General features: G+C 70.6%; 40 protein-coding genes. 23 read left to right on the top strand and 17 right to left on the bottom strand.

The window, feature by feature from the left end; all coding sequences use genetic code 11:
* The 12 genes from RWN05_RS16555 to RWN05_RS16500 form a co-directional block, all read left to right on the top strand.
* On the top strand, positions 1-334 hold a 334-nt coding region (locus tag RWN05_RS16555), incomplete at its 5' end, for a hypothetical protein (RefSeq protein ID WP_314140350.1).
* Positions 331-1,335 carry a PfkB family carbohydrate kinase gene (locus RWN05_RS16550; protein WP_314140349.1) on the top strand — a complete coding sequence of 335 codons (1,005 nt, stop codon included), beginning with the start codon at positions 331-333 and terminating at the stop codon, positions 1,333-1,335. The genes RWN05_RS16555 and RWN05_RS16550, both read left to right, overlap by 4 nt.
* The gene (locus tag RWN05_RS16545; RefSeq protein WP_314140347.1) at positions 1,332-2,813 is read left to right on the top strand and encodes an FGGY-family carbohydrate kinase; all 1,482 of its coding nucleotides are present in this window, start codon (positions 1,332-1,334) and stop codon (positions 2,811-2,813) included. Before RWN05_RS16550 ends, RWN05_RS16545 begins: the two co-directional genes overlap by 4 nt.
* Positions 2,810-3,652 (top strand): class II aldolase/adducin family protein, encoded by an 843-nt coding sequence (locus RWN05_RS16540; protein ID WP_314140346.1) that lies wholly within the window; start codon positions 2,810-2,812, stop codon positions 3,650-3,652. The genes RWN05_RS16545 and RWN05_RS16540 overlap by 4 nt, the downstream gene beginning before the upstream one ends.
* Positions 3,649-4,395: an SDR family oxidoreductase gene (locus RWN05_RS16535; RefSeq protein WP_064294796.1), complete on the top strand. Its 747-nt coding sequence runs from the start codon at positions 3,649-3,651 to the stop codon at positions 4,393-4,395. Before RWN05_RS16540 ends, RWN05_RS16535 begins: the two co-directional genes overlap by 4 nt.
* A 57-nt stretch (positions 4,396-4,452) precedes the next feature.
* Positions 4,453-5,220, top strand: a complete 768-nt coding sequence (locus tag RWN05_RS16530; protein WP_314140345.1) for an SDR family oxidoreductase — start codon at positions 4,453-4,455, stop codon at positions 5,218-5,220.
* Between the two features lie 69 nt (positions 5,221-5,289).
* Positions 5,290-6,345, top strand: coding sequence for a DUF4432 family protein (locus RWN05_RS16525; RefSeq protein ID WP_314140343.1), 1,056 nt, complete (start codon positions 5,290-5,292; stop codon positions 6,343-6,345).
* A 159-nt stretch (positions 6,346-6,504) separates the two neighbouring features.
* Complete coding sequence (locus RWN05_RS16520; protein ID WP_205847526.1) at positions 6,505-7,914, top strand: L-fuculokinase; 1,410 nt, start codon at positions 6,505-6,507, stop codon at positions 7,912-7,914.
* 84 nt (positions 7,915-7,998) lie between these two features.
* Positions 7,999-8,919, top strand: coding sequence for a hypothetical protein (locus tag RWN05_RS16515; RefSeq protein WP_197479028.1), 921 nt, complete (start codon positions 7,999-8,001; stop codon positions 8,917-8,919).
* Between the two features lie 87 nt (positions 8,920-9,006).
* On the top strand, positions 9,007-9,996 hold the full coding sequence (locus RWN05_RS16510) for a LacI family DNA-binding transcriptional regulator (protein ID WP_191941509.1): 990 nt from the start codon (positions 9,007-9,009) through the stop codon (positions 9,994-9,996).
* A 74-nt stretch (positions 9,997-10,070) separates the two neighbouring features.
* Positions 10,071-11,234: a CPBP family intramembrane glutamic endopeptidase gene (locus tag RWN05_RS16505; RefSeq protein WP_314140340.1), complete on the top strand. Its 1,164-nt coding sequence runs from the start codon at positions 10,071-10,073 to the stop codon at positions 11,232-11,234.
* A gap of 82 nt (positions 11,235-11,316) precedes the next feature.
* Positions 11,317-12,771, top strand: a complete 1,455-nt coding sequence (locus RWN05_RS16500; RefSeq protein WP_314140338.1) for an LCP family protein — start codon at positions 11,317-11,319, stop codon at positions 12,769-12,771.
* Positions 12,772-12,783: 12 nt separating this feature from the next.
* Here the strand turns inward: RWN05_RS16500 and RWN05_RS16495 are convergent, their stop codons facing one another.
* Complete coding sequence (locus RWN05_RS16495) at positions 12,784-13,689, bottom strand: LysR family transcriptional regulator (RefSeq protein ID WP_064294801.1); 906 nt, start codon at positions 13,687-13,689, stop codon at positions 12,784-12,786.
* A gap of 95 nt (positions 13,690-13,784) precedes the next feature.
* On the bottom strand, positions 13,785-14,648 hold the full coding sequence (locus tag RWN05_RS16490; protein ID WP_314140337.1) for an endo alpha-1,4 polygalactosaminidase: 864 nt from the start codon (positions 14,646-14,648) through the stop codon (positions 13,785-13,787).
* Positions 14,649-14,708: 60 nt separating this feature from the next.
* Here RWN05_RS16490 and RWN05_RS16485 point away from each other — a divergent pair, with 60 nt between their 5' ends.
* From RWN05_RS16485 to RWN05_RS16475, 3 genes are all read left to right on the top strand, one after another.
* Positions 14,709-14,903 carry a hypothetical protein gene (locus RWN05_RS16485; protein WP_064294803.1) on the top strand — a complete coding sequence of 65 codons (195 nt, stop codon included), beginning with the start codon at positions 14,709-14,711 and terminating at the stop codon, positions 14,901-14,903.
* A 99-nt stretch (positions 14,904-15,002) separates the two neighbouring features.
* Complete coding sequence (locus RWN05_RS16480; protein ID WP_314140353.1) at positions 15,003-15,578, top strand: isochorismatase family protein; 576 nt, start codon at positions 15,003-15,005, stop codon at positions 15,576-15,578.
* A 78-nt stretch (positions 15,579-15,656) separates the two neighbouring features.
* A complete protein-coding gene (locus RWN05_RS16475) occupies positions 15,657-17,927 on the top strand; it encodes an efflux RND transporter permease subunit (protein WP_314140335.1) in 2,271 nt (756 codons plus the stop codon).
* Between the two features lie 19 nt (positions 17,928-17,946).
* On the opposite strand, the gene RWN05_RS16470 is transcribed toward RWN05_RS16475, so the two are convergent.
* Complete coding sequence (locus tag RWN05_RS16470) at positions 17,947-18,741, bottom strand: alpha/beta hydrolase (RefSeq protein WP_314140334.1); 795 nt, start codon at positions 18,739-18,741, stop codon at positions 17,947-17,949.
* A 34-nt stretch (positions 18,742-18,775) separates the two neighbouring features.
* Positions 18,776-20,500: a thiamine pyrophosphate-binding protein gene (locus RWN05_RS16465; protein WP_079002891.1), complete on the bottom strand. Its 1,725-nt coding sequence runs from the start codon at positions 20,498-20,500 to the stop codon at positions 18,776-18,778.
* Between the two features lie 223 nt (positions 20,501-20,723).
* Between RWN05_RS16465 and RWN05_RS16460 the strand changes: the two genes are divergently transcribed.
* A complete protein-coding gene (locus RWN05_RS16460; RefSeq protein ID WP_314140332.1) occupies positions 20,724-21,911 on the top strand; it encodes a DUF4192 family protein in 1,188 nt (395 codons plus the stop codon).
* Here RWN05_RS16460 and RWN05_RS16455 read toward each other — a convergent pair.
* Complete coding sequence (locus RWN05_RS16455; RefSeq protein WP_071262537.1) at positions 21,896-23,353, bottom strand: helix-turn-helix transcriptional regulator; 1,458 nt, start codon at positions 23,351-23,353, stop codon at positions 21,896-21,898. The two genes, RWN05_RS16460 and RWN05_RS16455, sit on opposite strands and share 16 nt — an antisense overlap.
* Before the next feature lie 123 nt (positions 23,354-23,476).
* Here RWN05_RS16455 and RWN05_RS16450 point away from each other — a divergent pair, with 123 nt between their 5' ends.
* Both RWN05_RS16450 and RWN05_RS16445 read left to right on the top strand, forming a co-directional pair.
* Positions 23,477-25,342: a phosphoenolpyruvate carboxykinase (GTP) gene (locus RWN05_RS16450; protein WP_314140352.1), complete on the top strand. Its 1,866-nt coding sequence runs from the start codon at positions 23,477-23,479 to the stop codon at positions 25,340-25,342.
* A gap of 377 nt (positions 25,343-25,719) precedes the next feature.
* Entirely contained in the window at positions 25,720-26,472 is a 753-nt protein-coding gene (locus tag RWN05_RS16445; RefSeq protein ID WP_314140330.1) for a hypothetical protein, read from the top strand.
* Positions 26,473-26,542: 70 nt separating this feature from the next.
* On the opposite strand, the gene RWN05_RS16440 is transcribed toward RWN05_RS16445, so the two are convergent.
* From RWN05_RS16440 to RWN05_RS16410, 7 genes are all read right to left on the bottom strand, one after another.
* Positions 26,543-28,471 (bottom strand): ABC transporter ATP-binding protein, encoded by a 1,929-nt coding sequence (locus RWN05_RS16440; protein WP_064294811.1) that lies wholly within the window; start codon positions 28,469-28,471, stop codon positions 26,543-26,545.
* A 182-nt stretch (positions 28,472-28,653) separates the two neighbouring features.
* Positions 28,654-30,000 carry an MFS transporter gene (locus tag RWN05_RS16435; RefSeq protein WP_064294812.1) on the bottom strand — a complete coding sequence of 449 codons (1,347 nt, stop codon included), beginning with the start codon at positions 29,998-30,000 and terminating at the stop codon, positions 28,654-28,656.
* Positions 30,001-30,202: 202 nt separating this feature from the next.
* On the bottom strand, positions 30,203-30,673 hold the full coding sequence (gene ribH / locus RWN05_RS16430) for a 6,7-dimethyl-8-ribityllumazine synthase (protein WP_064294813.1): 471 nt from the start codon (positions 30,671-30,673) through the stop codon (positions 30,203-30,205).
* A gap of 83 nt (positions 30,674-30,756) precedes the next feature.
* A complete protein-coding gene (locus RWN05_RS16425; RefSeq protein WP_064294814.1) occupies positions 30,757-32,040 on the bottom strand; it encodes a bifunctional 3,4-dihydroxy-2-butanone-4-phosphate synthase/GTP cyclohydrolase II in 1,284 nt (427 codons plus the stop codon).
* The gene (locus RWN05_RS16420; RefSeq protein ID WP_314140328.1) at positions 32,037-32,732 is read right to left on the bottom strand and encodes a riboflavin synthase; all 696 of its coding nucleotides are present in this window, start codon (positions 32,730-32,732) and stop codon (positions 32,037-32,039) included. The genes RWN05_RS16425 and RWN05_RS16420 overlap by 4 nt, the downstream gene beginning before the upstream one ends.
* Before the next feature lie 21 nt (positions 32,733-32,753).
* On the bottom strand, positions 32,754-33,830 hold the full coding sequence (gene ribD, locus RWN05_RS16415; RefSeq protein ID WP_314140327.1) for a bifunctional diaminohydroxyphosphoribosylaminopyrimidine deaminase/5-amino-6-(5-phosphoribosylamino)uracil reductase RibD: 1,077 nt from the start codon (positions 33,828-33,830) through the stop codon (positions 32,754-32,756).
* A 331-nt stretch (positions 33,831-34,161) separates the two neighbouring features.
* Entirely contained in the window at positions 34,162-35,148 is a 987-nt protein-coding gene (locus tag RWN05_RS16410) for a sugar-binding domain-containing protein (protein WP_314140326.1), read from the bottom strand.
* A 134-nt stretch (positions 35,149-35,282) separates the two neighbouring features.
* Here RWN05_RS16410 and RWN05_RS16405 point away from each other — a divergent pair, with 134 nt between their 5' ends.
* The 4 genes from RWN05_RS16405 to RWN05_RS16390 all read left to right on the top strand — a co-directional run bounded on the left by RWN05_RS16405 (position 35,283) and on the right by RWN05_RS16390 (position 40,885).
* Positions 35,283-37,019, top strand: coding sequence for a glycerol-3-phosphate dehydrogenase/oxidase (locus RWN05_RS16405; protein ID WP_314140324.1), 1,737 nt, complete (start codon positions 35,283-35,285; stop codon positions 37,017-37,019).
* Positions 37,020-37,166: 147 nt separating this feature from the next.
* The gene (locus RWN05_RS16400; RefSeq protein ID WP_079002885.1) at positions 37,167-37,919 is read left to right on the top strand and encodes an MIP/aquaporin family protein; all 753 of its coding nucleotides are present in this window, start codon (positions 37,167-37,169) and stop codon (positions 37,917-37,919) included.
* Positions 37,920-38,020: 101 nt separating this feature from the next.
* Positions 38,021-39,535, top strand: coding sequence for a glycerol kinase GlpK (gene glpK / locus RWN05_RS16395; RefSeq protein WP_064294818.1), 1,515 nt, complete (start codon positions 38,021-38,023; stop codon positions 39,533-39,535).
* A 450-nt stretch (positions 39,536-39,985) separates the two neighbouring features.
* A complete protein-coding gene (locus tag RWN05_RS16390; protein ID WP_079002884.1) occupies positions 39,986-40,885 on the top strand; it encodes a hypothetical protein in 900 nt (299 codons plus the stop codon).
* Between the two features lie 59 nt (positions 40,886-40,944).
* Here RWN05_RS16390 and trpS read toward each other — a convergent pair whose 3' ends face one another.
* The 3 genes from trpS to RWN05_RS16375 all read right to left on the bottom strand — a co-directional run bounded on the left by trpS (position 40,945) and on the right by RWN05_RS16375 (position 44,181).
* Positions 40,945-41,949, bottom strand: a complete 1,005-nt coding sequence (trpS, locus tag RWN05_RS16385; protein WP_079002883.1) for a tryptophan--tRNA ligase — start codon at positions 41,947-41,949, stop codon at positions 40,945-40,947.
* Positions 41,950-42,018: 69 nt separating this feature from the next.
* Complete coding sequence (locus tag RWN05_RS16380) at positions 42,019-42,864, bottom strand: exodeoxyribonuclease III (protein ID WP_064294819.1); 846 nt, start codon at positions 42,862-42,864, stop codon at positions 42,019-42,021.
* A gap of 9 nt (positions 42,865-42,873) precedes the next feature.
* Entirely contained in the window at positions 42,874-44,181 is a 1,308-nt protein-coding gene (locus RWN05_RS16375; RefSeq protein ID WP_079002882.1) for a YihY/virulence factor BrkB family protein, read from the bottom strand.
* A gap of 57 nt (positions 44,182-44,238) precedes the next feature.
* Between RWN05_RS16375 and ptsP the strand changes: the two genes are divergently transcribed.
* On the top strand, positions 44,239-45,897 hold the full coding sequence (ptsP, locus tag RWN05_RS16370; protein WP_314140323.1) for a phosphoenolpyruvate--protein phosphotransferase: 1,659 nt from the start codon (positions 44,239-44,241) through the stop codon (positions 45,895-45,897).
* Positions 45,898-45,981: 84 nt separating this feature from the next.
* Here ptsP and RWN05_RS16365 read toward each other — a convergent pair whose 3' ends face one another.
* Positions 45,982-46,749, bottom strand: a complete 768-nt coding sequence (locus tag RWN05_RS16365) for a succinate dehydrogenase iron-sulfur subunit (protein ID WP_064294822.1) — start codon at positions 46,747-46,749, stop codon at positions 45,982-45,984.
* A gap of 2 nt (positions 46,750-46,751) precedes the next feature.
* Positions 46,752-48,110, bottom strand: a 1,359-nt coding sequence (locus RWN05_RS16360; protein ID WP_314140322.1) for an FAD-binding protein, incomplete at its 5' end; no start/stop codon positions are given.

Below are 48,110 nucleotides of genomic sequence, written 5' to 3'. Positions count from 1 at the left end.
CGGGCGCGGCGTCCTCACCGGCGCCTGGGCGCGCGAGCAGCTCGCCGGCCTCCGCCTCGACGTCGCGGTCGTCGAGGCGCTCGGTGTCTCCGCGGACGGCCGACTGCTCCACGCCTCGCCGGAGGAGGCGGCGGTCGTCGCGGCCGCGGTCGAACTCGCCTCCGCGGCGATCCTCCTGGCCGACCCGGCGACGTTCGGCGCTCACGGCCTCGCGGCCTCCGTCCCGGCCGCCCGCCTCGACGTGGCGGTGGTGCACCAGGGCGTCGACGAACCGACCCTCGACAGCCTCCGCTCGACCGGCGTCCGCGTCGAGACGGCCGGGGCGGACGCATGAGCGGCATCGTGACGGTCACGCCGGCGGCCGCGATCGACCAGACCTATCGCGTCGACGGGCTCCGACTCGGCGACGTCAACCGGGCGGTGGGCGTGTCCACCGAGCTGAGCGGGAAGGGCGTCAACGTCGCGCGGGCGGTCACCCTCTCGCCGCTCCCGGTCCGTGCGGTGGTGCCGATGGGTGCGGACGGACGGATCCTCGCCGACGACCCGGCGCTCCGGACGTTGCTCGCCGTCGTCCCGACCGACGGTCGGACGCGGGTGAACACGACCATCCTCGACGCCGCGACCGGGACGACCAAGGTCAACGAACCGGCGATCCCGCTGCGTGCCGAGGACTGGGCCGCCGTCGTCGCCACCTCCGGCGCGGAGATCGACCGGATCGGCGCGGACTGGCTCGTCCTCTCCGGCACGATCCCGACGGTCCAGGGCGGCACCGGCCCCGTCGACATCCTCCAGTTGCTCCGGCAGGCGGGTGAGCGGGGAGCGCGCGTGGCCGTCGACACCGCGGGTGCGGCGCTCGAGACCGCCGTCGCGAACCTCGACCTCGTCCACCTGCTCAAACCGAACGCGCACGAGCTCGCCGAGCTCACCGGCCGTGAGCTGCTGACGATCGGCGACGTCGCCTCCGCCGCCGACGAACTGCACCGTGCCGGCTGCGACCTCGTCTACGTGAGTATGGGCGCCGACGGGGCGCTCCTCCGCACCGCGGCGGGGCTGTGGCACGCGCATGTCGCAGCCACGGTCGTGAACACGGCCGGAGCCGGCGACGCCTCGTTGGCCGGATTCCTCGTCGGACTCCATGGCGAGGACGGCCGAGACGACCCGGCGGCCGCGGTCGCGTCGGCCGCCGCCTGGGGTGCGCTCGCCGTGTCGAGCGCGACGACCATCCTCACCTCCCTCGAGGCGCTGACCACACCGGTCGCCGTCCAGGACCCCGACCCGACGACACCGCTGAGCGAGCCGGCCACGCCGCCACGCGACGAGACGGCGACGCCATGATCGATCAGGCCGTTCCACGCTTCCACGCCGCCGTGGACCTCGGTGCGTCGAGCGGTCGCGTCATGCTCGGTCGCTGGGCCGACGGCCGCTTGGCGCTCACCGAGGTGCACCGGTTCCCCAACGGCCCGATCACGCAGGACGGTCGACTCCGGTGGGATGCGGAGCGCCTGTTCGAGGAGACCCTCGTCGGGCTCGCGGAGGCCGTCCGGATCGCAGCGGCCGCGGGCGGTGTGCTCGACGGGATCGGGGTCGACAGCTGGGGCGTCGACGTCGCACTCGTGGGCGTCGGCACCGGTACCGCGTTCCCGACCGTGTCGCATCACCGCGGCGCCGACGCCGACGGTCCGGCCCGTGCCGCCGTGCTCGTCGACGCCGCGACGGCCTACGCGGTGACCGGCGTGCTGGAGCAGACCATCAACACCTCATACCAGCTGCGGTCCCGCGCCGAGGAGCTCGACGTCCGCCGAGCCGACGGCGATCGCCCGACCGTGTTGCTCGTCCCGGACCTCTGGGTGTGGCTGCTCACAGGCGTCGTCGGAGCGGAGCGCACGATCGCCTCGACGACGCAGCTGCTCGATCAGGGCACCGGCGACTGGGCGGCGGAGCTCATCCGTCGCTGGGGTCTCGACGGCTTCGACTTCCCGCCGGTGGTCGCACCGGGGACGGTCGCCGGCCCGACGACGCCGGAGGTCACCGCGCGTCTCGGGTCGAGCGTGCCGATCCCCGTCCACCGCGTCGCGGAGCACGACACCGCGTCCGCACTCGCCTTCGCCCGCCCGGACGGCGCGGAGCTCCTCGTCTCGAGCGGCAGCTGGTCCCTCGTCGGGGTGTGCCTGCCGGCGCCGGTGCTCACGGAGCACGCGCGGGACGCCGGCTTCACGAACGAGGCCGGTGCCGCCGGATCCTCCCTGCTCCTCCGCAACCTGGCGGGGATGTGGCTGCTCACGGAGTGCGCCCGCGCCTGGTCCGCCGAGGACGGGAGGGCGCTCGACCTCGTCGAACTCGTGGCGGCCGTGTCGGAGGCAGAAACAGACGCGGCCACGGACGTCACGCCCGCCGTGTTCGACGTCGCCGACCCACGCCTGCTCGTGCCGGGGGACATGCCGGAACGCATCGCGACGCTTTGCCGGGAGACCGGACAGCGTCCACCGGGCGGACGGAGCGACACCGTGCGCAGCGTGGTCGAGAGCCTCGCGGTCGCCTACGCCGAGACGGTCCGGGCCTGCGAGACGATCACCGGGGTGACGATCCGTTCGGTCCGCATCGTCGGCGGCGGATCGCGCAACCGGCTCCTGTGTGCCCGCACGGCGGCACGGACCGGTCTTCCGGTCACCGTCGGCCCGGCGGAGGCTTCGGCGCTCGGCAACCTGGCCGTGCAACTCGTCGCGGCCCGTCACGCGCCGTCGCTCGACGCGGTCTACCGGCACGGCCAGGACGATCACGACCATGACAACGACCATGAGCGGACACCGACATGACCGAGCGCACCGACCAGCCTGAGACCGAGACGGACCTCCTCGACCGCTTCGTCGCCTTCTCGCACGACCTCGGCCGCCCCGATCGGGCGTGGGCGCTCCTGGCGGAGGGCAACACCTCCCTGCTCCTGCCAGAGGACGGTGCTCGGGCGATGCTCGTGAAGGCGAGCGGCGCATCCATGGCCGTGGCGACCGCCGACGACGCGGTCCGTCTCGCGATCGGACCGGTGCTCGACCTCGTCGACTCGCACGCGGGCGGGGACGCCGAGGTGGCTGCGCTGTTCGATGCCGCGGCGCTCGCGGGGAACGGTCGGCGCCCCTCGGTGGAGGCGATCCTCCACGCCGTCTGCCTCGACCTGCCCGGCGTCGTCGCGGTCGGCCACACCCACCCCGTGCCGGTCAACGCCCTGCTCTGCTCGCCGTCGGCCGACACCCTGACCCGCGGTTCGCTCTTCCCCGACCAGATCGTGGTCCTCGGCACCGATCCGGTGCTCGTGCCGTACGTCGACCCCGGGCTCGAACTCGCCCGCACGGTCCGCCGGATGCTCCGTGGGCAGCTCGCCACGACCGGCCGGGTGCCGAAGGTCGTGTACCTGCAGAACCACGGGATGTTCGCCCTCGGTTCCAGTGCGGCCGAGGTCCTCCGGATCACCGAGATGGCCGTGAAGGTCGCCCAGGTGCTCCTCGGAACGCTCGCCGCGGGCGGGCCGGTGTACCTGAGCGACGAGGCCGTCGCACGCATCGACACGAGACCCGACGAACTGCTGCGTCGAGCCGCGCTCGCCGCACAGGAATCCACGACCCACCGCGCCGGGACGGCGCACGGAAGGACCACGACATGAGCCAGCCGACCAGCGCCACCGACCTCACCGGGCAGGTCGCGATCATCACCGGAGCGTCCTCGGGCATCGGCCGCTCGTACGCCCAGGCGCTCGCCGCCGCCGGGGTGCGCACGGTCCTCGTGGGACGCTCCACCGAGCGACTCTCGGCCGTCGCCGACGCCCTGCCGACACCGAGCGTCTTCCTGGCGGGCGACCTCGCCGACCCCGCCGTGTCCGAGCAGGCCGTCGCGCTGGCGCTCGCCGCCTTCGGACGCCTCGACATCGTCCTCGCCAACGCGGGCCTCTACGTCGGTGGTGATGTCGTCGACACCCCGATGACCGCGATCGAGGAGCTCGTCGGCGTCAACGTCCTCGGAGCGATGGCGACGGTTCGCGCAGCGCTGCCGCACCTCGTCGAGCAGGGTGCGGGCGACGTCCTGGTGACGAGCTCGGTGTCCGGTCACCAGGACATCCACTGGGAGCCCGTCTACTCCGCGACGAAACACGCCATGCAGTCGTTCGTCCACACCACCCGGCGGAACCTCGTCGGATCCGGGGTGCGGATGGGCGCGGTCGCCCCCGGCGTCGTGCTCAACGAGCTGTGGGGGATCGCCGAGGGGGCCTCAGGCGTGGAGGACCAGATTGCCGCACGCACCGGCATCCGCTCCGAGGACGTCGCCGACGCCGTGCTCTTCATGCTCACCAGACCCCGACACGTCACCATCCGCGACCTCGTCATCCTGCCCACCGACCAGGAGATCTGAGCGACTCGCGTCGCCCGACGACACCTCCATCAGCCCGCCCCGATCGAAGGACCACACATGTTCTCTGACCTCCACGGCCGTACGGCCGTCATCACCGGCGGGGCCCGCGGGCTCGGCTACTCGATCGCCACGGCGCTCGCCGCGCAGGGCGTCCAGGTGGCGTTGCTCGACCTCTTGCCGACCGTCCACGAGTCGGCCGAGCGGTTGGCGTCCGAGTACGGCGTCCACACCTCTGCGCATGCGGTCGACGTCACCGACGCCACCGCCGTCGAGGCCGCCTTCGCCGCTGCCGAGGCCGAGCTCGGCGCGCCGTCGCTGCTCGTGACCGCGGCGGGCATCACCATCTGGGGCGACAGCGTCGACGTGCCGGCGGACACCTGGCGGAAGGTGCTCGCCGTGAACCTCGACGGCACCTTCTTCGCCGCGCAGTCCTTCGCCCGTCGAGCCATCGCCGCGGGCCGGCCCGCCTCGGCGGTCTTCATCTCGTCGATGTCGGCGTTCATCGTGAACCAGCCGCAGTTCCAGGCCTCCTACAACGCGTCGAAGGCGGCGGTCAGTCACCTCGCGTCGTCGCTCGCGGTCGAGTGGGCACCCTCCGGTGTCCGCGTCAACGCGATCGCCCCCGGGTACTTCCTCTCAGACATGACCCGTGAGTTCACCGAGGCGAACCCCGACCTGGCCGCCGAGTGGACCGCGGCCATCCCGGCGGGCCGGATGGGTCAGCCCGAGGACCTCCACGGGCTCGTCCTGCTGCTCGCATCCGACGCCTCCTCGTACCTCACGGGCCAGAGCCTCGTCATCGACGGCGGCTACACCGCCCTCTGAGCCGGCCCCACCCGCCGAACCGTTCGACCCGACCACACCGACCCGACCGCACCGACCCGAGGACCCGCAATGACGACGACGCCGCCCGAACAGACGCCTGACGACCAGGCCGACCGCGACGCCGTGTGGGGCGCCAGGCGTCGACGCTTCGTCGAGGCCCGATCCGGTGCCGTCGAGCGTGCGTGGGCTCCGCGTGCAGTCCGCGTCGACGACGGGCCGTCGACGGGCCGGCGCCAGGTCGAACTGCGCCACCTCGGCGGACTCGAGGTAACGGTCGAGGTCGACCAGTTCCTCGACCTCGGCGAGGCCTCCTGGAACGGCGAGGTCGTGTCGTTCGTCGCACCGACGACCGCTCCGCAGGCCGAGAGCTGGGCCCGCCGCTGGCAGGGCGGCCTGCTGACGACCTGCGGGCTCACCGCGGTCGGCCTGGCCGCGGAGGCGGACGGTGGGATGCACGGTCGGGCGCATCGCATCCCGGCGACCGTGACCCGCCGCGAGGGGCGATGGACCGCGGCGGGCCGCTACGAGCTCCTCGTCGACGGCCTGCTCCGCGAGGGCGCCGTGTTCCAGCAGAACCTCACGGTGACCCGCAGCATCCGAGCGGAGGTCGGCGTCGCGCGGATCCGTCTGCACGACGTCGTCCGGAACGAGGGGTTCGTCGCCGAGCCGGTGCGCCTGCTCTACCACGTGAACCTCGGCTGGCCGCTGCTGCACGGCGGTGCCGTCGTGGCGGCCGAGGCCGACGTCCCCGGCGGGGCGGGGTCCGAACGCACGGACCCCGGTGGCTGGCGGCGGGTGATCGGCGAGCCCGAGCCGGCGGCCGACGAGCAGGTCGACGCCCTCGACGCGGTCGCCGGGCCCGACGGCTGGTCCATCGCGACCCTGTCGGGCGAGGCCGGCACGGTCACGGTCCGGTTCCGACCGGAGCAGTTGCCGTTCCTCACGGTGTGGCGGAGCACGGCCGCGGGGTCATACGCCCTCGGCATCGAACCCGGCACCTGCTGGCCGAGTCACGCGGCCGGTCCGGATCGCGGGAAGGCGGGCCGGACCGTGGAGCCCGGGGAGTCGTTCGAGGTCGACCTCGAGATCGTGTTCGAGCCGGCGGCCGACGACTTCGGCGACTGAGCCCACCGGCCTCCGTCACCATCCGGTTCCCGGATTCCGAAGAATTCGCGCTGGGGTATGTCATCGATGACATGAACGAGGTATGCTCGCCATGACATCGATGACATGGAGTCATCGTCGGAAGCCGACACGGACGTCGGAACCTGAACGGACACCGCCGTGCACCCTGCTGCGAACCTCGACTCGACCGCCGTCACCTCCGTGGCCTCGGATCGACTCGTCGCCGGCCTCGACCTCGGCAGCACCGGCGTCAAGATCCTCGTGACCGACGCCGACGGCGCCGAGGTCCTCATCCACCAGCTGCCCACCCCGTGGCTCGCCGGTCCAGGCGGCACGACCGTGATGGAGGCGGCGTCCCTCATCGCCACCGTCCGGGAGCTCCTCGACCACGTCGGTGCGGAACTCGTCGACCGGTTCGGGCCGGCCGCGCGGGTCCGGGCGCTCGCCGTCTCCGGCATGGGGGAGTCCGGGATCGTCCTCGACGCCGTCGGCCGGCCCGTCGCGCCCGCCATCGCCTGGTTCGATCCGCGCGGCGCCGAACAGCTCGCGGCCCTCCCCGCCGAGATCGCGGAGCAGTTCGCCGGTCGGACCGGCCTGCCGCTCGGCGTGCAGGTCTCGGTCATAAAGCTCCTCCACCTCCGTGACGCCGGACTCGACCTCGCCGGAACGCGCTGGCTCAACCTGCCGGAGTACCTCGTCGCGGCCCTCGGCGGCGAGGAGGCAGCCGAGTACTCGCTCTCGTCGCGCACCGGCCTGCTCGATCAGGACACCGGTGAGCCGTGGCCCGAGCTGCTCGACCACCTCGGCGTCGACGCGTCGTTCCTCCCGCCGTTCACCGACGCCGGTGCCCCGCTCGGCGCCGCGAGCAGCCAGTGGGTGCCGGCGGTCTTCTCCGGTGCGGCCTTGACCGTCGCCGGCCACGACCACCTCGTGTCGGCCGTCTCCACCGGCTCGTTCCCCGCCGAGCGCTACCACGTGTCGATGGGCACGGCCGAGGTCCTGCTGCGACGCCTCGACGAACCACTCCCGTTCGCCGCCCGCGAGCGGCTCGCCGAGGTGTTCATCAACTGCGTCCGTCACGTCGTGCCGGGCACCTGGGTGCTCGTCGCCGGCGTCAAGACCGGTCTGCTCATGCGTCGCACCCTCCAGCTCGTCGGGGTGACCGACCGCGCAGGGCGCGACCGCCTGGACGACGAGGTCATGGCGCTCCCGGCGGGCGGGCTGCTCGGCGACGGCGACGTCTCGGTCGCGGGCGCCCGGAACGACGACGGCGTCCTCAAGCTCACGGTCCGTGCCGACGGTGCGGGACCGGCCGAGATCTTCGAAGCGGTGCTCCGGCACGGCAACGACGAACTCGCCGTGCTCATCGCGGCGATGGACCGCGAGGTCGCCCCGGCCACCTCGGCGCTGCTCACCGGCGGCTGGGCCGGCATGCGGTCCGTGCAACGCGCCCGAGCGGCCGTCCTGCCCGGCGTGCAGGTGTCGCACCGGTCTCAGGACACGGCATACGGCGCAGCCGTCTTCGCCGGGGCCCTCCTCGAACCCGCCACATCCCGATCACATCCCTGACCGACCACCCGACCACTCAGACCGATCCTCCCCGGCGCGACCGCTGCCGGGACCAGACCCCATCCGAAGCACAAGGAGCACCTCATGAACGCAGTAGCCACCAGGACCAACGAGCTGACGACGCTCGAACGCCGCGCCATGGCCACGATCAGCACCCCGGGCGGTGGCATGCTCATCGTCGCCGGCGACCAGCGCAACGGCATGAAGGCCGTCATGACCGACGCCCCGAACGGCGCGGCCGGCATCAGCCGTGACGAACTCGCCGAGGCCAAGAGCGACCTCGTCCGGTTCCTCGGCAACCACGCACCCGCCATCCTCCTCGACCCGGAGGTCGCCCTCCCGCTCGTCGTCGACGAGCGCACCCTCTCCCGCACGACCGGTCTCGTCGTCGGCATGGACTCCTCGGGATTCGACACCGAGAACGGTCTGCGCCGGACGAAGTACGTCCCCGGCATGGACGCCCGCCGGGTCCGCGAACTCGGTGGCGACGCCGCCAAGATGCTCTTCTACCTGCGCTCCGACCAGCGGGAGGCCGAGCAGGTCGTCATCGACGAGATCGCCCGCCTCGTGGAGGAGTGCACCGCCGAGGGCGTGCTGCTCATCGTCGAGATCCTCGTCTACCAGCTCGACGGCGAGAGCGACGAAGCCTACGCCGAGATCTTCCCCGAGCTCGTGCGCGGCGCCGCGGAGATCTCCGTCGCCGCCGGTTCCAAGGTCCTGAAGCTCCAGTACCCGGGCTCCGCCGAGGCCGCCGCAGCCGTGACCGAGGCCGCCGCCGGTGTGCCGTGGGCCGTGCTGTCCGCCGGCGTCGACCACGAGACCTTCGTCGGCCAGGTCCGCACCGCGGTCGAGAACGGTGCCGGCGGCGCGATGGCCGGTCGTTCGCTGTGGAAGGATAGCCTTTCGATCTCGTCGGCGAAGCGTGAGGAACTGCTCACGAACCGTGCGCTGCCTCGCCTCCGTGAGCTCGAGCAGGTCATCGAGACCGCGCTCGCCGGTCGCTGACGGATCGCGGGCGGCGTCCTCGGTCGCCGCCCGCGAACCAGCCCGATCCGACCACGCCACGCAGGTGGAACCACCCGAGGAGCAGCCATGGCCACGATGCAGGACGTGGCGTCCCTCGCCGGAGTGAGCTCGAAGACGGTCTCCCGCGTGTTCAACGACGACCCGCACGTGCTCCCCGAGACGCGGTCGCGGGTCGAATCGGCCATGCGGGAGCTGAACTACGTCCCGAACGTCCTGGCGCGCACCTTCCGCGCCGGGCGGTCCTCCTCCGTCGGCGTCGCGGTCCCGGACGTCGTCGACCCCTTCTTCGCCGCGGTCGTCCGAGCCGTCGAGGAGGTCTGCTCCGTCTCGGGCATCACCACCCTCGTCACGAGCATCGGCGACGACCCGGCGCGCGAGCGTGCCGTGCTCGACTCCCTGCTCCGCTCACAGCTCATGGGGCTCGTCCTCGCGCCCGTCGCGGAGGATCAGTCGTGGCTCGCGCCGTGGGCCGAGCACACACCCATCGTGTTCGTCGACCGGGCCCCCGGTGGGCTCGACGCCGACAGCTTCGTCGAGGACGACCACCGCGGCGCCTACCTCGCGACGAGGCACCTGCTCGAGCACGGGCACACCCGGGTCGCCTTCATCGCCGACTCGGCACACCCGCCGAGCACCCGTCGCCGACTCGAGGGCTACCGTTCGGCGCTCGCCGAGAGCGGGATCGACCTCGACGACGCCCTCGTCAGCCTCGACGCGACGGACCGCGAACCGGCCGCCGCCGTGGTCGACGGCCTTCTCGCCCTCGCCTCCCCGCCGACGGCCCTGTTCTCGGCGAACGCGCGTGTGACGATGGCGCTCGTCCCAGCGCTGCGCTCGCGGGGGATCGCCTCGCTCGGCTTCGGCGACTTCCCGATGGCCGACCAGCTCGATCCGGCGGTCAGCGTCATCGAACAGGACCCGGCACGACTGGGCCGCCTGGCCGCCACCCGGGCGCTCGCCCGCTTCGGTGACGCGGACGGTGAGCACGAGCGCAGCACCGTCGTCCCCGTCGGGCTCCTCCTGCGGGAGTCCTGCGGCTGTCACCTCACCGCGTGATCCCCCGGTCGGCGGATGCGCCCCGCGCCGTCGCTCCGTAGCGTGGGAAGCTGTTCGCGACCACGGGGGATCACATGCAGCGACCGGACGACACACCGACCGAGGGCGGCTGGGCGCCGATCGGACAGCCCGCGCCTGGACCGAACCGGACGACGCTCGCCGACGGATCGCCGGCACCAGCACCGGCACCGGCCGCGGCTCCGGTGATCGGTGCCGCCGGGCGCGCCGTGCTCGCGCAGCAGCCGGAGTCGGCGGCGGACCGCCAGCGCCGGCGCAACCGCGAGCTGGCCCCGATCCTGCCCACCAGGGTCCCGTGGGTCGCCGTCACGGTCTTCACCGTGCTCGCCGTGGGCCTCGCCTGGCTCATCGCCGCACCGCTGTGGCTGTCAGGTGAGGGACTCGCGAACCCCTGGTTCCAGCTCATCGCCCTCGGCATGATGTACACCCCGACCATCGCCGCGCTCGTCGTGGTGCTGTTCGTCGCCCGTCCGAGGAGCATCCCGCGGCTGCTCGGACTCGCGCCGCTGCGCCCCCTCGGCCGGACCCTCGGGCTCTGCGCGGCGGCGCTCGTCGGGTTCCCCGTCCTCGCGTTCTGCTCCATGCTGCTCGGGCAGGCCATGGGGCTCATCGAGCTCGACCTCGTCGGCCTGTCCGGTCTGGCCGCCATCATGACCGCCTCGGGCGCCGGCGAACTCGGGCGGGACGACCTCACCACGGTCGCCCTGGTCCAGCTCCTCACCCTGCCCCTCGGCGTCCTGGTGGCATCGCTGTCCGCGTTCGGGGAGGAACTCGGCTGGCGCGGCTGGTTGCTGCCGAACCTCCTGCCGCTCGGCACCTGGCCCGCCCTCCTGCTGTCCGGGGCGGTCTGGGGCGTGTGGCACGCACCGCTCATCCTCCTCGGCTACAACTACCAGCGGACCGACCTGGTCGGCCTGCTCCTGATGGTGGGCTGGTGCATGCTGCTCGGCGTCCTCATCGGCTGGTTGCGGCTCCGCTCCGCCTCGGTGTGGCCGGCGGTGATCGCCCACGGCGCGGTGAACGCCGCCGTCGGGGCACTGCTGCTGTTCGCCAGCCCGACGTCGATGCAGGACACCGGCAGTGTGTTCGGCACCCTGCTCGGCTGGCCGGGCTGGATCCTCCTCGCAGCGACGGCGCTCATCCTGGTCGTCACCGGCCAGTTCGGGAAGCGTGCGGTGCCCGGACTGCGTGGCTCGGAGGTCGCCTCGCCCGTGAGCTGATTCTCCGACGCATGCGCGCCGCGTATGAGTCGCACCGGGCAGGCTGCTTGTCCGCCGCTTCGACGCTTGGTGCACTGGGACGATGCGCAGACCCGATCTCCCCGAGGCACCCGTCCGCCCACGTGCCGCCCACGCTCGCCGTCACGGCGGTGGGGTGAGCGCGCGGGTCCGCCGCCGGCGCCTCATCGTCGGCATCGCAGGCGGCCTCGTGCTCGCGCTCCTCGGAGGTGTCGGTGCGCTCGCGCTGCGGCTGCAGGGCAATCTCAGCTCCGAGGCCATCGCCGCCCCGACCGGACGTTCGACCGAGCCTGCGGAGCCAGGCGCACCGGACCCGGCGATCAACGTCCTCCTCCTCGGCTCCGACAGTCGTGACCTCGAGATCGGCGACTACGGCGAGGACACCGGTACCAAGCGCAGCGACGCGATGGTGCTCGTGCATGTGTCCGAGGGCAACACGCGGATCGACGCGATGCAGATCCCGCGTGACACGCTGACCGACCTGTCGATGTGCACGGACACCGGGCGGGGGACGCCCGACGACTACGGGATGGTGAACGCGGCGTTGAACTCGGGGGCCGCCTGCTCGGTCGCCGCGGTGCAAGCGATGACCGGTGTGCCGATCGACCATTTCATCGAGCTCGACTTCAGCGGCTTCCAGGCGATCGTCAACGGCATGGACGGGCTGGCCGTGTGTCTGCCGGCGGACATGGAGGACCCCTATTCGAACCTCGCGCTGCCCGCCGGAGCACAGGTCATCGACGGAACGCAGGCGCTCGCGCTCGCCCGCACCCGGCACGCGGTGGGTGACGGCAGTGACATCTCGCGCCTCGGCAACCAGCAGATGGTGATGTCCGCGATCGTGCAGCGGGCGCTGAGTGCCGAGGTGTTCACCCGGCCGGACCGCCTCATCCGCTTCCTGGACGCGGTCACCTCCTCGCTCACCGTCGACACCGCGCTCGGCGACCTCGCGAGCCTGACCTCGCTCGCGCACCGGGTCTCACAGGTGCCTGCGTCGGCCATCACCTTCCTGACGATGCCGTGGACCGAGGCACCGTCGGACGCCAACCGGGTCGTCCCGAGCGATGACGCGGCGATCGTCTTCTCGAGCCTCGCCACCGATGTCCCGGTGCCGATCGCGGGAGTCGCTGACGCGTCCCCGGCGGAGCCGGTCGCCCCGGTCGAACCGGTGCGGGTCGAGGCGGTCAGCGTCCTCAACGGCTCGCAGACGAACGGGGTCGCGACGGCGACGGCCGACCGCCTGACCGCCCTCGGCTACACCGTCGCGTCGATCGGCGACGCGGAGACGGACACCCCGGTGACGGTCCTGCTCGCGCGCGACTCGGACGCGGCTCGGGCGACGGCCGCCTCCCTCGCCCAGGAGCTGGGGATCACGGTGGTCGTGAGCGGCGAACCGGGGCCGGACGAGGAGGACGTCGTGCTCGTCATCGGTGACGACTTCGGCTCGCTGACCCCGCCTGCCGCGCCGGCGCCCGTCGAGGTCGAGTCCCGCAACGCCGCCGCGGACCTCTGCGGCTGACGCGGGGCGTCGTCAGACCCCGGGTGGGACCCGCTCCGCCAAGCGGAGGAAGGCACTCACTGCGGGTGTCCCGAGGCTGTCGTGGCGGACGAGCAGGCCGATGTCCCTCGTGACCGGTGTCGGGAACCGGCGTACCCGGGCGCCGTTCGCCGCCGCCCAGTCGGCGAGCCGCTCGGGGACCACGGTCAGCCCGACACCGGCGGTCGCGAACCGCGTGAGCGCGTCGCGCTGGGTGGTCACGATCACCCGCGGTGGCTGCACGCCGAAGCGGGCGTAGGCCTCGTCGGTCACAGCGCGCATCGACGTCCCGCGCGGGAGGGTCACCAGGGTGTGCGCAGCCAGCTCGTCGCCGGTGATGGTCGGCGGCGTGTGGCCGGCCTCGCGCTCGGCGACGGTCATCAGGCCGGGGAGGACGATCGCGAACCGCTGTTCCTCCAGGAGCCGCACCTCGACACCGGGGCCGGCGGTGGCCACATCGGCGACACCGAGGTCGATGCGCCCGAGGTCGACGGCTTCGAGCAGTTCGGCGGAGTCGACGGAACCCGTGACCTCGATGCGGACGTCTGGGTGCGCGGCGTGGAACCGGGCGACGAGTTCCGGGACGTGGGTCGCGACGAGCGAGGGAAGCGCACCGATCCGGAGCGTGCCGGCGGTGAGCGCCTGCTGCGCGTCGGCGAGCGCGCGGAGCCCCTTCGCCTCCTGGAGCATCCGTCTCGCCGGACCGAGCACGGACCGGCCTGCATCGGTGACCTGCATGCGCCGACCCACCCGGGTGAAGAGCGCGAGCCCGAGGTCCGTCTCGCAGCGTTGGATGCGTCTCGTGAGCGAGGGCTGCGAGATGCGGAGGACGTCGGCCGCTGCGGCGTACGAGCCGTAGTCGACGACGGCGACGACCGCCTCCAGCTGCTCCAGGTTCATGCGTCGTGGATCCGGATCATGCCTCCACGGTACCGACACCTGCTGGATATGCCTGAGCGCCGGGGATCCCCACAGAGCGGATGCCCGGTCGGTGCCTACGGAGCGCAGGCCTCGAACACGTGGTCGGGGTCGTCCGACGGCGTGAGGTCGCGGTCCCGCAGGATCGTGGAGAACGGGACCTGCGGATCGGCGCACACCTCGTCGAAGGTGCCGCGCAGGTCGTCGGTGTACTCGATGTCCAGCACGGCGCCTCCGTACACCTCGGTGTAGGTGGCGCACTCGTCGAAGCGGTGGCACTCCTCCGTGACGGCGAAGTCGAACCCGACGTCGTCCCGACCACGTGTGCCGAGCTCGGCGGCGTTCTTCTGCCCGATGAGGAGGCCGGCGTCGTGGGCGAGGTCGGCGTACCGGGTGGCGAGGGCGATCGCGTCCTCCACGGTGAGTCGACCGTCGGACCGGGTGTACGAGTCGAGGTTGTCGATCTCGACGGCGTCGAAGCCTGCCTCAGCGCAGCGGGTGATGCTCGCACCGACCCGCTCGGCGATCCGCGCGCGACGGTCGTCGGTGGAGAGGTCGAAGATGAGTTCGTCGGGCCAGTTCTCGTCGATGATCGGTTCACCGGTGTCGTCGGTGAGGACCAGGTCGGGCTCGGCCAGCCAGGCCTCGCGATCGGCCGGCTGGCTCTGGAACCCGTTGACGTAGCAGATGGAGTACCGGTCGGGGTCGGGGGAGTCGGTGCTGTCGCGCGCGACGCCTCCCACCCCTGCCGCCGGTTCGTAGCCGCCACCGAGCTGGTAGTCGAAGACGACGTCCGTGGGGAACCCGCCCGCTGAATGGGTCGGTCCGGTGTCGGAGCTCGCACCACTCGGGAAGGTGGAGCAGCCGGCGGCGGTGACCGCGAGCAGGACGGCGGCGCCCGCCGCGATGAGCAGCTGCGCGCGAGGACGGAGACGGTTCATGTCTCCACCCTAGGTCGCGGTCCCGTCCGGGGGTCGTCGCTCAGCCGGTACCGTTGGGGCATGAAGTATCTGGTGTTGTTCTCCGCGGGTGCCGCGCTCATCGTGCTCGGGATCGTCTTCGCGCTGCTCCTGGAGCTGCCCGTCGGGTTCCGCATCGCCGGGCTCGTGTCCATGCTGCTCGGCACCGTCCTGATGGGTGTCAACATCGGTCTGCAGTTCTTCGATCGCCGCAAGGAACGCGCGCGTCGCCTCTGAGTCACCGCGGCGTAACCAACCGACCCGGTCGGGGTCCCGGCGTTACCCTCGATGGAACCCATCTTCACCGAGGCGGGACGACGACAACCCGGAGGCATCGTGGCGCGCGCGCTCTTCATCATCGACGTACAGAACGACTTCACCGAGGGCGGTGCGCTCGGTGTGGACGGCGGCGAGGCCGTCGCCGCGGGGGTCACGCGGCTGCTGGCCGAGCACGGGGACGAATACGTGCACGTGTTCGCCTCACGCGACTGGCACGACGCCGAGGGCGACAACGACGGTCACTTCGCGACGGGTGAGCCCGACTACGAGACGAACTGGCCGGTGCACTGCGTCGCGGGGAGTGCAGGCGCCGAGTACCACCACGCGCTCGACACCAAGAGCGTCGACACCCACATCCGCAAGGGCCAGGGCGCCCACGGATACTCGATCTTCGAGGGCGTGACGCCGGAGGGTCGGAGCCTGGGGGAGGTCCTCGCCGAGGCGGGCATCACCGACGTCGACGTCGTCGGCCTCGCGACGGACTACTGCGTCCGGGTCAGCGCCCTCGACGCCATCGAGCATGGCCTGCAGGTCCGCGTCCTCGCCGGTCTCGTCGCGCCCGTCGACCGGGCCGCCGGGGATGCGGCGCTCGCCGAGATCGCCGAGGCCGGGGGAGTCGTCGTCCCCGCCTGAACTCCGTCGCCGGGTACCCGATGCAGATAGTAAGCTAGCTGCATATTATTTCGAGCAGGGCGAGGACGGGGCGCGCGCATGACGCACGGACGACACGGCGGAACGCGGACGGACGCGGACACCCGGACGCAGCAGCGGGACCGTGCGGGTGCGCCGCGGTGGCTGCGGGTCGTGCTCCCCGCGGTCCTCATCCTCCTCTGGCTCACGGCCGCCGGCGTCGGCGGTCCGTACTTCGGGAAGGTGAGCGAGGTCGCGACCAACGACCAGACGAGCTTCCTCCCCGCGAGCGCGGACGCGACCGAGGTCCAGACGGCACTCGACGGGTTCCGGGAGGGCGACGACATCCCGGCCCTCGTGCTGTTCGTCCGCGACGGCGGGATCACCGACGAGGACCGGGCGGCGATCGACGACGAGCTGTCAGCGCTGTCCTCGACGGAGGGCGTCGCCGACGGCGTCTCTCCGGCCATCCCCTCCGAGGACGGCGCCGCGGTCGAGGTCTTCGTCCCGATCAGCGGTGACGCAGAGGTCGGCGACGTCGTCGAGGCCATCCGTGCACAGCTCGCCGAAGCGGCCCCGGCCGGCCTCGACGTCTTCGTCACCGGACCGGCGGGGTTCACCGCCGACCTCACCGACGCCTTCGCCGGCATCGACGGCATCCTCCTCCTGACCGCGCTCGGCGCCGTCTTCCTCATCCTCATCGTCGTGTACCGCTCGCCGGTCCTCCCGTTCCTCGTGCTCGGCACCTCGCTGTTCGCCCTCTGCACCGCACTCCTCACCGTGTGGTGGCTCGCGAAGGCCGGCGTCGTCCTGCTGAACGGCCAGGTGCAGGGCATCCTCTTCATCCTCGTGATCGGCGCGGCGACCGATTACTCGCTGCTGTACGTCTCGCGGTACCGGGAGGCGCTCCGCGACCATGAGCGGCGGTGGGATGCGACATGGGCTGCGCTCCGTGGATCGTTCGAGCCGATCGTCGCGTCGGGCGGCACCGTCATCGCCGGACTGCTCTGCCTGCTGCTCAGCGACCTGAACTCGAACAAGGCGCTCGGGCCGGTCGCCTCGATCGGGATCGTCTTCTCGGTCCTCGCGGCGCTCACCTTCCTCCCCGCGCTCCTGCTGGCCTGCGGTCGCACCTCGTTCTGGCCGCTGCGCCCGAAGGTCGGGAGCGAGCACCGGGTGCGCGCCTCATCGACCGACGACACCGCCGTGCCGACCACCGGTCTGTGGGGTGGGATCGCCCGTCTGATCTCCCGCCACGCCCGCGTCGTCTGGATCGGGAGCACCCTGCTCCTCCTGGTCGCGAGCCTCGGGGTCTTCCAGCTCAAGGCGGACGGTGTCGCCCAGAGCGACCTCATCCTCGGCACGTCCGAGGCCCGTGACGGTCAGGCCGCCCTCGGTGAGCACTTCCCGGCCGGCTCGGCGAGCCCCGTGTACGTCCTCACGCAGGAGGGCGATGCCGCGCAGGTCATCGGGATCCTCGAGGATGCTGACGGTCTCGACAGCGTCCAGGTGCTGTCGAGCGACGCCGCGACGGGCACCGCGGATGCGACGGTGAGCGACGGGGAGGCGGTCTTCACGGCTCCCGCCGCGGGGCCGCCGGGGACCCCGGTGGCGTCCGCCGAACCGACGGTCGACGACGGCCGCATCCTCCTCCAGGCGACGCTCGACGCGGCACCGGACTCCGTGACGGCGGAGGAGAGCGTGCGACAGCTGCGCTCGACCCTCGACGCCGAGGTCGGCACCCACACGCCGGTCGGCGGCGTCACGGCGACCGCCATCGACTCGAACGACGCGTCCATCCACGACCGGAACCTCATCATCCCCGTGGTGCTCGCCGTCATCCTCCTCATCCTCATGCTGCTGCTCCGCTCGGTGCTCGCCCCGGTCCTGCTGATCCTCAGCGTGGTGGTGTCCTTCGGTGCGGCCCTCGGGGTCTCCGCGCTCGTGTTCGACCACGTGCTCGGGTTCCCGGGCGCGGACCCGAGTGTGCCGCTCTACGGCTTCGTCTTCCTCGTGGCGCTCGGGATCGACTACAACATCTTCCTCATGACGAGGGTCCGCGAGGAGTCGCTGCGGGTCGGGACGAGGGCCGGCGTGCTGCGGGGGCTGGCGATCACGGGTGGCGTGATCACCTCGGCCGGACTCGTGCTCGCGGCCACGTTCGCGGCGCTGGGCGTCATCCCGATCCTCTTCCTCGCGCAGATCGCGTTCATCGTGGCGTTCGGGGTCCTCCTCGACACGATCATCGTCCGGACGCTGCTCGTCCCGGCCCTCAGCCACGACATCGGGAGCGCCATCTGGTGGCCGTCGAAGCTCGCGAAGGATCGGGTCGAGCACCGGCACGCGGCCTGACCGAGGCGGTCGCGACCGACTACCCCTGCTCAGTGAGGAACGCCAGCACGGCGTCCTTGAACGCCCGCGACGAGACCGCGTTGAAGTGCTCGCGGCCGGGCAGCCCCACGTAGCGGGCACCGGCGGCTTCGGCGAGCCGCCGACTGCCGGCGGCGACCGCGTCGTCGTCTCCGGTCACGAGCAGCATCGGCAGCGGCGGCACCTCGGCCGTGCTCGGTTGGGGTCCTCCGCGGAGGCCTTCCACCAGGGCGATGAGCGCCTCCACGTCGTTGCCCGGGACGCCCTCTGCCATCGTGACGTAGGTGTCGGTCAGGGCGTGCGCGATCGTCGTCCCGGTCCTGACATGGTGACGGGCAGACTCCAGGTCGAAGTCGCGGAGCGAGTCGCCCTCGGGGAGACCGCCGAGGCTGAGGGAACGCACACGGTCCGGGTGTCGGACACCCAGCCGCCAACCCACCCGGGAGCCCAGCGAGTACCCGAGGTAGTGCGGCTCGTCGAGGCCGTAGCCGTCGAGGACGGACAGGACGTCGTCGACGAGGATGTCGAGTCGGTATGCGGCCGGATCCGTCGGTTTGTCGGAGGCTCCGTGACCGCGTTGGTCGAGGCTCAGCAGGCGGTACCCGGCACGCGTCAGTGTGCGCGTCCACCCGGCGAGGTCCCAGTTGAGGCCGGCGCTCGAGGCGAAGCCGTGCACCGCGACGATCGTGCCGAGGTCGCCTGTGCCGGGAGCCGGTTCGTGGAGGTACGTCGCGATCCGGATGCCGTCCGTCGACATGACGTAGGTGGGTTTGGTCGGGGCAGGCTGAGGAAGCACCCGTCAACGATACCCGCGGTGGCGCGGCGTAGGCTCAGTCGACGGCCACCGGTCGTGGTCCCTGGTGCATCATCTCGGAGAGGTACGGGGCGACGACGCTCGTGGAGATGCGGCAGTCGAGCAGCAGGACGCCCTGCGCCCCGGCGTGGACCCAGTCGGTGAGTCCGTCGAGGTCCGCGAGCGTGTCGATCGTCACGCCCTGGCCACCCAACGCCCGCGCGAGGGCGGCGAAGTCGACCTCGTCGATGAGCATCGGGGTCTGGTCGAGTCCACGTGAGCCGTACTGGTGGACCTCGGCTCCGTAGGCGGCGTCGTTGAAGACCACGATCACGCCGCTCGGCACCGTGCGGATGACGGTGTCGAGGTCGGGGAGCGCCATGAGGCCGCCGCCGTCGCCGGTGCAGAGGACGGTGGTGCCCGTGTGCCCGGCCGCCGCGGCACCGACCGCGCTCGGGAACCCGAGCCCGATCGACTGGTAGGCCGTCCCGACCATGACGAGGCGGTCGGGGGAGGGGATGTCGAAGTACATCGGCGCCCAGCCGATGAAGTGGCCGCCGTCCTGCACGACCGTGCGGTCGGCCGGGAGCAGCTCATTGAGTCGGTGCGCGAGGTTCCGGGGGTCGAGGCGCCCGTCGGCGCACAGTCCGTCGCCGGAGGAGCCGTCACCCAGGTCGCGGTCGAGGTGCGGTGCTGGGCGGGCGTGACCGGCCGACGCGACCCATCCGGACCCCGCGCCGTCGGAGAGCCGTTCCAGGAGACCTGCGGCTGCGAGGGCCGCGTCACCGTGGACGAGCTCGTCGACCCTGGCGTTCGTCGGGGCGTCGGCGAGGTCGACCTGGATGACGTGGGCAGCGGGGGAGAAGGCCTCGCCGAACCGCATCGTGAACTGGTTGAGGCCGGCGCCGACGACGAGCACGACGTCCGCCTCGGCGATGCGACTCGCGGCGTGCTCCGTCGCGAAGCCGCCGGCCACCCCGAGATCACGGGGGCTGGAACCGAAGAGCCCGCGTCCGAGCGCCGTGGTCGCGGTGTGGGCGTCGAGCAGCTCCGCGAGCTCACCGAGGACGGGGCCGGCGTCGGCCAGCCAGGCTCCACGCCCGGCCAGGATGAGCGGACGATGTGCGCCGCGCAGAGCGGCGGCGGCGGTGTCCAGGCGCCGCGCGACGGGCTCCACGCGGGACGGCCGGACGAGCGCCGGGTGGTGCGGTGTGCCGTCCGCCCGCAGCGGCTCGTCGGACGCCACGGCGGCGAGGTCGTAGGGGATCGCGAGCACGACCGCGGTCCGGCGGTGGACGGCGTGCTCGATGGCGCGGAGCGTGGTCGCGGTGGCGTCGTCACGACCGACGGTGAAGGTCGGTGCACCGAGCCCGGCGGCGATCTGGAACTGGTCGACGTCCCAGGGGCGGGCCCCGGTGGTCGGGGCGTCACCGACGACGAGGATCAGCGGGATCTGGGCCATCACCGCCTCCGCGAGGGGCGTCAGGGTGTTGGTGAATCCGGCTCCGTAGGTCGCGGTCGCGGCAGCGAGACCGCCGCCGGCACGGGCGTAGGCGTCGGCTGCGGCGACGCCCCCGGCCTCGTGACGCATGGCGGTGAAGCGGGTCCTGGTCGTGGCGAGTGCGTCGAGGAGGTGCGCGTTGCCGTTGCCCATGACGCCGAACACCTCGGAGACATGGCGGCTGAGTGCCTGTGCCACCCGGGCGGAGACGGTGGAGGAGCGGGTCGACGTGGGAACGGTCGACGAAGCGTGTTCGGACATGGGAGACCTTCGAGAACGTGGACGGATGGGATTCCGTGTGTGTCTCGCCGGTGCTGGCCGCGCTATCGCCCTTTTTTCGAGCAACGACCCCCGTGCTGCGGAGTCTGACGAGCACACTCTACTCCGCGGCGACCGCGCTGCACAGTGCGGCAGCGACAGCATCCGCTCCACATCCGTGACGCCTGCCGGACAGTCGGACCCGGGTTCGACGGAGGCTGGCTCCATGAACCACATCGTGCAGGCCAACGCGGCCGAAGACCTCCTCGCCCTCATCCCCGGACTCGTCGGAAGCACTCCGAGATCGAGTCTCGTCGTCGTCCTGTTCGCGGGCCGTCACAGCCGCGGCGCACTCCAGGTGCACCTGCCTGCCGGAACGGACGTCGACCGGCAGGTGGCGGACGCCGCCGCGGAGCGAGCACTCGGGTTCGCCTGCCGGGCCCCGGGTGTCGACGCCATCGTGCCCGTGGTCTACACGGACGACGCGTTCGGAGCCGGGGCGGAGCCGCCGGGAAGGACGATCGCCGACGCCGTCCTCGAGCTGGCGACCGCGCAGGGGTTCACGGTCAAAGACGCCCTCTGCTCGGCCGCTGACGGCTGGGGCTCCTACCTCGACCCCGGACTCCCCGCCGGAGGGCGTCCGCCGGCGATCGTGGCCTCGGCGGCGGTCCCGCCGGTCCCACCGCTCCCCTGGGAGCTCGTCACGACCGAGGTCCCGTCGGTGGACGTGGCGACGTTCGCAGCCGTCGACCTCGAGTACCGGGTGCTCTGCGCTCGACTGGCCTCCATGCTCGACGAGGCCGTCGATCGCGCCCGCACGACCTGGCGGATCGACGTCGGAGACGCCGTGGAACGACTCGACGGCCTTCCTGCGGTCTTCGAGGACGCGCTCGCCCGCGGCGTCGAGGGGATGACCGCCCGGGAAGTGGCCTTCCTGTTGCTGAGCCTCTCACGCCCTTGGGCGAGCGATCTCGCACTCATGCAGTGGGCGTTCGGGCGCGAGCTGGGCGAGGAACTCGACGACGCCGAACGCGCGTACGGGCATCTGCCGGTCGGGACGGACGACCCGGAGGTGTTCCACCGGGTCGCCCACCTGCTGGTCGGCGACGGACCGCATCCCGACGTCCAACGCATCCGTGCAGCGAGCAGCCTGCTCCTCGGCGTCGCGGCGCGAGCGTCGGAGTCCGCACGCGTCGCGCCGCTCGCCATGCTCGCCTGGCTGTCGTGGGCGCTCGGCCAGAGCACGCGCGCGACCGCCTTCCTCGCCGAGCTGGTCGACGAGGAGCTGGACCACCCGCTGGCGGCGACCGTCGGGTCGCTGATCCGCCAGGGGCACCTCCCGGCCTGGGCGTTCTGCAGCACCCCGGGAACACGCGACGGCGTGGCCGCCCCCAGCGATCAGCCCGCCGCGTGACGCTCCAGGAAGTCGTAGACCTCGGAGTCGTCGACGCCCGGGAAGGTGCCGCTCGGCAGCGGGGAGAGGATATGGGTGTGCAACCGGGCGCTCGGCCAGGCCTGCTCCCGCCACTTGTCGGCGAGGTCCGACGGCGGTCGACGGCAGCAGGTCGGGTCCGGGCAGGTGGAGACCGCACGCGTCGTGGTCTCCCGTCCGCGGAACCACTTCGCCTCGCCCCAGGGCACGCCGACCGAGATCGAGAACTCCCCGGCCTCGGTCGTGCCGGTCTGCGTCGCGCACCAGAAGGTACCGGCCGGGGTGTCGGTGTACTGGTAGAGCTCCGTGGTGCGGTTCGTCCGCGCGAAGGCGTTCCGTGCGCTCCACTTCCGGCACACGATCTGGCCCTCCACCGCGCCAGTCACGTCGACGGGCAGCGGCAGCGCATCGTTCTCATAGGCCTTCGAGATCGCCCCGTCCTCGGAGACCCGCAGGAAGTGCAGGCGCATGTCGAGCCGGGCGGTCGCCAGGTTCGTCAGGCGCAGCGCCGCGGCCTCATGGGTGACCCCGAAGGCGTCGCGGAAGTCCTCGACGGCCAGGTTGCGGTCGCGCTTGGCCTGTTGCAGGAACGACACCGCGGCCGTCTGCGGCATGAGCGCCGCCGCAGCGAAGTAGTTGATCTCGAGCCGTTGCCGGAGGAACTCGGCGTAACTCGTCGGACGCTGGTGCCCGAGCAGGCGGTGCGCCATCGCCTGCAGGGCCATGGACCGCAGGCCGTGTCCGCCGGGGATCGAGGCCGGTGGCAGGTAGATGCGCCCGTTCTCGAGATCGGTGACGCTGCGGGCGGAGTGCGGCAGGTCGTTGACGTAGATGAGGTCGAAGCCGAGCTGTTCCGCCATGATGCTCACCGTGCGGTGGGTGAGTGCGCCGGTGCTGTGCCCGGCGCGCAGCACGCGCGACTCCGCGAGTTCCTCGATCTCGGGCAGGTGGTTGTCGCGCTCCCGCATCCACTCCCGCAACTCGGTGTTGGCACGCCGCGCCTCCTCCGGGGTCGCGATCGCCTCGCTCGCGTGCCGCTGCAGTTCGCGGTGCAGGCCCACGAGTGCGCGGAGGGCCTCGTCGGGGATGCCTTTCGACGGCTTGACGATCGGCAGGGTCAACTCGCCGTAGAGGGCACTGCGCTGGAGGCGGTCCAGCTCGATCTCCAGTGCCGCGCGGGGGTTCGGTGCCTCCTTCGACAGCAGGTCGGTCAGGTCGACCCCGAGCGCGGTCGTCAGCTCCTGCAGGACCGACAGCTTCGGCTCGCGTTTCCCGTTCTCGATGAGGGAGAGCTGGCTCGCCGCCAGCCCGACCCGTTCGCCGAGGTCGTCGAGGGTGAGGCCTCGCCGGGTCCGGAAGTGCCGGATCCGATGGCCGAGCGTGAGAAGTTCGGCAGCGGCGGTCGATGTGGGAGTCGGCGTCATTCCTTCACCGTATCGAAAGAACCGCAATTCTTGAAGGGTGAATACCCGTGAAGATCGACACAATCAGAAGCATGGTGGCTCTACGACCACTTCTTGACCGTCCCACCAACGCCGGAGGAACGCATGTCCATCGCCGAACTGATTCCCGATACCGCACCCGCCCTCGCCGCCCGCGCGGAGCTCCGAGCGGTGCCGCGCCCGAAGCGGACCGGCCTCGCCGAGCTGCACGCCTGGGTCGACGACCTCGCGGCCCTCCTGGGGCCGTCCGCGATCCACTGGGTCGACGGCTCCGCGAGCGAGTCGCACCGGCTCACCCACCAGCTCGTCGAGGAGAGGAAGCTGATCAAGCTCAACCCCGAGTGGCGGCCGAACAGTTTCCTCGCCCGCAGCGATCCGCGCGACGTCGCGCGCGTCGAGGACCGCACCTTCATCTGCTCCGAGCAGGAGGAGGACGCCGGCCCGACCAACAACTGGCGGGATCCCGCAGTGATGCGTGACGAACTGCACGGGGTCTTCGCCGGCAGCATGCGCGGTCGCACGATGTACGTCGTGCCGTTCTCGATGGGCGCGGTCGGCGGGCCGCTTTCGCAGCTCGGCGTGCAGATCACCGACTCGGCGTACGCGGTGCTCAGCATGGGGATCATGACGCGGATGGGTGACCGCGTGCTGGAGCTCATCGCCGACGGACAACCGTGGGTCAGGACCGTCCACTCGGTCGGCGCCCCGCTCGACGCGGGGCAGGCCGACGTGGTCTGGCCGTGCAACGACACCAAGTACATCGTCCAGTTCCCGGAGACGCGCGAAGTGTGGTCCTTCGGCTCCGGCTACGGCGGTAACGCACTCCTCGCGAAGAAGTGCTTCGCACTGCGGATCGCCTCGGTCATCGGACGCGACGAGGGTTGGTTGGCCGAGCACATGCTGCTGGTCCGGGTCGTCTCGCCGGAGGGCCGGGCGTTCCACATCGCCGCCGCGTTCCCCTCGGCCTGTGGCAAGACCAACCTGGCGATGCTGCGTCCGACGATCCCCGGGTGGACGGTCGAGACCCTCGGCGACGACATCGCGTGGATCCGACCCGGCGACGACGGCCGTCTGTACGCCATCAACCCGGAGGCCGGCTTCTTCGGGGTCGCGCCCGGCACGGGCGCCGGCACGAACGCGACGGCCGTCGACACCTTGTGGGGCAACACGATCTTCACGAACGTCGCGCTCCGCGACGACGGAGACGTCTGGTGGGAGGGACTGACCCCCGAGCCGCCCGCCCACCTCGTCGACTGGCAGGGGCAGGACTGGACGCCCGAGTCGGGGCGCCCGGCGGCCCACCCGAACTCGCGGTTCACCGTCGCGGCGGCGCAGTGCCCGTCGATCGCCGACGACTGGGACGCGGCCGACGGCGTCCCGCTCGACGCGATCCTCTTCGGCGGGCGTCGCGCCACGAACGTCCCGCTCGTGGTCGAGGCCAGCAGCTGGGAGCACGGCGTGTTCATGGGGGCGACGATCTCCTCCGAGCAGACCGCGGCCGCCGAGGGCACGGTCGGGGAGCTTCGTCGCGACCCCTTCGCGATGCTCCCGTTCTGCGGCTACAACATGGCGGACTACTGGAGTCACTGGCTCCGAGTGGGCGGTGCACTCGAGCACGGCAAGGCGCCGCGGATCTTCCAGGTCAACTGGTTCCGGAAGGACGCCGACGGCTCCTTCCTGTGGCCTGGCTTCGGCGAGAATTCCCGGGTCGTCGAGTGGATCGTGCGGCGGCTCGAGCACGAGGTCGACGCACGGGAGTCGGCGATCGGCCGGTTGCCGCTCCTCGACGAGCTGAACCTCGACGGCATCGACGTGCCCGAGGCCGACCTCGACGCCCTGTTCGCCGTCGACCGCGAGTCCTGGCTCGTCGAGTGCGACCTCACCGAGTCCTTCTTCGACACCTTCGGCAGCCGCGTCCCGGCCGCCCTCCGTGCGGAACTCGCCGCCCTGCGCTACCGCCTCCGATCCTGATCCTCGTCCTCCATTCGCCCTATTTTGGGCGAATGGAGGTTCGGGTGCCCAAAGATGGGCGAATGAACCGGTGACGAGGGCGCTCCACAGGCTGGAGACCGCGGCGGCTTGTCGATACGAGGAGGGTACGCCGGTCGCGGATCGACCGATCGCGCGGCGATCGAAGCATGACGCCGACCGATCTACCCGATCACCACGCCTTCTCCGTCCGCTCGGCGCTGGAGCAGGGCGTCTCGCCGGAGCGCCTCCGCACGACGCGCGTCCCGGCACCGTTCCCGGGGGTTCGGAGCTTCGCTGCACCGCGCAGGGGCGCGGACCTGCCTCCCGAACAGCGTCATCTCGCGCACCTGGAGCTGTGTCGTGCGTACGCCTTGCGAATGGCACCGGCGCAGTTCTTCTCGCACCTGTCGGCCGCGCATCTCCTGGAGGCTCCGCTCCCGGCGCGGCTGCGCTGGGACGAGGTGCATGTCGGCGTCCGGCCGCCGGACCGAGCGCCCAGGGTTGCCGGGGTCGTCGGCCATCGCTTGGCGGGCCTCTTCGGCGATCCGATCCTCGTCGAGAGGCTCGCGGTCGTGAGTCCCGCCGACATGTGGTGTCAGCTCGGACCGATTCTCGACATCGATGAGCTGATCGCGGTCGGCGATCATCTGATCCGTGAGCGTGGTGCGTCCGGTCGGTGGCTCAACCAGCGCCTTCCAGCGCTCTGCTCGCTCGACGACCTCGGAGCGGCGCTCAGCGGATCCCGGCGTCTCGGCGCGGGGGCACTCCGTGCCGCGCTCCCGCAGATCCGCGCTGGTTCCGAATCGCCGAAGGAAACGGAACTCCGACTCGCCTTCGTTCGTGCCGGCCTCCCGGAGCCGGTGCTCAACCACGAACTCCGCGATCGCTGGGGGCGATTCATCGCACGTCTCGACCTCGCCTACCCGGCGTATCGCGCAGCGTTCGAGTACGACGGGCGCCAGCACGCCACCGACCCGGGGCAGTTCGCGAAGGACGTCGACCGGATCCATGCCGTCACCAGACTCGGCTGGTCCCACGACCGCTTCCTCGCACACCACCTGCAAGCGGGTGCCGCGGTCGCGATCGACCGAGCACGCGAGCGCCTCATTGCGGCAGGATGGCGCCCGTGACACCGTTCATTCGCCCTTTTTTGGGCGACGGAGCACCCATTCGCCCAAAAATGGGCGAATGAACCGGGGGTCACACGAGGAGCTGGTGCTTGGCGAGTTCGCGGTAGAGCGGGACCTCGGTCACGAGGTCGCTGTGGGTGCCGACGCCGACCACCCGACCCTCCTCGAGGACGACGATCTGATCGCTGTCGACGACGGTCGAGAGCCGGTGCGCGATGACGATGAGCGTGCGTCCCGTCGCGACCGCGTCGATGGCCTCGCGCATCATCTGCTCGTTGACACCGTCGAGGCTCGAGGTCGACTCGTCCAACAACAGGATCGGGGGAGCCGCGAGGATGGCGCGAGCGATGGCGAGGCGTTGCCGCTCGCCACCCGACAGCATGATGCCGTCCTCGCCGACCGGAGCGGCGAGACCGAGCGGGTTGCGGTCGAGGACCCCACCGAGGTTGACCGCATGCAGCACACGCTCGCAGTCGGCGTCGCTCGCATCCGGTGACGACAACAGCAGGTTGTCACGCAGCGTGCCGGCGAGGACCGGGGCGTCCTGTTCCACGTAACCGATCTGGTCCCGGAGGTCGGCGCGGGGGATCGTGCGGATGTCGACGCCGCCCAGCCGGATGGCACCGGCCGTCGGGTCGTAGAAGCGTTCGATGAGCCCGAGGATGGTGCTCTTGCCGGCGCCGGACGGTCCGACGAGCGCCGTGCGTCTGCCCTGCATCGCGGCGAAGGACACCCCACGGAGCACCTGACGACCGAGCGCCGACTGCGCCTCGGTGAGCCGGGCGGCGTCGGCGGCGACGACCTCCGGTGCGCTGGTGCCCTCGCTCAGCGCCTCGGTCGCGAGCGCCTCCGCTGCGGCCCGTTCGCGCTCGATGACCGCCGCGTCCGGGTAGGCGAACTCGACCCCGTCGAACTCGATCGCCGGAGCGGACGCTGAGGCGGCCCCGGGACGTCCGACCCGCGCGGCGATGGCCGCGTCGTCGTCGCCCTCGTCGGGCAGGTCGAGGATCTCCTGGATCCGGCCGAGCGCTCCGAGCGCCTGGTTGACGCTCGTGATCGCACCGAAGGCCTGACCGAGCGGCATGATCATCATGAACAGGAAGAGGATGAACGCGACGAGACTCGCGATGGTGATGGCCCCGGACGCGACGCGGAACCCACCGACGCCGAGGACGACCAGGAACGAGGTCTGCATGGCGATGCCGGCGACCGGGACGACCAGCGAGGAGATCTTCGCGATCCGCACGCCCACGCCGTAGACCTCCTTGGCCACGCCGTCCACCGCGTCGATCTCGCGGTCGGTCGCGTTGGACGCGCGGATGGTGCGGATGGAGCTGATGGCCCGCTCGACCGCGGCGGCGAGCTCACCCACCTTGGTCTGCTGCTCGCGGCTGGCGACGCGGATGCGTCCGCTCAGCGCGACGACCACGACGACCGAGACGATGACGACGAGGAGGGTGAGACCCAGCAGGACGGGGTCGATGATCGCCATGGCGATGAGTGCGCCGAGGAAGGTGATGGCACCGCCGACGGCGTCCACGAAGCCCTGCGTCAGGACGGCGTAGAGCATGGTCGTGTCGCTGCCGACCCGCGAGACGAGGTCGCCGGTGCGGCGCGTGTCGAACTGGCTGATCGGCAGCCGGAAGATGCGCGCGATGAGCTGGCGCCGGGAGGAGTAGACGACCCCGGTGCCTGCGCGCTGCAGCAGGTAGTGCTGATACCCGCTGATGACGCCGGAGACCACGACGAGCCCGACGAGGAGCCACGCCAGGTTGCCGAGCGACCGTCCCGCCTCGACGACCCCGATCACCTGGCTGACGATGAGCGGCTGGGCGAGTGACGCGGCCGCTCCGATGACGCTCAGGATGATGACGACGATGAGGATCGAGCGGTGCTCGAAGATGTACGGCATGAGCTGCTTGAGGCTCGCGCGGGGACCGTCGTCCTTCGGTCGGCTGAACGGGTTGCGGCTGCGTGCCGGGCGCGCTGGGGTGCTCATGGTGCTCTTCCTCCGAGGTGCGGTGCGCGGCTCCGAGACGTCCATGGCGACGGCGCACCGTGGTTCAACTCTAGGCGACGGTCGCACGCGCCGAGCCCGAAGCCGACGCGCCGAGCGCCGACGCAGCAAGGGCCGGTGCGCGGAGGTGTCCTCCACGCACCGGCCCTCGGTGATCGCCTCGATCAGGCGTCGATGTCGACGTCCTTGGTCTCCTTGGAGACGATGAGGGCGACGAGCGTGATCAGGGCCATCACCGAGAGGTAGACGCCGACCCAGAACGGGCTGCCGCCGCCGGCACTCCACAGTGCGACGGCGATGAACGGTGCGACCGCTGCGCCGAGGATCGACGACACGTTGTACGAGATCCCCGACCCGGTGTACCGCACGTTCGTCGGGAACAGCTCGGGCAGCAGGGCGCCCATCGGTCCGAAGGTGAACCCCATGAGGCTGAACCCGATGATGAGCCAGATCATGACCCCGGTGAACCCGGCGCCGAGCAGCGGGACCCAGACGAGCCCGAACACGAGGATCGCGCTCGTCACGACGATGAGCGTCCTCCGGCGTCCGTACTTGTCGGCGAAGGGGCCGGACACGAGCGTGAAGATCCCGAAGAAGACCACACCGGCGATGAGCATGAGGACGAAGGTCGTGTAGCTGTAGCCGAGGCCGGCGACCGGTGCGTCGAGCGGCGCACGGCCGTAGCTCAGCGAGAACGTCGTCATCAGGTAGAAGAGGACGTAGGTGGCGAGCATGAAGAAGGTGCCGAGGAGCAGCTTGCGCCAGTGCAGCTTGACGACGCTCGCGAGCGGCGACCGCTGCACCTTGCCCTGCTCCTTCGCGTTCGTGAACGCGTTGCTCTCGACGAGGCGGAGTCGGACCCAGAGGCCGACGATCACCATGACGACCGAGAACAGGAACGGGATGCGCCAACCCCACTCGAGGAACGCCTCGGACGGCATGGACGGGTCGTCGCTCGGCAGGATAGCCGCGATGATCAGGAAGAGTCCGTTGGCGATGATGAAGCCGATCGGCGCACCGAGCTGCGGGAACGTGCCGAACAGGGCACGCTTGCCGGTCGGCGCGTTCTCGGTCGCCACGAGGGCGGCACCCGACCATTCGCCGCCGAGCGCGAAGCCCTGTCCGATGCGGAGGATCACGAGCAGCAGCGGGGCGACCCAGCCGACGAGCTGGTAGGTGGGCAGGAGGCCGATGAGGAAGGTCGCGATCCCCATCGTGAGGAGGGCACCGACGAGCGTCGCCTTCCGACCGCGCTTGTCACCGAGGTGCCCGAAGATGACGGCACCGACGGGGCGTGCCACCATCGCGGCGCCGAACACGGCGAAGGAGGCGAGGAGACCCGCGGTCGGGTCCTCACTCGGGAAGAAGAGGTGCGGGAAGACGAGGACGGCGGCCGTCGCGTAGACGTAGAAGTCGTAGAACTCGATCGTCGTGCCGATGAGGCTGGCGAGGACGACACGAGAGCGCGGATTGACCGGGGCCTTGGTGACTGGGGTTGCTTCGAGAGACATGCGTGCGCGTTTCGGTTCGGGAATGGACGCCGTCGAAGCATCAGCACCGGTCGCGCACGCCCGCCGACGACGGCAGGATCAGAGGTTCGCCCGCTTGTGGCAGGACCATGACACTGTACGCCGAAGTGCGGCATTCCGGTATTCGGTTGCCCAGCAGGGCGGATGCCGATACCGGAATGCCGCGTGATGCGACGCGCTCGAGTCAGCCGCGCAGCTCGCGGAGGACGACCGCGGTGGCCACGGCGGCATCGGCGGCCTCCGCCCCCTTGTCCTCCTTCGACCCGGGAAGCCCCGCGCGGTCGAGCCCCTGCTTCTCGTCGTCGAGGGTGAGGACGCCGAAGCCGACGGGCTTGCCCGTCTGGATGCTGACCTGGGTGAGGCCGCTCGTCGCGGCGTCGGAGACGTACTCGAAGTGCGGCGTGCCGCCGCGGATGATGACCCCGAGGGCGACGACCGCATCGGCCCCGGCCTCGAGGGCGGCTTTGGCGACGACCGGGAGTTCGAAGCTCCCGGGGACCCGCACGAGACGGTGGTTGGCACCGCTCGCATCGAGGGCCTTGACGGCTCCGGCGATGAGACCGTCGGTGATGGTCTCGTGCCAGGTGCCGGCGATGACGACGATGTCGAGGCCGGTGCCGTCGACGCTGATGGTGGGGGATCCTTCGCCGCTCATGCGGTCTCCTGTCTTCGTCCCCCGAGCGCATCGGGGGTTGGTGGTGTTCCCGCTCCTCGAAGGAATCGAGGAGCGGTGGTGGACTACTGGTGCGGGTGCGGTTCCGGTGCGAGCTCGAAGCCGATGCTGTGGCCCATGCGGTCGCGCTTCGTCTCGAGGTAGCCCTCGTTGAACAGGCCGACGCCGACCACCAGCGGGACGCGCTCGCTCACGGCGATGCCGTGGTTCGTGAGCTGTCGCTCCTTCTCCGGGTTGTTCGAGAGCAGGCGCACGGAGGTGATGCCGAGGTCCGTCAGGATCGCGCTCGCCGCCGTGTAGTCGCGGGCGTCGGCCGGCAGCCCGAGCGCGAGGTTGGCGTCGAGGGTGTCGAGACCGTCCTCCTGCAACCGGTACGCACGCAGCTTGTTGACGAGACCGATGCCGCGCCCCTCGTGCCCGCGCAGGTAGACGACGACACCGCCGTGGCGCTGGATGGTGTCGAGGGCGCTGTCGAGCTGCGGACCGCACTCGCACTTGAGCGAGCCGAACGCCTCGCCGGTCAGGCACTCCGAGTGGACGCGCACGAGCGCACCGGTGGCCTGCGGGTCGCCGGCGATGATGGCGACGTGGTCGGCACCGGTCCTGCGGTCGCGGTAGGCGCGCAACCGGAACGAGCCGTGCGTCGTCGGGACGGTCGTCTCCACCTCGAAGGACACGTTCGACGACTCGGGGATGGCCGCCTGGGCGGCGCGTTCCTCGGCGCAGACCGCGGCCGCGTCGGGGTTCTCCTCGAGGAACGCGACGAGCGCGGCGATCGTCGTGACGAGCACGCCCTCCCGCTCGCCGAGGGCGATGAGGCCGGGCAGACGCATCATCTCGCCGTCGTCGGCGACGATCTCGGAGATCGCCCCGACCGGGACGAGCCCCGCGAGCTTCATGAGGTCGACGGCCGCCTCCGTGTGCCCGTCGCGCTCGCGCACCCCGCCGTCGACGGCGCGCAACGGGACGATGTGTCCGGGGCGCGAGAGACTGGCAGGCACGGACGCCGGGTCGGCGAGCACGCGCAGGGTGTGGGCGCGGTCGGCGGCGCTGATACCGGTGCTGAGCCGGTCGGCCGCGTCGACCGTTACGGTGTACGCGGTGCCTCTGGGGTCCTCGTTGAGCGCGACCATCGGCGGGAGGGCCAGCCGGTCGGCGATCTCGTTCGTCATCGGTGCGCAGATGAATCCGGAGGAGTGCCGGACCGTCCACGCGATCCACTCCTGGGTGGCGGACTCCGCAGCGAGGATCACGTCGCCCTCGTTCTCTCGGCCTTCGTCGTCGGCCACGATGACCGGACGGCCCTGGCGGAGTGCCTCGAGGGCCTCAGGGATGCTGGCGATGCTCATACGTTGCCCCTTCCGGTGGCGGTGGTGCCGACCGGGTCCGCGGACTGCGGATCCTGGCCGATGCTGCTGGGGAGTGCCGACTCGCGACGGCTGAAGGCGAGCATGCGCTCGACGTGCCTGGCGAGGATGTCGGTCTCGAGGTTCACACGGTCGCCGGGGACCCGATCGCCGAGCGTCGTCGCGGCCAGCGTCTCGGGGATGAGGGACACCTCGAACCAGGCCTCCGGTGCGTCCGGTGCGCTGATGGCGCTGACGGTGAGCGAGACCCCGTCGACGGTGATCGACCCCTTGTCGACGACGAGCGGCGCGAGTGCCGCGGGGAGCGAGACACGCACGATGCGCCAGGCCTCGCCGGGCACCGTGGCCAGGATGGTGCCGGTGCCGTCGACGTGCCCTTGGACGATGTGTCCACCGAGGCGGTCACCGACGCGGGCCGCACGTTCGAGGTTGACCGGAGATCCGACCGTGACGCCGTCGAGCGAGCTCATCGCGAGGGTCTGGGCCATGACGTCGGCCGTGAACGTCTCACCGGTCTGCTCGACGACGGTGAGGCAGACACCGCTCACGGCGATGGAGTCCCCGTGCCGGGTGCCCTCGAGGGCGAGCGGGCCACGGACGGTGAAACGTGCCGAGTCGTCGCCGTGGTCGATGGCGACGATGGTGCCGAGTTCTTCGATGATGCCCGTGAACATGGGTGGTCCGTTCTCTGGGGGTCAGGCGGTGAGGTGGTGGGCGGCCGAGGCGGAGGCGCTGCGGTCGGGTGTCGTGATGACGAGGAGGTCGTCGCCGAGTGGTTCGACGCCGACGGTGGTGAGTCGGATCGCTTCGCCGATGGTGTCGACACCGAGGTCGCCGATCGCGAGGCGAGGGCCGCCGAGGAGCACGGGGGCGAGATAGGTGAGGACCGTGTCGGCGAGTCCTGCGCGGAGGAACGCCGTGGCGATGGTCGGGCCGCCCTCGATGAACACGCTCCGGACGCCCGCGGCGCGGAGTTCGGCGAGCAGCGCAGCCGGATCATGCCCGTGGTGGAGGACGACCGGCCGGGGGTGGCGGTGGACGGCGGCGTCCCGGGGGATCGGGCGATCCCCCATGACGACGGGCAGGGGCTGCTCGGGCAGGAGGTCGCCGTGGTCGTCGCGAGCGGTGAGGCTCGGGTCGTCGGCGAGGACCGTCCCTGTGCCGACGAGGATCGCGTCGTGGGCGGCCCGCCGACGGTGGACGTCGTCGCGCGCGACATCGCCGGTGATCCAGCGGCTCGTGCCGTCGCTCGCGGCGATCCGCCCGTCGAGACTCGAGGCCCACTTCACGGTGACGAGCGGACGCCCGAGGCGGGCGGTGGTGAGCCAGTCACCGAGGAGGTCCTCCGCCGGTCCGGCGAGCACGCCGCCGATGACGGTCACGCCGCCGTCGCGGAGCCGTTCCGCTCCACCCCCGGAGTGGTGGCCGGGGTCGTCCACGGCGAACACGACGCGCTCGACGCCGGCCTCGAGGAGGGCGACGGCACACGGACCGGTCCGGCCCGTGTGGTTGCACGGTTCCAGGGTGACGACGGCGGTCGCGCCACGGGCCGCCCCGGGCGCGAGGTGGGACAGGGCGTCGACCTCCGCGTGCGGGGTGCCGGCTCCGCGGTGCCAGCCCTCGGCGAGCACGGTGCCGTCGCTGTCGAGGATGACGCAGCCGACGCGGGGGTTGACGCCGCGGGCGGGGCCGTTGGCGGCGAGTTCGAGCGCGCGCAGCATGGCCTGCTCCTCGCGGACACTCGCCTGCGGTGCCTCGGTTCCTGCGCTCATCTGTCCGTCATCTCGGTCGGTACTGACACGAGTTCCGGGGTCGCGGGCAGGTGCTCGCCGGCGTCGACCATCGGCCGACGCCCGTGCTTCCTTCCATCCGGACTCGAACGCCGTCTGCGAGCAGACGCGTTCATAACCGTCGGTCCTGGAGTTCCACCAGGTCAACCGGGCCTCGCTTGCGCGAGACACGGGTCGCGGACTATCACCGCCGGTTCGGACTCTCACCGACCCCGGAGCACGTTACGTGTTGTCGATTCTAGGTCAACGGGCTGAGTGGGTGCCCTATTCCCGGTTCGGATGACGCCCGGTTGCAGCGCCTGAAGCGGCCGGGTCAGCGCTGGGCGTCATGCTGATCGATCGCCGCGCGGGCGGTTCCCTCGTCGACCACGAGGTCGGAGATGAGCCCTCCCGCCAACGCCCCGAGGAGCGGCGGCACCTTGGCGGCACCGGCGACCACGCAGATCCGACGGGAGACCCCGCGCAGCACGTCGAGGTCGGGTCCGGATGCGCGGTTGTTGAAGGGGATGTCCCGCCACGAACCGTCGGCGCGGAAGAAGACGGTCGCGACGTCCCCGACCGCCCCGGCGCGCGCGAGCGCCTCGAAGTCGCTGTCGTCGAGGTAGCCGCCGACGTACACGTGGCTGGGTACGCCGGAGAGCTGCGAACCGAGACCGAACAGCGCGACGTCCATGCGCCGTTGGATCTCGAGCACGCGTCGGATGCTGCGCTCCCGCCACAGGGCGAGCTTGGTCGACGGGTCGTCGAAGAAGGCCGGCACCGCGAACTGCTGCGCGTAGGCCCCGTAGGCGTCCGCGTACCGATGCAGGATCTCACTCGCGTAGAGGATGCCCGAGGTGCGCGTGTTGGCCGCACCGTTCAGCTGGACGATCTGCGAGTTGTGGGTCCGCTTGGGGGTGAGGTGCCTCGCCACCGCACTCACGGTCGAGCCCCAGGCCAGGCCGAGCGTCATGTTCGAGTCGAACACGGAGCCGAGAAAACGTGCAGCCGAGAGGGCGACCCGCTCCAGGCGGTCGATGTCGCTCGTGTGGTCGGGGACCGGGACGATGTGGGCGGTCACGCCGAACCGGTCGCGGAACTCCGCTTCGAGCCGCGACGGCATGTCGTGCGGGGAGCGCACCTGGATGTCGACGAGCCCGCTTTCCCGCGCATATCCGAGCAGGCGGGACACCGACGACCGGGAGGTGTGGAGCTCCTGGGCGATGGCCTCCATGGTGAGGTCCTGCACGTAATACAGCTGTGCGGCACGGAGCGCCTCGGCCGTCCGGTCCGGCTGACTGAGCGCGTCTGCGAGCGACATCGGGTCTCCTTGCACGTTTGTTCACTAGGGCTGTTCAGAGTTGCAGCGGGTGTCACGATGTATTCAGTCACATCATTCAGCGGCGCGCAATCCCGGCAGCGTCGCGTTCCAACCGCGAAGAAGCGAGGCATCTCATGTCCCTCAAGTCGTCAGCTCCCCGTTCCACCGTCCAGTCCGTCATCGACCGCCCGCAGGCGTCGGTGCTCATCATCGGCGGCGGCATCAACGGCATCGCGACCTTCCGCGACCTGGCGCTCCAGGGCGTCGACGTCACGCTCGTGGAACGCAACGACTGGGCCTCCGGCGCCTCCGCCGCGTCGAGCCACATGATCCACGGCGGCATCCGGTACCTCGAGAACGGTGAGTTCCGCCTCGTCCAGGAGTCGGTGCAGGAGCGCAACGGGCTCATCAAGATCGCCCCGCACTACGTGAAGCCGCTCGAGACCACGGTCCCGATCTTCTCGACCTTCTCCGGCATCCTCTCCGCACCGCTGCGCTTCCTCACCCACAAGCAGGGCAAGCCGCAGGAGCGTGGCGCGCTGCTCATCAAGGTCGGCCTCACCGCGTACGACTCCTTCTCCCGTGACGGTGGCAGCGTGCCGCGTCACCGCTTCCATGGCCGCAAGAAGTCCCTCGCCGACCTGCCGAAGATGAACCCGGGCCTCAAGTACACGGCGACCTACTACGACGCCTCCATGCACGACCCGGAGCGCCTCGCGCTCGACGTCCTCATGGACGGCCTCGCCGCCGGCCCGCACGCCCGCGCCGTCAACTACGTCGAGGCGGTCGGCATGGGTGCCGACGGCGTCGAGCTCCGCGACACGGTCACCGGCCAGACCTTCACCGTGACCAGCGACGTCGTGGTCAACACCTCCGGCCCCTGGACCGACCTCACGAACGCCGGCCTCGGCGAGCCGACGACCTACATGGGCGGCACGAAGGGCTCGCACATCGTCCTCGACAACCCGGAGCTCTACGCGGCCACCAAGGGACGCGAGATCTTCTTCGAGCACGAGGACGGCCGCATCGTCCTCATCTACCCGCTCAAGGGCAAGGTCATGGTCGGCACGACCGACATCGACGCCGACCCGAGCACCCCGAGCGTCTGCACCGAGGAGGAGGTCGACTACTTCTTCGACCTCGTGAAGCACGTCTTCCCGACCATCGCGACCTCGCGTGAGCAGATCGTCTACCGGTTCTCCGGCATCCGCCCGCTGCCGAAGCACGACGACGAGGCCCCCGGCTTCGTGTCGCGCGACTACCGGATCGAGCGCCGGGCCGCCGCTGCACGTCCGTCCACCACCGTGTTCAGCCTCGTCGGTGGCAAGTGGACCACCTTCCGGGCCCTCGCCGAGCACCTCAGCACGGACGTGCTCAACACCATCGGAGCCCCGCGCCCCGTGGAGACCCTCGGACTCGCGATCGGTGGCGGCGCAGGCTTCCCGCGCACCGACGCCGCGACGCGCACCTGGGTCGCCGCGCACGAGGACGGCACCGGCGCCAAGCGCGCCGAGCAGCTGCTGGGCCGGTACGGCACGAAGGCCGCCGCACTCCTCGAGCACCTGTCCGAGCACGGCGATGACCGCTTGCAGGGCGCTGCCGACTACAGCGTGCAGGAGCTGGAGTACCTCGTCGAGCAGGAGCAGGTCGTGCACCTCTCCGACGTGCTGCACCGCCGCACGAGCCTCGCGTTCACCGGATCGCTGACCGCCGGCCTCGTCGACGAGATCGCCCGCGTCGTCGGCGGTGTCCTCGGGTGGGACGACGTCGAACGGACCGCGCAGATCTCCGCAGGGCTCGACCGCCTGCGCGACGCCCACCAGGTCGACCTCCGGGTCGACGCCGCCAAGGAGGCCCCGGCGTTCTCATAATGCACGAATGTGCAGGCAAGGCCCTTGTCCTGTGCAACAGGAGCTGGCTACCTTACAAGCAACTGGTCAGTGCAACCTCGCCCAGCGGGGGCTCGCGCCTCGGCGTCGGCCCCCACACGGCCACACCTATGAAAGGTCAATGAAGACATGAACCTCGGAACCATCTTCCTCTCCGAGACCGTGGGGACGGCGATGCTCGTCCTGCTCGGTACCGGTGTGGTCGCCACGGCGATCCTCACGAAATCCAAGGGCCTCGGTGGCGGCTGGCTGCTCATCAACTTCGGTTGGGGCCTCGCGGTCTTCGCCGGCGTCACGGTGTCCTACGCCTCCGGCGGACACCTGAACCCCGCCGTCACGATCGGCTTCCTCACCACGGGGTCGATCGACTTCGGTACGGCGCTCGTCTACTGGGCGGCGCAGATGGTCGGTGCCTTCATCGGTGCCGTGCTGACGTACTTCGCCTTCAAGCAGCACTTCGACCAGGAGGAGGACCCGGGCAAGAAGCTCGGTGTCTTCTCGACCGGTCCGGAGATCCGCAGCTACGGCTGGAACCTCGTGACCGAGGTCATCGCGACCTTCGTCCTCGTCTTCGTCGTGATGTCCTTCGGCAAGACCGGCCCCGACGCGGTGGTCATCGAGGGCGTCCCCGGGGGACTCGCAGCCCTGGGCGCCCTGCCCGTCGCCCTGCTCGTCGTCGGTATCGGCGCCTCCCTCGGTGGCCCGACCGGCTACGCGATCAACCCGGCACGTGACCTCGGTCCGCGCATCGCCCACGCCCTCCTCCCCATCAAGGGCAAGGGCAAGAGCGACTGGTCCTACGCCTGGGTGCCGGTCGTCGGCCCCCTGCTCGGTGGTGTCCTCGCGGCCCTCGCCTCGATGGTGCTGCTCCCGGCCGTCTGACCTGACGCTGCGGCGGTGACCGGACACGATCACCGCCGCGGCACCCCGGGGCACCGGTTCCGGTGCCTCACCTCGCAACGCACGCAACGAAGGAGTATCCAATGGCGGACTACGTCATCGCAATCGACCAGGGGACGACGAGTTCCCGGGCCATCGTCTTCGACAAGAGCGGATCGATCGTCTCGACGGGCCAGCTCGAGCACGAGCAGATCTTCCCGAAGGCCGGCTGGGTCGAGCACAACCCGAACCAGATCTGGAACAACACCCGCGAGGTCATCGGCCAGGCGCTCAGCAAGGCCAACATCACCCGGCACGCCATCGCGGCCATCGGTATCACGAACCAGCGCGAGACCGCCGTCGTCTGGGACAAGACCACCGGTCAGCCCGTCTACAACGCGATCGTCTGGCAGGACACGCGCACGCAGGACATCGTGAACCGCCTCGCTGCGGACGGTGGCGTCGAGCGCTTCAAGAAGACCGTCGGCCTGCCGCTGGCGACCTACTTCTCCGGCACCAAGATCGTCTGGATCCTCGAGAACGTCGAGGGTGCTCGCGAGAAGGCCGAGGCGGGCGACCTCCTCTTCGGCACGACCGACAGCTGGGTCATCTGGAACCTCACCGGTGGTGTCAACGGCGGCGTGCACGTCACGGACGTCACCAACGCCTCGCGCACGCTCTTCATGGACCTCGAGACCCTGCAGTGGGACGACGAGATCCTCAAGGCGTTCGGTGTCCCGAAGTCGATGCTCCCGGAGATCAAGAGCTCCTCCGAGGTCTACGGCCACGCGTCCGACGACAGCCTCCTCCGCGAGACGCCGATCGCCGGCATCCTCGGCGACCAGCAGGCGGCAACCTTCGGTCAGGCTGCGTTCCAGCAGGGCGAGGCCAAGAACACCTACGGCACCGGTAACTTCATCATCTTCAACACCGGTGAGGAGATCGTCCACTCCGAGAACGGTCTGCTGACGACACTCGGCTACAAGCTCGGCGACGCGAAGCCGCACTACGCGCTCGAGGGTTCGATCGCCGTGACCGGTTCGCTCGTCCAGTGGCTGCGCGACAACCTCGGCATGTTCTCCTCCGCTCCCGAGGTCGAGGCGCTCGCCAAGACCGTCGAGGACAACGGTGGCGCGTACTTCGTGCCGGCGTTCTCCGGGCTGTTCGCGCCGTACTGGCGTCCGGACGCCCGCGGTGCGCTCGTCGGGCTCACCCGGTACGTCAACAAGGGCCACATCGCCCGGGCCGCCCTCGAGTCGACCGCGTTCCAGACGGCCGAGGTCATCGACGCCGTCAACGCCGACTCCGGTGTCCCGCTGACGGAGCTCAAGGTCGACGGCGGCATGACCGCCAACGACACGCTCATGCAGTTCCAGGCCGACATCCTCGGTGTCCCGGTCATCCGACCGGTCGTCGCGGAGACCACGGCGCTCGGCGCGGCCTACGCGGCCGGTCTCGCCGTCGGCTTCTGGTCCGACCTCGACGACCTCGCGAAGAACTGGCAGGAGGACAAGCGCTGGGAGCCCAACATGGACTCCGCAGAGCGCGACCGCCTCTACCGCAACTGGAAGAAGGCCGTCACGAAGACCTTCGACTGGGTCGACGACGACGTGCAGTAGTCCCGACCGACCGGAACGGCCCGTCCTCCTCGCGGAGGGCGGGCCGTTCTGTTGTCCGTCCTCGCTCGGCTCCTGAAGGGTGAATCTGCGCAGAACTCCTGCAGCTTGAGGACCGGCACGGGAACAACCGCGCCATTCCGCCTGCCCGCGCCGACCGGTCCTGTCAGGCGCAGGAGTTCTGCGCAGACAAACTGCTCCCGCAAGACTCGCTCCGACCCCCATCTCGTCGAGATGGGGGTCCCATCTGCGCACAACTCCTGCTCGTCGCTGCTGCGTTGCCTCTCCGTGGCCGATCCTGAGCGTCGGCCAGTGGCCAGCAGGAGTTGTGAACCATGCGCGACGGTGAAGCCCCGGCCGTGACCCTCCTCCACAGGGTTCCGGCAGTCCTCGACCGACGGTGAAGCCATCGCTTGTGACCGCCCGCTCGACCGGTGCCCCAACCATCGATGGATGGACAGCGCATCTTCTGGTCACACGATCTTCGCCCGCTCGACGCTTCTCGAGGAAGGGATGCGACCGCGTGCGATCACCCAGGCGGTGCGCGACGGAACGATCGTTCGCGTGCGGCGCGATCGATACGCGCTCCCCGGAGTGCACGATGACATCCGTGCCGCAGTCCGCATCGGGGGGAGGCGAGCGTGCCTGTCCACCCTGGCCGCCCGTGGTGTGTTCGTGTTCGACGCCACCCGGGTCCATGTGCATGTGGACCGCAGCGCCTCACGACTTCGCGGACCGCGGGCGGAGGACCGACGGCTGGCTACCAGCGATCGACGGGAGTTCAGCCTCCACTGGAGACCGCTTGACCAGCCGTGCGGCACGTTCGACTGCGACGTGTCGATCATCGACGCACTGGCCCAGTCCATCCGGTGCCAGGCGCCGCGTATGGCACTTGCGACGCTCGACAGCGCGGTCCATCTCGGGTTGGTCGATGAACCTGACCTCCGTCGAGTCTTCGCCCTGGTGCCCGGACGCTTTCGTGCGCTCATGGCGTTGATCGATGGACGCGCCGAGTCAGGTCCGGAGACACTCCTGCGCTTGATCGTCCGCAGCCTCGGTCTGTCGTACGAGGTGCAGCCCCGCCTGGCGGAGGGTGGACGCGGTGATCTCCTGGTGGCTGAGTCGTTGTTGATCGAGGTCGACAGTCGAGCCCATCATGAGGGGTGGTCGCACGCCGTCTCAGACCGCACCCGTGACCTCAGAGCCGCCTCGCGCGGGCTGACGACGTTGCGACCGCTCTACCAGCATGTGGTGTACGAGCCCGGCCTCGTTGCGGCGGCCATCACCGGTCTGATCGGGGAGGTGCGCACAACTCCTGCCCACCGCGCGGGCACTTCGCGGGCTGCGCGCTGAATGCGGCGGGCGCGGGCTTGCGGACAGCGACGAGCAGGAGTTGCGAACGGACGGCGGGATCAGGCTGGGCGGAGGAGTCCGACGCGGTCGTAGACCTCGGCGAGGGTCTGCTCGGCGACCTCGGTCGCGCGCGCGGCGTTGACCGCGAGCAGGCGGTCGAGCTCGGCGGGGTCGTCGAGGAGCTCGAGCGCGCGCGCACGGACCGGCTCGAGTTCGCCGACGACGACCTCGGCGAGACCCTTCTTGAGGTCGCCGTAGCCACGACCCTCGAACTCGCCGACGACCGCCTCGATGGGGGAGCCGGTGATCGCGGAGTAGATGCTCAGCAGGTTCGAGACGCCGGGCTTCTCCTGCGCGTCGAAGGCGATGACGCCGTCGTTGTCGGTGACGGCACGCATGATCTTCTTCTGCGTGACCTTCGGCTCGTCGAGCAACCAGATGATGCCTGCCGGGGTCTCGGCGGACTTCGACATCTTCGACGTCGGGTTCTGGAGGTCGTAGATGCGTGCGGAGTCCTTCTGGATCTGCGCCTTCGGGACGACGAAGGTGTCGCCGAAGCGGGCGTTGAACCGCTCGGCGAGGTCGCGCGTGAGCTCGATGTGCTGCCGCTGGTCGTCGCCGACCGGCACGATGTCGGTCTGGTAGAGCAGGATGTCGGCCGCCATGAGGATCGGGTAGGCGAAGAGTCCGACCGACGAGGCGTCGCGTCCGTGCTTGGCCGACTTGTCCTTGAACTGCGTCATGCGCGCGGCCTCACCCATGCCGGTGATCGTGTTCAGCACCCAGGCGAGCTGTGCGTGCGCCGGGACGTGCGACTGGACGTACAGGGTCGAGGCCGAGGGGTCGATGCCTGCGGCGATGTACTGGGCGGCCGTGCGACGGGTCTTCTCCCGGAGCTCGGCGGGGTCCTGCGGCACCGTGATCGCGTGCAGGTCGACGATGCTGAAGAAGGCGTCGTGCTCCTGCTGCATCTGCTTCCACTGCAGGAGGGCGCCGATGTAGTTGCCGAGGTGGAGCGAGTCGGCGGAGGGCTGCATGCCGGAGTACAGGCGTGGCTTGGTCATGTGGGTTCTCGCAGAGGGATGAGCGGCCGGAGCCGGGGCACGGGTGGTCTGGTGGTGTGGTGCCGGTGGTCAGACGGCGTAGTCGACGACGACGGGGGCGTGATCGGACCATCGCTGGTCGTATGCCGCAGCGCGGTCGATGGTGTACCCGGACGCGAGGGCCGCGAGCTCGGGAGTGGCGAGCTGATAGTCGATGCGCCAGCCGGTGTCGGTGTCGAAGGCCTGGCCGCGCTGGGACCACCAGGTGTAGGGACCAGGGACCTGGCCGGCGGACTGACGCCCGATGTCGACCCAGCCGAGGCCGGTGCCGGTCACGCCGTCGACGCCCGTCACCGGCTCGCCCGCCGGGCCGAGGTAGCGGTCGAAGTAGGACCGCTCGGCGGGCAGGAAGCCGGCACGCTTGACGTTGCCCTTCCAGTTCTTGATGTCGAGCTCGGTGTGGCCCACGTTGAGGTCGCCGACGACGAGGGACAGCGGGTTGTGCTCGCGCAGTGCGGGCAGCCGCTCGAGCATCGCCTCGAGGAAGCGGAACTTCTCGACCTGCTTGGGGGTGTCGACCTCGCCGGAGTGCACGTAGGTGCTCACGACCGTGACGAGGGTGCCGTCGATGTCGAAGTCGGCCTCGATCCAACGACCCGCGCTGTCGAAGTCGTCGGCTCCGAGGGCGACGCGGTGGATGCCCGCCGAGCGACGGCTGACGATCGCGACGCCTGCGCGCCCCTTGGCGGTCGCGGCATCGTGCAGGATGTTCCACTCTGGTCCGAACAGCGTCTCGAGGTCGCTCGTCGCGGCGCGGACCTCCTGCAGGGCGAGGATGTCGACCCCGCGGTCTTCGAGCCAGTCGCCCATCCCTTTGCGGAAGGCCGCGCGGACTCCGTTGACGTTGACACTGGCGATGCGGAGGGGTGCAGACATGCCTCCAGCTTAGTCGCGGGGGCCGACAACGCCCTGGCCCCGGCGTCCGCCCGGGCGTCGGCGATGGGGCGTGTCCGACGCGTCCGCCACGGGCGACTCGGGGTCTTCGCCGTGCTGTCGGATGAGCTCGGCCGAGGCCTCCTCGGCGTGCCGCACGCGTCGGCGGGCGAACCAGACCGCCGGGCCCTTGGCGCGCCGGAGGGATTCGCGAGCCTCCCGCAGTTCCGCCTCGGCGATCAGTCTCCTGGCCGCCAGCTCTTCGGCCGCCTGCTCCTCCGGTGTCGTCGTGTGCACACTGATGCCCTGGTCGTCGAGACCCACGGCGATCCACGCGGCGGAGGCGAGGATGACGCGGCTCACGAGGTTGAACCACAGCATGAGGCCGATGAACACCGCGAAGGTCGCGAGCAACGGGTTCCGGGAGGCCCCGGCGATCACCGCACTGCTCGCGACGCTCAGGAGCGAGAGCACCAGACTGCCGAGGAGCGCGCCGCCGAAGAGGTTGCGCCACGGGATCCGGATCCGGCTGAGCACGCGGTACATGGCGCCGAGGGTGACGAGGTTCACGACGACCGCGACGACCAGTCCGACGACCCGGCTGCCGACGGTCACCCAGAACGTGCCCTCCAGTCCGACGAGCGACAGCAGCCAGCTGAGCGCCTGGGTGCTGGCGACCGACAGCGTCGCGGAGACGAGGAGGAGGACGCCGAAGGCGAGCGCGAGCACGAGGTCGACGACCTTCAGCAGGAAGAAGCTCGCGGCGACCTTCGGGAGCGCGAAGATCGACCGGACCGCCTGCCGGGTGTAGTACAACCATCCGATCGCCGTCCAGATGAGTCCGACGGCGGCGATGACCCCGGTCCACCCGAGGAGGGAGGCGCTCGACAGCTGCTCCTCGGCGATGATGCCTTCGCCGTCGGTGCCGATGAGGCCGGGGACGGCGCGGTTGATGATCTCCACCAGTGCTTGGAAGACCTCGGCGTTGCTACCGAGCCAGATGCCGGTGATGGCGAATCCGACGTAGACCGCTGCGAACACGGCGAAGACGGCCTGGAAGCTGATCCCGGCGGCCAGGAGGTTGCCGTCCATGGCGAGATACCGATGGATGACGCGATAGGGCTTCAACCGCATGACCCACGTCGTGGCGCGCTCCGCTCTCGCCGCGCGGGGCGCGAGTCGTCGGATGAACGGGTTCTCGCTGTTCTGGATCCATTGGAACACCAGCGGAGGTGGCGTCTGCTGGAGCCGCACCCTGGGGGTGGTGCTGACGTCCGGCGCGTCGGCGGAGTCCTTCCTCGGCGCACGCGGATTGGTCACCGGACCAGCCTACAAGCGGGCCGGACCGGGGGAGAGGCGGTGCACTAGGGTCGAACCATGCGCGAGGCGGAGGGGCAACGCACGTTCACCGGCACCGGCGTCGGACGCGGCGTCGTGGCCGGTCCCGTGCTCCGCATGCCGGAGCCGTTGCCCGAACCGAGTGCCGACCCGTTCGGCGGGGACGTCACGCTCGAACAGGCCAGGGCCGTCGCGGCGCTCAGCGCGACGCGGGTCGACCTGGAGGAGCGGGCTCGACGAGCCGGCGGACATGCGCAGGACGTGCTCGAAGCGCAGGCGGTCATGGCCGACGACCCGGCACTGGCAGAGGACGTCGCGACGCGCATCGCAGCGGGGCGTTCCGCGGAGCGCGCCGTGTTCGAGGCCCTGGCGACGGTCCAGCAGGTCCTCTTCAACCTGGGGGAGCCGATGGCGGCGCGCGCGACCGACGTCGGTGACGTCTCGCAACGGGTCATCGCACGGTTGCTCGGTCGGCCTGTCCCCGGTCCGCCCGAGTCGGACGAGCCGTTCGTCCTCGTCGCCGCGGACCTCGCTCCGGCGGACGCCGCACTCCTCGATCTCGATCGGGTGCTGGCCCTCGTGACGAGTGGCGGCTCGGCGACCTCGCACACGGCCATCCTCGCGCGCGAGCAGTCGCTCATCGCCGTCGTGGGCGTCGCCGGAGCCGAGCAGTTCGAGGACGGTGAGATCGTCCTCGTCGACGCCGGAGCCGGGGTCGTCACGGGGTCGCCGACGAAGCGCGAGGTGCGGTCGGCCCGGTCCACCGCGGCCGAGCGCGTGCGGGTCTCACCGCGCTCGCCGGGCGAACTCGCCGACGGCACCCCGGTGCCCCTGCTCGCGAACCTCGGGTCCGTCGCCGGCGCGCCCGGTGCCCTGGCCCTCGGCGCCGAAGGGGTCGGGCTGTTCCGCACCGAGCTCCTCTTCCTCGATCGCGCGGAGGCGCCTGGCGTCGCCGAACAGGCTGACCGCTACGGCGAGTTGCTCGCGGCGTTCCCGGGGAAGCGCGTCGTCGTCCGGGTGTTCGACGCCGGAGCCGACAAGCCGCTCGCCTTCCTCCGACCGGACGACGCCGAGCCCAATCCGGCGCTCGGGGTGCGGGGCATCCGGGCGCTCCGCGCTCATGACGAGGTGCTCCGAGACCAGCTCACGGCGCTCGCGCTCGCACAGGACGCCCACGAGGCGGACCTCTGGGTGATGGCCCCGATGATCGCCGACCTTCCCGAAGCCGCGGCGTTCGTGACGCTCGCCAAGCGGCTCGGGCTGCGCACGGTCGGGGCGATGATCGAGGTGCCGTCGAGTGCGCTGCTCGCCGCGCAGATCCTCGGGGTCGCGGACTTCGTGAGCATCGGGACCAACGACCTGACGCAGTACACGCTCGCGGCGGACCGTCTCCTCGGGCCCCTCGGCTCGTACCAGGATCCGTGGCACCCGGCCGTGCTGCGGCTCGTCAAGCTCGTCGGTGACGCCGGTCTCGCCTCAGGGCGCTCGATCGGCGTCTGTGGGGAGGCGGCAGCGGATCCGGCCCTCGCGGTCGTGCTCGTCGGCCTCGGGGCGACGAGTCTCTCGGTCACCCCGGCCGCGCTCGGCGACGTCCGGAGCGAGCTGCGCCGCTACACGCTCGAGGCAGCTCGCGCCATGGCGATGGACGCCCTGAGCGCCGCGTCGCCTGCTGAAGCGAGAGCTGCCGCGCTGGCCTGACGTCGCTCGATGCACGGATCCTCCCGCACGAACACGTCCGGCCCAGCGCGGTGCGCTGGGCCGGACGGATGAACCGGGTGTGGGCTAGGAGACCTTGCCGGAGATCATGGCCTGCTTGACCTCGGCGATCGCCTGCGTGACCTGGATGCCGCGGGGGCACGCCTCGGTGCAGTTGAAGGTGGTGCGGCAGCGCCACACGCCCTCCTGGTCGTTGAGGATGTCCAGGCGGACCTGCGAGGCGTCGTCGCGGGAGTCGAAGATGAAGCGGTGCGCGTTCACGATCGCCGCCGGGCCGAAGTACTGGCCGTCGGTCCAGAAGACGGGGCACGACGAGGTGCACGCGGCGCACAGGATGCACTTCGTGGTGTCGTCGAAGCGGGCACGCTCGGCGACCGACTGCACGCGCTCCTTGTTCTTCTCCGCGGGCTTGCCGGGCATGAGGAACGGCTGCACCTCGCGGAACGACGCGAAGAAGGGGTCCATGTCGACGACGAGGTCCTTCTCGAGCGGCAGACCCTTGATCGCCTCGACGTAGATCGGCTTCGAGATGTCGAGGTCCTTGATCAGCGTCTTGCAGGCGAGGCGGTTCCGGCCGTTGATCCGCATGGCGTCGGAGCCGCAGATGCCGTGTGCGCAGGAGCGACGGAAGGTGAGGGTCCCGTCCTGTTCCCACTTGATCTTGTGGAGCGCGTCCAGGATGCGGTCCGTCGGGAACATCTCGACGTCGAAGTCCTCCCAGCGCGGCTCGGCGTCCACGTCCGGGTCGAACCGACGGATGATCAGGGTGACCGTGAAGGACTGGATCTCCTCCGGTGCCGCGGCCGGCGGGTTCTCGAGCGTTGCAGTGCTCATCGCTAGTACTTCCTCTCCATCGGCTGGTACCGCGTGATGACCACGGGCTTCCAGTCGAGCCGGATGTGGTCGGCCGCGTCGGACGAGTGCGGGTCGCCGGACAGGTACGCCATCGTGTGCTTCATGTAGTTCTCGTCGTCGCGCTTCGGGTAGTCGTCGCGCATGTGACCGCCGCGGCTCTCCTGACGGTTGCGAGCGGAGTAGACGACGACCTCGGCGAGGTCGAGCAGGAAGCCCAGCTCGATCGCCTCGAGGAGGTCGGTGTTGAAACGCTTGCCCTTGTCCTGGACGGCGATGTTCTGGTACCGCTCGCGCAGGTTGTGGATGGTGGCGGTGACTCCGGCGAGGGACTCGTCCGTCCGGAACACCTGGGCGTTGCGGTCCATCTCCTCCTGGAGTTCCTTGCGGATCGTGGAGATCCGCTCGGTGCCGTTGGAGTTCCGCATCTGCTCGATGAGGCCGGAGACGAAACCGGCGGGGTTCTCGGGCAGGGGCGTGAAGTCGACGCTCTGGACGTACTCGACGGCGTTGTTGCCGGCGCGCTTGCCGAACACGTTGATGTCGAGGAGGGAGTTCGTGCCGAGTCGGTTCGAGCCGTGGACGGACACGCACGCGCACTCGCCGGCCGCGTACAGGCCGGGGACGACGGTGTTGTTGTCGCTCAGGACCTCGGCCTTGACGTTCGTCGGGATGCCGCCCATGGCGTAGTGCGCCGTCGGCATGACCGGGACGGGCTCCGTCACCGGGTCGACGCCGAGGTAGGTGCGCGCGAACTCGGTGATGTCGGGCAGCTTGGTCTCGAGGACCTCGGCACCGAGGTGGGTGCAGTCGAGGTAAACGTAGTCCTTGTTCGGTCCGGCACCGCGGCCTTCCGCGACCTCCTGGACCATGCAGCGCGCGACGATGTCTCGCGGGGCGAGGTCCTTGATGGTCGGCGCGTACCGCTCCATGAAGCGTTCACCGCTCGCGTTCCGGAGGATCGCACCCTCGCCTCGGGCTCCCTCGGTGAGGAGGATGCCGAGACCGGCGAGGCCGGTGGGGTGGAACTGGAAGAACTCCATGTCCTCGAGCGGGAGACCCTTGCGCCAGATGATCCCGACGCCGTCGCCCGTGAGGGTGTGGGCGTTCGAGGTCGTCTTGTAGATCTTGCCGAAGCCACCGGTGGCGAAGATGACCGCCTTCGCCTGGAAGACGTGGATCTCGCCGGTGGAGAGCTCGTACGCGACCACACCGGACGGCTTGTCGACGCCGTCGACGTTCGTCATGATCAGGTCGAGTGCGTAGTACTCGTTGAAGAAGTTGATGCCGAGGCGGACGCAGTTCTGGAACAGCGTCTGCAGGATCATGTGGCCGGTGCGGTC

The sequence above is a fragment of the uncultured Plantibacter sp. genome (assembly GCF_963518075.1).
Taxonomy (GTDB): domain Bacteria; phylum Actinomycetota; class Actinomycetes; order Actinomycetales; family Microbacteriaceae; genus Plantibacter; species Plantibacter flavus_A.
The sequence above is the reverse complement of the archived record's forward strand: the minus strand, read 5'-3'. Positions and strand labels throughout refer to the sequence as shown.

Excerpts from the sequence above, each read along its gene's own strand:
- RWN05_RS16550 (WP_314140349.1), top strand. The coding sequence starts at position 331 with ATGAGCGGCATCGTGACGGTCACGCCGGCGGCCGCGATCGACCAGACC.
- RWN05_RS16545 (WP_314140347.1), top strand. The coding sequence starts at position 1,332 with ATGATCGATCAGGCCGTTCCACGCTTCCACGCCGCCGTGGACCTCGGT.
- RWN05_RS16540 (WP_314140346.1), top strand. The coding sequence starts at position 2,810 with ATGACCGAGCGCACCGACCAGCCTGAGACCGAGACGGACCTCCTCGAC.
- RWN05_RS16535 (WP_064294796.1), top strand. The coding sequence starts at position 3,649 with ATGAGCCAGCCGACCAGCGCCACCGACCTCACCGGGCAGGTCGCGATC.
- RWN05_RS16530 (WP_314140345.1), top strand. The coding sequence starts at position 4,453 with ATGTTCTCTGACCTCCACGGCCGTACGGCCGTCATCACCGGCGGGGCC.
- RWN05_RS16525 (WP_314140343.1), top strand. The coding sequence starts at position 5,290 with ATGACGACGACGCCGCCCGAACAGACGCCTGACGACCAGGCCGACCGC.
- RWN05_RS16515 (WP_197479028.1), top strand. The coding sequence starts at position 7,999 with ATGAACGCAGTAGCCACCAGGACCAACGAGCTGACGACGCTCGAACGC.
- RWN05_RS16510 (WP_191941509.1), top strand. The coding sequence starts at position 9,007 with ATGGCCACGATGCAGGACGTGGCGTCCCTCGCCGGAGTGAGCTCGAAG.
- RWN05_RS16505 (WP_314140340.1), top strand. The coding sequence starts at position 10,071 with ATGCAGCGACCGGACGACACACCGACCGAGGGCGGCTGGGCGCCGATC.
- RWN05_RS16500 (WP_314140338.1), top strand. The coding sequence starts at position 11,317 with ATGCGCAGACCCGATCTCCCCGAGGCACCCGTCCGCCCACGTGCCGCC.
- RWN05_RS16495 (WP_064294801.1), bottom strand. The coding sequence starts at position 13,689 with ATGAACCTGGAGCAGCTGGAGGCGGTCGTCGCCGTCGTCGACTACGGC.
- RWN05_RS16490 (WP_314140337.1), bottom strand. The coding sequence starts at position 14,648 with ATGAACCGTCTCCGTCCTCGCGCGCAGCTGCTCATCGCGGCGGGCGCC.
- RWN05_RS16485 (WP_064294803.1), top strand. The coding sequence starts at position 14,709 with ATGAAGTATCTGGTGTTGTTCTCCGCGGGTGCCGCGCTCATCGTGCTC.
- RWN05_RS16475 (WP_314140335.1), top strand. The coding sequence starts at position 15,657 with ATGACGCACGGACGACACGGCGGAACGCGGACGGACGCGGACACCCGG.
- RWN05_RS16465 (WP_079002891.1), bottom strand. The coding sequence starts at position 20,500 with ATGTCCGAACACGCTTCGTCGACCGTTCCCACGTCGACCCGCTCCTCC.
- RWN05_RS16460 (WP_314140332.1), top strand. The coding sequence starts at position 20,724 with ATGAACCACATCGTGCAGGCCAACGCGGCCGAAGACCTCCTCGCCCTC.
- RWN05_RS16455 (WP_071262537.1), bottom strand. The coding sequence starts at position 23,353 with ATGACGCCGACTCCCACATCGACCGCCGCTGCCGAACTTCTCACGCTC.
- RWN05_RS16450 (WP_314140352.1), top strand. The coding sequence starts at position 23,477 with ATGTCCATCGCCGAACTGATTCCCGATACCGCACCCGCCCTCGCCGCC.
- RWN05_RS16445 (WP_314140330.1), top strand. The coding sequence starts at position 25,720 with ATGGCACCGGCGCAGTTCTTCTCGCACCTGTCGGCCGCGCATCTCCTG.
- RWN05_RS16440 (WP_064294811.1), bottom strand. The coding sequence starts at position 28,471 with ATGAGCACCCCAGCGCGCCCGGCACGCAGCCGCAACCCGTTCAGCCGA.
- RWN05_RS16435 (WP_064294812.1), bottom strand. The coding sequence starts at position 30,000 with ATGTCTCTCGAAGCAACCCCAGTCACCAAGGCCCCGGTCAATCCGCGC.
- ribH (WP_064294813.1), bottom strand. The coding sequence starts at position 30,673 with ATGAGCGGCGAAGGATCCCCCACCATCAGCGTCGACGGCACCGGCCTC.
- RWN05_RS16425 (WP_064294814.1), bottom strand. The coding sequence starts at position 32,040 with ATGAGCATCGCCAGCATCCCTGAGGCCCTCGAGGCACTCCGCCAGGGC.
- RWN05_RS16420 (WP_314140328.1), bottom strand. The coding sequence starts at position 32,732 with ATGTTCACGGGCATCATCGAAGAACTCGGCACCATCGTCGCCATCGAC.
- ribD (WP_314140327.1), bottom strand. The coding sequence starts at position 33,830 with ATGAGCGCAGGAACCGAGGCACCGCAGGCGAGTGTCCGCGAGGAGCAG.
- RWN05_RS16410 (WP_314140326.1), bottom strand. The coding sequence starts at position 35,148 with ATGTCGCTCGCAGACGCGCTCAGTCAGCCGGACCGGACGGCCGAGGCG.
- RWN05_RS16405 (WP_314140324.1), top strand. The coding sequence starts at position 35,283 with ATGTCCCTCAAGTCGTCAGCTCCCCGTTCCACCGTCCAGTCCGTCATC.
- RWN05_RS16400 (WP_079002885.1), top strand. The coding sequence starts at position 37,167 with ATGAACCTCGGAACCATCTTCCTCTCCGAGACCGTGGGGACGGCGATG.
- glpK (WP_064294818.1), top strand. The coding sequence starts at position 38,021 with ATGGCGGACTACGTCATCGCAATCGACCAGGGGACGACGAGTTCCCGG.
- RWN05_RS16390 (WP_079002884.1), top strand. The coding sequence starts at position 39,986 with ATGGACAGCGCATCTTCTGGTCACACGATCTTCGCCCGCTCGACGCTT.
- trpS (WP_079002883.1), bottom strand. The coding sequence starts at position 41,949 with ATGACCAAGCCACGCCTGTACTCCGGCATGCAGCCCTCCGCCGACTCG.
- RWN05_RS16380 (WP_064294819.1), bottom strand. The coding sequence starts at position 42,864 with ATGTCTGCACCCCTCCGCATCGCCAGTGTCAACGTCAACGGAGTCCGC.
- ptsP (WP_314140323.1), top strand. The coding sequence starts at position 44,239 with ATGCGCGAGGCGGAGGGGCAACGCACGTTCACCGGCACCGGCGTCGGA.
- RWN05_RS16365 (WP_064294822.1), bottom strand. The coding sequence starts at position 46,749 with ATGAGCACTGCAACGCTCGAGAACCCGCCGGCCGCGGCACCGGAGGAG.